The sequence below is a fragment of the Phreatobacter sp. AB_2022a genome, from assembly GCF_026847585.1.
Taxonomy (GTDB): domain Bacteria; phylum Pseudomonadota; class Alphaproteobacteria; order Rhizobiales; family Phreatobacteraceae; genus Phreatobacter.
Map to the genome: position 1 here is coordinate 1 of NZ_JAPSET010000035.1, position 55,956 is coordinate 55,956.

Here is a 55,956-nt window from a genome sequence, read left to right on the forward strand (position 1 = left end):
TTCCTCGCCGCCGCCGGCACGGTCACCTTCGTGCTGGTGCAGATCAGCCTCGTCCCCTCCCTGGTCGGGGCGGCCGAGCTGCCGAAGGCCAATGCGCGCACCGAGCTCGCCCGCGCCGCGGCGGTCGCAGCCGCTCCGTTCATCGTCGGTCTGCTCGCCGAACGGGTCTCCCCCATGGCGGGCTATCCCCTGGCCGCCGCGCTCGCCTGCGGCGCGCTCATCGCCGGAGCCCGCCTCGCCTTGCCCGCCGCGGCCGCGCCGACGGTTGCAAAGCCGCCCGTGCTCGCCGCCATCGCCGAAGGCGGGCGCTTCGTCGTCCGCGACGCGCTGCTGCGCGCCATCGGCCTTTGCGCGATCTTCTGGAACTTCGCCTTCATCGCCCTCACCGCGATCTTCGTGCCCTTCGCGCTGGCAAGGCTCGGCACCGACGTCGCCGGCGCCGGCCTTGCGATCGGCGCAGCCGGGTTCGGCATGATCGCCGGGGCGATCACCGCACCGGCCATCTTCGCGAAGGTCGAACCGCGTGCCGTGCTGATGTTCGGCCCCGTCTCCTCGATCGTCGGCGCCGTCATGCTGCTCGCCGCTCCGACCTTCGGCGGGCTGCCGGCCGCCATTCTCGCCTTCGCCCTCATCGGCTTCGGCCCGATGCTCTGGTCGGTGATGCAGACCTCGGTGCGCCAGCTCGTGACGCCGCCCGGCCTGATGGGCCGGGTCACCGCCACGATCCAGGTCGCGGTCTACGGCGTGCGGCCGCTCGGCGCTCTTGCCGGCGGCACGGTCGGCCAGATCTTCGGGCTCGATGCGGCCATGCTGCTGGTGGCGGTTGCCTTCGCGCTGTCGGCGCTGGTGTCGGTCGCCTCCCCGCTCGCCAGCCTCAGGGCCATGCCGGCGCCCGCCGCTGCCTGAGGCGCATGCCCGCCGTCCGCGGCCGGCAGCATGGGCCGGCCGTGCTCGGCCCATCGGCCGATTGACTTTGGTCCGCCACGCATGGTCGCCTGGAACAGGCTCGCCCCAGGGCGGCCTCCCCTCCAGTACGATTGGAACGTCCTTCATGCCCGCCGCCATCGACCATGCCCGCCTGCCGACGCTCGGACACGGCTTCTTCTGGCAGGATCTCGCGGTCGGGCAGACGTTCAAGACCTTCCGCCGCACCATCACGGAAGCGGATCTGGTCGGCTTCATCGGCGTGACCGGCATGGCCGAAGCCATCTTCATCGATGCAGCCTATGAGCACGGCGCGATCGCCGGCCGCCCAGTACCCGGCGCGCTGACCTATGCGATCATCGAGGGGTTCATCCTACAGTCGATGATCCAGGGCACGGGGCTCGCCATGCTCGAACTCGCCCAGACCATCCATGCGCCGGTCAAGGTCGGCGACAGCGTCTGGGCCACCGTCGCGGTGACCGAGATCCGCCCGACCTCCAAGGCCAATCGCGCCATCGTGACCTCGCTCATCACGGTGTTCAACCAGCGCGAGGAGCCAGTCATGACCTATACCGCCAAGCGCCTGCTCGCGGGCCGCCCTGCGGCGTGATGTACGCCGCGCGGCCGCAGCTGGCCGCTGCGGTGCGCGCCGCCCGATCATCAGCCCGCGAGCGCCACCAGCTCGCGCGTGAGCTCGGCTTGCGGGTCGGCAAACGGCAGGACCACCGTGAAATGGTTGGCGCCGTCCACCGCGATCGCCCGTGTTCTCGCGCCCATGACCGCCCAGAGCTCGACGAGGCTGCTGGTCTGGCGCAGATATTCGGGCGCCTCGGCGCCGCCGACGACAGCGGTCACGCCGAGGCCGCGCGGCGGCGTCCAGGTCAGCGGCGACAGGCTGGCGGCACTCGCCGCATCGAGCCCCAAGGCCTTGTTGATGCTGGTCGGCACCAGCGGCGCGAGATGAAACAGGCCGGAAATCGGCAGGGCGCCCGCGATCAGGTCGGCGGGCTCGCCGAACGTCGTCCAGTCGGTGGCGGCAAGACAGGCCGTCAGGTGGCCGCCGGCCGAATGGCCGAAGGGCAGGATGCGCCGGCCATGGCGCTCGCGCAGCGCCCGGACGCAGGCGACGGTCTCGCCGACAATGTCGCCGACCGTCACGGCCGGGCAGAGGTCATAGCTCATGACCGCGACGTCGAGGCCATGGGCATTGGCGCCGCGCGCCATCTGGCTGAACCAGCTCTTGTCGAGCGCCTGCCAATAGCCGCCATGAATGAACAGCGCCAGCGGCGCGCCGGAGTGCGGCTGAGGCGCGGGGAACAGATCATAACGCTGACGCTCGCCCGCGCCGTAGGGCTGGTCCAGCAGGGCGCCGACAGCTTCGGCACGATAGGCGGCCGCTTCGCGCGCCCAGCGCTGCATCGTCTCCGGGTGATCGGGCACGCGCGCCCGATTGTTGTATTCGGCTTCCAGGTCGGGCGCGGGCACGGCGGGCTCTCTTTCATTCCGGACAGCGGCGCAGAACCTCCCCATCGAGGTCGATCCTGTCGTCGTCGAGTCGCTTGATCGGCACATTACGGCCCACCGTGCCGACGACATAGTCGCCGTCCGCAACCCCGACCTCGGTAATTGGCGTTTCCGGTTCGCCGGCAGGGCGCAGGCTGCGGGCTGTGATGCGGGTCACCCGGTCGCCACCGGCCTTGCAGGCGGCCTCGTCGCCGAACGTGCCCTCGAAGCCGAAGACGCGGGCTGGCGCGCCGCCGCTGACCACACCGAGCGCCGACCAGGTATCCAGTGCGCGGCCGATATCGGCCGGACAGGATGCCGCCGGATCGGAAAAGACGCCCGGCAGCAGCGTCGAGGCGAAACGTGCGGTCCCGCGGTTGAAGCTGCAGGCATGCACCGCCCGTGCGCCGAGATCGATCAGCACCGCAACGAGGTTCTCGTCGGGCTTGTAGCTGCCCGAAACGAACAGCAGGTCGCCGCGCCGCTCGACCGGCGTCGTCAGCGTCATCTTGAAGGTCCAGCCCAGCGCTTCCGGCTCGAGCAGAGCCGACAGCGCGTCGGTCAGCGGTGTCACGTTGAAGAAGCGGAAGCCGCGATCGATGCGGGTCCAGGGCTGGCGGCCGACCCACCAGCCGAGCACGTCCAGCGGGCCGACCAGCACCAGCCGCTCGAACCGCATCGGCTCGCCCGGCGTCAGCGACCACTGGGCATCCGGCAGGCTGGTGCGCGCCTGGGCGGTGACGACCAGCCGGCCCGCCTCGACCACGAAATTCGGATCGGCGGCGCAGCTGTCCTCACGGTCGGTCACCGTGAAGCGCTCCCGCGTCAGAGAAACATAGACCCTGGCGTAGTCGCAGCCCGCGGTATCGGTCGTGCCGCGCAGCACGACGACGTCGGCCGTGCCCACCTCGAACACCTTCGCCTCGCAGCACTCCACGAAGCGCGCGAGCGCCGCATCCACCCGCTGGCCGGCAATGCTCACGCGGCGGCCGTCGGAAAAGCCGGAGGGGCCGCCGGCCTGCCGATAGGTCGTGATCTGCAACGGGCCGAAGCGGGTCGGCACGGCCTGCTCATGCGCGACGCGCGCCTTGCCGGCGCGGATCCGCTTTTCGAGATCGACGTCCCGGACGAGCGCGCCGAAATGCCGGAAGGCGCGATCCGGCGGATCGCGGAAGCCGCCCTGGCGGACATAGGCCGCGATCGCTGCCGACAGCGTCTCTGAGCTCTCGCCGTCGACCGGTCCCTGGTACAGTCCAAGCGCCCTCAGATCCTCCTGCAGGGCACGGATTTCCGCTTCCTGGGCATGCCCCGACCTGCCCGCGGCGAGAAGAACGGCGCCGGCTATGGCGAGGGGCACGCAGACCGCGAACAGCGCCGCAGCGAAGCGCCGGGCCGCTGCGGCGGCCGGCCGCGTCAACACGCGATGACAAGCGTCCAACACAACAACCTCTCGCGGTTCCGAACGACGCCCAATGTCCATGGAACCCGAAAACCCGCCTCGCGGCGCATGCCGGACGAGGCAAATCTCAGTTTCGGACCACCAACGCCCGCTGGCCGGGCGCATGCCCGCCACTTTCCATAGCGCCGGTCGCGCGACAAGCCCACAGGCAAGCGGCAGCAATGCCGATCAACCGGAACCTTCGCCCTTCCCTCTCGCCGGTCCGGGCCATAGGGTCGCAGCCCTGCCCAGCCGCGGGCTTGCCCGCGGCCCATGCCCCGGAGCCGTTCCCATGCGCAGCGATCAGGCCAAACCCGTCAAGCTTGCGGACTATCGCGTGCCCGACTACCGGGTTCTCACGGTCGATCTCGATGTCGCCCTCCATCCCACGGCGACGCGCGTGGTCGCAACGCTCACCGTCGAGCCGCACCCGCAAGGCGCGGCCGGGGCGCCGCTCGTCTTCGATGGCGACGAACTGGTGCTCGTCTCGCTGGCGCTCGATGGCCGGCCGCTCGCCCCCGAGGCGCATGAGGCGACGCCCGACCGGCTGCTGATCCACCGGCCGCCGCCCGGCCGCTTCGTTCTGACCATCGAAACGCGCATCGATCCGCAGGCCAATACCCAGCTCATGGGACTCTACCGCTCGTCCGGGACCTGGTGCACGCAATGCGAAGCGGAGGGCTTCCGCCGCATCACCTATTTTCCCGACCGGCCGGACGTGCTGGCGGTCTATACGACACGCATCGAGGCCGACAAGGCCGCAGCACCTGTCCTGCTCGGCAACGGCAACCTGGTGGCGAGCGGTGACCTGGAAGGCGGCCGGCATTTCGCCGTCTGGCACGACCCGCATCCGAAGCCGAGCTATCTCTTCGCCCTCGTCGGCGGCGACCTTGCCGTCATCGCGGACGAATTCGTCACCCGCTCGGGCCGGACCGTCGCGCTCCGGATCTATTCCGAGCACGGCAAGGAAAACCGCACCGCCTATGCCATGGACGCGCTGAAACGTGCCATGCGCTGGGACGAAGAGGTGTTCGGCTGCGAATATGATCTCGACATCTTCATGATCGTCGCGGTGAGCGACTTCAACATGGGGGCGATGGAGAACAAGGGCCTCAACATCTTCAACGACAAATATGTCCTGGCCCTGCCGGACACCGCGACCGACCAGGACTATGCCCATATCGAGGCGATCATCGCCCACGAATATTTCCACAACTGGACGGGCAACCGGATCACCTGCCGCGACTGGTTCCAGCTCTGCCTCAAGGAAGGCCTGACCGTCTTCCGTGACCAGGAATTCTCCTCCGACATGCGCTCGCGCGCGGTCAAGCGCATTGCCGATGTGCGCCTGCTCAAGGCCCAGCAGTTCGCCGAGGACGCCGGCCCCCTCGCCCACCCGGTGCGCCCCGAGATCTACAACGAGATCAACAATTTCTACACCGCGACCGTCTACGAGAAGGGCGCCGAGGTCATCCGCCTCCTGAAAGTGCTGATCGGCGCCGAGGCTTTCCGGATCGGCATGGATCTCTATCTGTCCCGCCACGACGGCGACGCCGCGACGATCGAGGACTTCGTCGCCTGCTTCGCCGAGGCGAGCGGCCGGGACCTCGGCCAGTTCTTCCTCTGGTATCGGCAATCCGGCACGCCCGAGGTCGGCGTGGAGACCCGCCACGACCCCAAGGCCGGCACGTTCACCCTGGACATTCGCCAGCAGCTCGGCCCAACGCCCGGGCAGCCATCGAAGGAGCCGATGGCGATCCCGCTCGCCCTCGGCCTCATCGGCCCCGATGGCGCGGAGAGGCCGCTGCTCACCGAGGAGGGGCAGAGCGTTGCCGGCGTCATCGCACTCAGCGCCGGCCGCCATCGCTTCGTCTTCACCGGCCATCCGACGCGGCCGGTCCTGTCGATCAACCGCGGCTTCTCGGCGCCCGTCCGTCTGACCACCGATCTGACCGAAAGCGATCTGATCTTCCTCAGCCGCCACGACAGCGACCCCTACAACCGCTGGCAATCGATCCAAACGCTCGCGACACGCCAGCTGATCGCGGCAACGACCGCTTCGCGGACCGGGGCAGCGGCACCGGCCGGCCGGCCGCTGATCGACGCGCTCGGCGCGGTCCTCGCCGACAGCCAGCGCGACCCGGCCTTCGCCGCGCAGGCCCTGAGCCTTCCCTCCGAGGCCGACATTGCGCGCGAGCTTGGCCAGGAGGTCGATCCCGACGCGATCCAGGCTGCCCGCCTGGGGCTCCGGCGCGATATCGCCGACCACCTTGCCGACGCCCTCGCGGCCAGCCTTGCCGCGCTTGAGAACCGCGGTCCGTTCTCGCCCGATGCCGCATCGGCAGGCCGGCGAGCGCTCGCCAATGTCGTGCTCGATCTCTGGACGGCGAACGGCGCCGACGAGCGGATCGGTCTCGCCGAGCGACGCTTTGCCGCCGCCGACAACATGACCGATCGCCTTGGCGCGCTCGCGACGCTTGCCCAGCATGCCGGCCCGCGGCGCGAGGCCGCCTTCGCCGCCTTCTACGAACGCCACGGCGCGGACGAACTGATCATCGACAAGTGGCTGGCCCTGCAGGCCGGCATCGGGGAAGCCGGCACGCTGGAACGGGTCAAGGCCCTGATGGCCCGCCCCGGCATCAATTTTGCCAATCCGAACCGTCTGCGCGCGCTCGTCGGCAGTTTCGCGATGATCAATCAGACGCAGTTCAACCGGGCCGACGGCCTCGGCTACGACTTCCTGGCCGAGGTCGTGCTCGATGTCGACGCCAGGAACAGCCAGGTGGCGGCGCGGCTCCTGTCAGCCTTCCGTTCGTGGCGGGCCATGGAGCCCGGCCGGCGCGCCCTCGCCCAGGCAGCGCTGCAGCGGGTCGCCGCGGCGCCGCGCCTCTCCGCCGACGTGCGCGATATCGCGGACCGCTCGCTCGCCTGAAAGGCCCGGCCGGCCTCGATTTCACAGCGCGCGGCCGCATTGATTTACGGTCGGGAAAGCACGTCGAAAACGGCATTTAATCCTATGCCGTTTACCAAATATTTCCTTTTTGGTGGAGGACCGACTCTAGACAGTTGCCCCTCAAATCGATTCTTATGTCCGCGATTCGGGAGCGGCGGCGACATTTCTCCCGATGAAATCATCTGATTGCGGACGGGGGACCGGCGATGGCGCGCGATGGTGCGGCCAGCGCGGAAGCGCGGATTCATGCTCAGGGTGCGCGCGGCTTTGCACAGCCGATCAGCGCCTCCCTCGAGACCTGGCTCGCGCCCTACGAGCCGCTGCTGCGGCGCCTCGTGCCGAGCCTGATCGTCGCCTTCCTGGTCGTCATGGGCGCCGGCGCGGTGCTCCAGATCTACAACAACCGCATCGAGACGCTGAACGCGGCGGCCGAAGAGCTGGCGATGATCGCCCAGGCCTTCGACGACAATCTCGGCCATCGCGCACCGGTCGGTGCCGGCGAATTGACCGCGGCCGCCCAGGCGGCGCTCAATCTCGCCACGACGCGCGCGACGACAGGCATCAACCGCGCCATGGTCGTCACCGATCCGGCCGGCCTCATCATCGCGGCGATCCCGGCCCGGACCGCCGGCATCCATGTCGGGCGCTCCGCCGCCCAAGTCTTCGGAGCCGCCTTTGCCGGCGCTGAAGTCGACCGGCAGCAGATCGCCGCGCAGTTGACGCTTGCCGACGGCACCGGAGCGCTGGTCGCGGTGCGCGCCCTCCAGGCGCCGCTGCAGCGGCTCTATGTCATCCAGCCGGTCGAGGACGCGCTCGCCAACTGGCTGAAATCCTCGCTGCTCACCGGCACGCTGTTCGCGACCACCGGCCTGCTCCTGCTGGTGCTCGGCCTCGCCTTCCACATCCAGACCGTTCGTGCCGCAACCGCCGACATGGTCAACCAGAATGCCCGCGCCACCATCGACGCCGCGCTCGAGAGCGGCCGCTGCGGCCTGTGGGACTGGGAGATCGGCAGCGCGCAGATGTTCTGGTCGGCCTCGATGTTCGAGCTGCTCGGCCTCAAGCCGCGCGAAGGGCTTCTGACCATTGCCGAGCTGCAGCCGCGGCTGCATCCCGACGACAGCCACCTCGCCGAAATCGGCATATCGATCCCGCTCGATCCGAGCGAGACCATCGACCATCAGTTCCGTATGCGCCACGCCGACGGCCGCTGGGTCTGGCTGCGGGCCCGCGGGCGCTGCCTCAGCGTCGCCGGCGTGCGCCAGCCGCGTTTCGTCGGCATCGTCGTCGACATCACCGAACAGCTGGCCCTGGCCGAGCGCACCGCGGCGGCGGACATCCGCATCCGCGAAGCCATCGAGACGATCTCCGAGGCCTTCGTCGTGTGCGACGATCGCGAGCGTATCGTCGTCTGCAACTCGAAGTTCCGCGAACTGAACGGACTGACCGAAGAGGGCGCACGCGCCGGCACGCCCTATCACGAGGCGCTCGCCATGGGCAGCGCGGCGAAGATCGTCGACGGCCGTGTCCTGTCGCAGCCCAATGCGGAAGGTGCGCGCGATCTGGAGGTGAATCTCGAAGACGGCCGCTGGCTGCAGATCAGCGAAAGGCGAACCCATTGCGGCGGCTTCGTTTCGGTCGGCACCGACATCACCGCGCTGAAGCGCCATGAAAGCGAGCTCACCGCCAGCGAGCAGCGGCTGCGCGCCAGCGTCGCCGACCTGCAGCGCAGCCGCTACACGCTGGAAATCCAGACTCAGCAGCTCGCCGAGCTCGCGGAAAAGTACGGCGAGCAGAAAACGCGTGCCGAAGAGGCCAATCGTGCCAAGTCGGAATTCCTCGCCAATATGAGCCACGAGCTCAGGACGCCGCTGAACGCCATTATCGGCTTCTCGGAGATCCTGAAGGAAGGCCATTTCGGGCCGATCGGCGTCCCCAAATACAGCGAATATGCGCGCGACATCTACGACAGCGGACACTTCCTGCTGTCCGTGATCGACGACATCCTGGAAATGTCGCGGATCGAGGCGGGGCGGCTGAAGCTCGATCCGCGCGAGACGCGTCTCGAGGAGACGCTGGACGAGACCATGCGGGTTCTGGCCAAGATGGCCTCGGACAAGCGGATCGTCATCGACGCCGCGATCCCGCAAGGCCTCGAACTGATGGCCGATCGGCGGGCGGTCAAGCAGATCGCTCTCAACCTCCTCTCCAATGCGGTCAAGTTCACGCCGCCAGGCGGCATGGTGTCGGTGCGCGTGCGCAAGGCGCGCGGCGTGGTGGTGCTGGCCATCGAAGATACCGGCATCGGCATACCGCGCCAGGCGCTGCGCAATCTCGGCCGGCCATTCGAACAGGTTCAGAGCCAGTTCTCCAAGAACCACAACGGGTCGGGCCTCGGCCTGGCGATCGCCAAGTCGCTGGCCGAAATGCATGGCGGCTCGCTCAGGATCCGCTCCGCCGAGGGCCGCGGCACCACGGTGGTCGTGCGCCTGCCCGTCGATGGGCCCGCCGCGATGAAGGTTCAGGCCTGAGGCTGCCTGCAACCCGCGCGCGGTTCGTGCGTTGATGCGGCACCGGAGCCTTTCGGGCCGCACGGACGGCGACCTCGGCACTCCCGACATGGCCGATCCCGCCTGACGGCAGCCCTTGGCAGCGGTTCACATTTCCGGGCGAGACATGCGGGCAAGAGGTCGAACCCATGGTTTTCGACGCGGCGGGCGCGCTGTTCTGGCTGATCATTCTGATGGGGGGCATCGCCGTCGCGGTCTGGATCCTGTTCGGCTTTGCCCTTCGCGCCATCGACCAGATCATGGCCTCGCCCGCCTCGAAGCCGGAGCGGATCCTCTGGAGCGTCCTCGTCCTCGCCCTGCCCGGTGTCGGCCTTGCGATCTGGGCCCTGTTCGGCCCGCGGTCGGAACCCGATCCGCCCGGCCGCTGAGGCTCAGATCGGTCCGACGACGCGGACGAAGCTCTTGCGCACCGCCTTCTGCATCTCGCCGAGATGAGCATTGAGCGTGACGAAATCCGGCAGTTCGCCGGCACGGGCCAGAAGCCGCTTCAGACCGGGTGAGCCGACCGCCGGATCGAACCGGTCGACCAGGCAGAGCCGCAGGATCTGGGTCAGCCGCTGGTACAGCCGGCAGGCCGATCGCAGCACGTCCGCATCCTCCGCTTTCAGCAGTCCGGCGGTCGCCGCCTTGTCCAGAACGCGCAGGGTATTGGTGTCGAGAATGTCGGGATGCTTGTGCGCGTGGACGAGCTGCAGCGCCTGTGCGACGAACTCGATGTCGATCAGGCCGCCGCTGACATATTTCAGGTCCCAGCGGTCGTCGTCGCCCTTGTCCTCGGCGATGGCGCGGCGCATGTCGATGATGTCGCCGAGCGTCGCCTTGGCCGTGCGCCTGGCGGTCAGCACGGCGCGGATCGCCGCCTCGACATCCGCCTGAAAACCAGGGCTCGCCGAGATCACGCGGGCGCGGGTCAGCGCCATATGTTCCCAGGTCCAGGCTTCCTCGGTCTGATAGGACCGGAAACCGTCGAGGTGCGTGGCGACCGGACCGGAGCGCCCGGAAGGCCGCAGCCGGAGGTCGACCTCATAGAGCACGCCTTCGCTGGTCGGCACCGACAGGGCGCTGATCAAGCGTTGGGTGAGCCGCGCGAAATAATGGCTGCCGACCAGCGGACGCGCCCCGTCGGAGGCGTTCTCGTCGGGATCGTGGGCGTAGAGCAGGATCAGGTCGAGATCGGAGCCGGCGGTCATTTCACGGCCGCCGAGCTTGCCCAGCGCCACGACGGCGGAGCGCATGCCGGGAATCCGGCCATGCGCCTCGACGATCTGCTTCTCGACCGATTTGTGCAGGGCGACGATCATCCGCTCCGCGAGCCGCGCAAAGGCCTGGCCCGCGGCTTCGGCCGACACCGTGCCGGCCAGAACCCGGACGCCGACCAGGAACAGCTGCTCCTGTCCGAAAATGCGGACGCGGTCGAGCACCTCTTCCGGATGGCGGGCAAGGCCGATCATATGGTCGAGGCGGCGGCTCAGCTCGGCATCCGAGGGCAGCTCGCCGAAAAAGGCCGGCTCGAGCAGCGCATCCAGCACATGGGCCCGCCGGCCGAGCAGTTCGGCAAGGCGCGGCGCCGAGCCGAGCACCTGGGCGATCAGTTCGAGCAGGTCGGGATGGGTGCGCAGCAGGGCGAGCAGCTCGATCGGCTGCGAATGGCGGGTCAGAAGCTGGTCGAAGGCCCGCAGGCCGAGATCGGCGTCGCCTGTGCGCGACATCGCCTCGAGCAGGGCCGGGGCGAGCTCGGCCACGCGCTCGCGCGCCTCGCGGGCCCTGAGGCCCCCCGACTGGGCCTCGAGCCAGCCGCGCACCGTCGCCGCGGCGGCGACGGGGTCCTGAAAGCCGAGATCGGCGAGCGCCGAAAGCGTCGAGGTCTTCGGCGGGTCCGCCGCAAGGTCGAGCGTGCCCTTCACCTCCGAAAGCGGCGGCAAGGTTTCGAACAGGCGGGCATAGGCCGCCTCGACCGGCCGCAATTCCTCGATCAGCGCATCGGCGAACGCCGCCCGGCTCTTGAAGCCGAGGAAGCGGGCGATGCGTTCGACGTCTTCGGAAGCCTCGGGCAGGCTGTGGGTCTGCTCGTCGGCGACCATCTGCAGGCGATGCTCGACCTTGCGGAGGAAGCGATAGGCGAGCGCCAGCGCCTCGCTGGTCTCCTGCCGGACCCAGCCGGCCGCCACCAGCTGCTTCAGCCCGTTCAGCGTGTCCTTGACCCGCAAGGCCTGGTTCCGGCCGCCGGCGATCAGCTGCTGGGTCTGGACGAAGAACTCGATCTCGCGAATGCCGCCGCGACCGAGCTTGATATTGTGCCCTTCCACGGCCAGCGCGTCGTGGCCGCGGAAGGCGTGGATCTGCCGCTTCATCGAATGGATGTCGGCAACCGCCGTGTAGTCGAGATATTTGCGCCAGATGAAGGGCTCGATCTCACGCAGGAACGCAGCGCCCGCCTCGATGTCGCCGGCGCAGGGCCGCGCCTTGATGAAGGCCGAGCGCTCCCAGGTCTGGCCGAGGGTCTCGTAATAGTGCAGAGCCGCCGGCACGGAAATCGCAACCGCGGTGGCGCCGGGATCGGGCCTGAGGCGCAGATCGGTGCGGAACACATAGCCCTCCGCGGTGCGCTCCTGCAGGATCTTCACGAGGCGCTGGGTGACGCGGATATAGGCCTGCTGCGGCTCGCGGCCCGGCTTGAACGGCGCCTTGTCGGGATCGAAAAAGACGATGAGGTCGATGTCGCTCGAATAGTTCAGCTCGTGGGCGCCGTGCTTGCCCATGGCGAGCACGATATAGCCGGAATCGCGCTCGGGCGCCGCGGGATCGGCCGGCCGCAGCGTGCCCATGTCGGCCAGCTCGCGCATGAGGTGACGCACCGCCTCGGCGACCGCGGTATCGGCAGTGCGCGTCAGCGCCGCGGTGATCCGCTCCAGCGGCCAGACGTCGCCGATATCGGTCAGCGCCACCAGCAGTGCGACATGCCGGCGCAGCCGTCGCAGCGCGATGCCGACCGCCTCGTCGTCATCGGCCGCGCGGCTGGCCTCGGTGGCGGACGCGATCAGGGTCTCGAAACGGGCCTCGGGCGCGTCCACCAGCAGGTCGCGCAGCACGTCGGGCTCATGCGTCGCGATCGCGGTCAGGAACGGCGAATGCGCGAGGATGCCGGCCACCACGGCGCGCGCCTTGGCCGGCTTCAGCACCGCTTCCAGCTCGGCCGCGAGCGGGCGATCGTCGATGGCGGCGAGATAGCCTGCGATCAGCTTTGCCGCGGTGACGCCCTTGGGCAGGACGGGCGCGCCGGCAAAGCGCTCGCACAGGGGTCCGAGATGATCAGGAATGTCCATTCGCATCGATCGCAGGGTCCAGCTTCCGCGGCAGACGTAGCACGACCTTCAGGCCCGGCGCATTGTCGAGAAGAGAAAGTTTGCCTCCGTGCAGCCGCGCGACGGCTGCGGCAAGCGACAGGCCGAGCCCCGATCCCGGCCGCGAACGGCTGGCTTCGAGCCGGACGAAACGCTCCAGCACCCGCTCGCGATCGGCCTCCGGAACGCCCTCGCCGGCGTCGGCCACCGACAGCACGGCATCGGGACCGTCGACCGCAACGGCAAGGGTGATCTGGCCCGGTCGGCCTTCGGCCTGCCCGTATTTGAGCGCGTTGTCGATGAGATTGGCCACCACCTGGCCGATCAGCTCGCGGCTGCCGGTGACGATCGCCGGCACGGCCGTGACCGTCAGCGTCATGCCGGCCTCCTCGGCAAGCGGCTCGTAGAGCTCGCCCATGCCCTGTGCGATTTCGGCGAGGTCGACCGGCGCCATGCCCTCCCGCTGGTTGCCGGCCTCGGCCCTGGCGATCATCAGCAGTGCATTGAAGGTCCGGATCAGCCCGTCCGATTCGTCGATGATGCCGGCGAGAGCCTGGCGGCTCTGCTCGTCGCCCGAGGCCTGACGCAGAGCCTCTTCCGCCCGGTTCCTGAGCCGCGTCAGCGGTGTCTTGAGATCATGCGCGATATTGTCGGAGACCTCCTTCATGCCAGCCATGAGCGCCTCGATGCGCGCGATCATGGCGTTGACGCTCTCGGCCAGCCGATCGAGCTCGTCGCGCGTGCCGGCGATCGGCAGGCGTCCCGAAAGATCGCCGGCCATGATCCGCCGCGAGGTCTCGGTCATGGCGTCGACCCGCTTCAGCACGCGCCTGGTGACGAAATAGGCGCCGATCAGGCCGAGGACGAGCGCCGCGATGAGCGACAGGCGAAAACCGCTGCCGAAGATCTCCAGCACCCGGTCGCGCTCCTCGAGGTCGCGGCCGACCAGCAGGCGAAAGCCGCCGGGCAGGCCGTAGACCTGGGCGAGCGCCCGGTGCGCGCGGGCCGCAGCGGTCTCTTCGGCCCGGCGATAGTCGGTCTCGATCCAGCCCTGCCGGTTCAAGGTGCCGTCGGGCAGTTCGCCGACATTGCCGGCGACCACCTGGCCACTGAAGGTCGTGACCAGATAGAGCGAGGCGCCGGGGCGGCGGCTGCGCTCGTCGATGACATTGACCAGCCGGCGAATGCCGCCGATGGAATATTGCTCGGCGAGCCCGCGGACCTCCGCCTCGACGGTCTCGGTGATCTGGTCGGTGAACAGCCGCTGCGTCGCGAAGCCGAGCCAGCCGATCAGGAAACCGGCGAACAGCACGAACATCACGAGATAGGCGGCAATGATCTTGAAGGCGGTCGTGCGCAGAAGCGTGCGCAGCCCGGAGCCGCGCCGGCCGGCCTGCTCCTCGGACGCGGCGGCGCCGGCCGGTCCCGTCCCGGTCACGCCCGCACCGTGTAACCCGCGCCGCGAATGGTCTGGATCAGCGCCTTGTCGAAACCCTTGTCGATCTTCGAGCGCAGGCGCGAGACGTGAACGTCGATGACGTTGGTCTGCGGGTCGAAGTGATAATCCCAGACGTGCTCGAGCAGCATGGTGCGGGTGACGACCTGACCGGCATTCTTCATGAGATATTCGAGAAGGCGGAACTCGCGCGGCTGCAGGACGATCTCCTCGCCAGCGCGGACGACCCGGTGGGAGAGCCGGTCGAGTTCGAGATCGCCGACCCGGTAGACCGTCTCGGGCGTGCCGGCCGGGCGCCGGCGCGACAGGACCTCGACGCGCGCGAGCAGTTCGGAAAAGGAGTAGGGCTTCGGCAGGTAGTCGTCGCCGCCGGCGCGCAGGCCCTTGACGCGGTCGTCCACCTGGCCGAGCGCCGACAGGATGAGGACCGGCGTGTCGCGCCCCATGGCCCGGAGATCGCCGATCAGGCTGAGGCCATCCTTCTTTGGCAGCATCCGGTCAACGACGAGCACGTCATAGGGCCCCCCTTCGGCAAGGGCGAGGCCGGTCTCGCCATCCGCCGCGTGATCGGCGACATGGCCCGCCTCCTTGAAGGCCTTGACCAGATAGGACGCCGCGTCGCGGTCGTCTTCGACAATCAGAATCCGCATGTCGGGCATGGTAGGGAGGTCTCGCGCCATTCGCCAGATGCTGGATCACCCGGCGGGGTGGGTCGGACGGGTCCGCGACACGCCGCAAACCGGAACGAGGCGGACGGTGTGTGGCCCGTCCGCCTCGCCCGAGACCGATCCGTCGTGGCGGGGGGCGACTGGGGGGGTTGCCACTCCGGATCGACAGTGTGTCGCGACGGGCTCGAAAAAGGTTCAAGCCCGTCGAACTTTTTTTCAGCTCGCGCTGAACGGGATGGCGATGAACCGCTGGCCCTCGCCGGAACGCAGGCGGATGAGCGCCGAACGGCGGCCTTCGGCACGGGCCGCGGCCAGCGCTTCGTGCACGTCGCGGGCCGAGGACACCGGCCGGCCGGCGACATCCATGATCACGTCGCCCTCGCGAACGCCACGCTGGGCAGCCGGCCCCGACGGGTCGACCTCGGTCACGACCAGGCCTTCACCGCTGCCGCCGAGCTTGCCGCCGCGACCGGCCGGCTGCAGGGACAGGCCGAGCCGGGGAACCTGCGGGCTTGCCGACGGCTCGTCGCGACGTTCGCCCGGCTGCTCGCCGCGCGCCGAGGCCTGGCGCTCGTTGGGAATCTGGCCGAGCGTCAGGTTGACGGTGCGCTCGGCGCCGTCGCGCATGACGGTCAGCCGGACGGTCGCTCCCGGATGGGCCGTGCCGATGCGGCGGCTGAGCTCCCGGGCATCCTTCACCGGCTGGCCATCGACCGCCGTGATGACGTCGGACGGCTTCAGGTCTGCGCGGGCCGCCGGACTGCCGGACTGAACGCCGGCGATCAGCGCCCCCTCCGGCTTCGTCAGGCGAAGGCCCTCGGCGATCTCTTCGGTGACCGGCTGGATCTGGACACCGATCCAGCCGCGCGCCACCGTGCCGGTCTCGCGCAGCGCCGCCACCACGGTCTGGGTGGTCTCGGCCGGGATGGCGAACGCAATACCGACATTGCCGCCCGACGGAGAGTAGATCGCGGTGTTGACGCCGATCACCTCGCCGGCGGCGTTGAAGGTCGGGCCGCCGGAATTGCCGCGGTTCACCGCCGCGTCGATCTGCAGGAAGTCGTCATAGGGGCCCGAACCGATGTCGCGGCCGCGGGCCGAGACGATGCCGGCGGTCACCGTGCCGCCGAGGCCGAAGGGGTTGCCGACCGCCAGCACCCAGTCGCCGACGCGCGGTGCCTGGCTCGCAAAGCGAACGAACGGGAAGTTCGAGCCGTCGACCTTCAGCAGGGCGAGATCGGTGCGCGGGTCGGTCCCGACGACCTTGGCCTTCACGGTGCGACCGCCATCGATGACGAGATCGGCTTCGGTCGCGCCTTCGACGACGTGGTTGTTGGTCACCACATAGCCGTCGGCGGAAATGAAGAAGCCGGAGCCTTGCGCCATCGCGCGCGGACCGCCGCGCTGCGGACCACGGCCGAAGCGTTCGCCGCGCTCGCCGCGCGGGCCTTCGCCGAAGCGGCGCATGAAGCGTTCCATCATGCCGTCGCCGTCCTCGAGGCCGGGAATTTCACGGAACGACATCTGCTCGCTGGTGGCGGCGCGCGAGACGCGGACCGAGACGACCGCCGGGCGGACGCGCTCGACGACATCGGCGAAGGACGGCAAGGCGGCGGCCTGGCTGCTCTGGGCGTGAGCCGGGGCGATGAAAGTGCTCGGGGCGGCCTGGAATTGCAGGACGCCGGCGCCAATGGCGAGGGCCGCAACGGTGCCGTAGAGGGTGGTGCGCAGGCGGGGTGACATGCTTTGTCTCTCCATCGAAACGGGACACGGGAGCACCGTGGTTGCCCGGGACAATGGTGGAGCCGAGATTACGGCGCTCTGACCGGGAGATTACAGTTTGGTAAGGTCGCCGAAGCGAAGCCCGGCGCCGGGCTCCATGTGGGACCGCAGGCCGCCGATCACGACTTCAGGATGGCGTCCAGCCTGGCCTTTTCCTCGTCCGTCAGCGGTTCGGGCGGCGCGGGAGCCACCTGTCTGCGGCGGCGCAGCGCGAAGAGGATGTAGAGCCCGCCGAGCACCAGGAAGGTGGCCGGCGCCGCCCAGAGCAGCACGGTCTGGCGGCTGAGTCTGGGCGTCAGCAGCACGAACTCGCCATAGCGGTCGACCAGATAGGCCAGGACCTGGCTGTCGCTGTCGCCGGCCTTCAGCCGCTCGCGGACGAGCAGCCTGAGGTCGCGCGCAAGGCTCGCGTCCGAATCGTCGATCGACTGGTTCTGGCAGACCATGCAGCGCAGGTCCTGGCTGAGGGCGCGCGCGCGCGCCTCCAGCGCCGGGTCGGCCAGCCGCTCATCCGGCAGGACGGCGAAAGCCGGCGACGCGAGCGCCAGGACGAGCGCGGCGGCAAGCGCCCGCAGCAGCGCGAGCCGGGCCCTCATTCGGCCGCCTCGACGGGAGCCACGGCCGGCGCCGCACGCCGCGCGGCCGGCTTCGGCGCGCCGACGCGCAGGCGGCGGTCGGAGAGCGACATCAGGCCGCCGAACACCATGAACAGCGTGCCGATCCAGATCAGCAGCACCATGGGCTTGTAGTAGAAGCGCAGCGCGATGGAGCCGTCGGCCGCCGGTTCGCCCGGCGAGACATAAAGCTGCGACAGCCAGCGCGTCTTCAGCGCCGCCTCGGTGGTCGGCATGTTGCGGGCGGTGAAGACGCGCTTCGCCGGATTGAGGAAACCCGTCGCCACCCCGCCTTCGGCCACCCTCAGCCGGGCGACGACGTCGCGGTAATTGGGCCCGGTCTCGGGAAACAGGCCTTCGAAGGTCAGGTCATAGCCGGCGATCGACACTGTCTCGCCAGGCTTGACCTGGACGATCAGCTCCTGGCGGTAGGCGGTCTCCCCGACAATGCCGAGCAGCATGACGCCGATGCCGGCATGGGCGAGCGCCGTGCCCCAGGCCGAGCGCGGCAGGCCCTTGGCGCGCGCCAGGCTGACGGAAGCGGCCGCGCGGAACAGCTGGATGCGCTCGAAAACATCGAGCAGCGCGCCGGCAATGATGTAGATCGCAAGACCGATGGCGACCGGCGCCAGCACCGGGCCGCCCCAGGTGACGGCATAGGCCGCGAGGACCGCACCGACCCCGAGGCCGATCGCCCAGGTCATGCGCTGAGCGACCCCGTAGAGGTCGCCGCGCTTCCAGGCCAGGAAGGGCCCGAACACCATGACGACCAGCAGCGGCACCATCAGCGGCCCGAAGGTCCAGTTGAAGAAGGGCGGGCCGACCGAAATCTTGGCGCCGGTGAGCGCCTCGAGCGCCAGCGGATAGAGCGTGCCGACAAAGACCGCCGCGCAGGCCGCCGTCAGGAACAGATTGTTGAGCACGAGCGCGCCCTCGCGCGAGACTGGTGCGAACAGGCCCCCCTGCTTCAGGAGCGGTGCCCGCCAGGCATAGAGCGCGAGCGATCCGCCGATGAAGACCATCAGGATGCCGAGGATGAACACGCCGCGCTCGGGATCGACGGCGAAGGCATGGACCGAGGTGAGCACGCCGGAACGCACCAGGAAGGTGCCAAGCAGCGACAGCGAAAAGGTGAGGATGGCGAGCAGCACCGTCCAGACCTTCAACGCGTCGCGCTTTTCCATGACGATGGCCGAGTGAAGCAGCGCAGTGCCGGCGAGCCAGGGCATGAGCGAAGCGTTCTCGACAGGATCCCAGAACCACCAGCCGCCCCAGCCGAGCTCGTAATAGGCCCAGAACGAGCCCATCGAGATGCCCGCCGTCAGGAACATCCAGGCGGTCAGCGCCCAGGGCCGGACCCAGCGCGCCCAGGCCGCGTCGATCCGGCCGTCGATCAGCGCGGCGACCGCGAAGGCGAACGACATGGAGAAGCCGACATAGCCGACATAGAGCAGCGGCGGATGGATCGCGAGGCCGGGGTCCTGCAGCAGCGGATTGAGATCACGCCCTTCGAGCGGCGCCGGCGCAAGGCGCGTGAAGGGATTGGAGGTCTTGAGGATGAACAGGAGGAAGGCGACGGTAATCCAGCCCTGCACCGCCAGGACGTTGGCCTTGAGGCTGAGCGGCAGGTTGCGCCCGAACGCCGCGACCAGCGCCGAAAACAGCCCCAGGATCAGCACCCAGAGCAGCATCGAGCCTTCGTGGTTCCCCCAGACGCCGGAGATCTTGTAGATCAGCGGCTGCGCCGGGTGGCTGTTGAGATAGACGTTCTCGACCGAGAAGTCGGACACGAGATAGGCGTGGGTGAGGGTCGCGAAGGCGAGCGCGATGAAGAGGAACTGGCCGAGCGCCACCGGCCCGGCAATGCCCATCAGAACGGCATCGCCCTTGCGCGCGCCCCAGACCGGGATGACCGACTGGATCAGGGCCAGGGCAAGCGCCAGAACCAGGGCATAATGGCCGATCTCGGGTGACATCGTCGCTACCTCGTCGCACCGGTGCCGGCGGCGTTGCCGGCCGCCGCCGGCTCGCCGGGCCGCCAATGTCCCTGCTGGCGCAGGCTGTCGGCAACCTCTTTCGGCATGTAGTTCTCGTCATGGCGGGCGAGCACGCTGTCGGCCCGGAAGTGCCGGTCGGGCTCGACCACGCCTTCGACCACGACCCCCTGTCCTTCGCGGAACAGGTCCGGCAGCACGCCGGTATAGGACACGGCGACGGCGTTCTGGCCGTCGGTGACCTTGAAGCGCACCTGCAGGCGGTCGCCGCGCTCGACCGAGCCGGTCTCGACCAGGCCGCCGAGGCGGATGCGCTGGCCGGGCTGGATCGCACGGACCACGACGTCGGTCGGCGAATTGAACAGGGTGATCGAACCGGACAGTGCATAGAGCACGAGGCCGGCGGCCAGGCCGAGAACGCCGAGTGCCAGTCCGATCAGGGTGAGGCGGCGCTGCTTGCGGGTCATCGGACCGTCAGCCTCCCAGACCCAGTTCGCGCACCAGCGCGTCGAGGCGGCCGAGCTTGTCGGCCTCCGCGGTGAAGCGGCCGCGCGCTTGCGCCGCGGCCTGCCGGGCCTTCGCCGTTTCGCCGAGGACGGCATAGGACCGCACGAGCCGCAGCCAGCCCTCGAAATCGCTGCCATCGGCGGCGAGCCGCGCGGCGAGCCCGTCGACCATCCGCCTGATGTCGGCCGGCGTCGGGCCGGCCGGCGCCGCATTGGGCGCCGCAGGCGCAGCAGCGACTGCCGGCGGGGTACCCCCGAGGCGGGTGATCTCGGCCCTGACGGTCGCCAGCCAGGGCGCGCCCGGCGGCGCCGCTTCGGCGAGCCGCGTCCAGATGGCGCGCGCCTCGTCCGGCCGGCCGGCCTGCTCGGCGGCAAGGCCGGAAAAATAGCTCGCCTTCGGATGCCCCGGCTCGCGTGCCAGGGCCCGCTCGAAACCGGCCCGCGCTTCCGCGCCGACCTGGCCCTGGGCCTGCAGCACAAGCGCTTCGGCGAGATCGGCCTCGCGGTCGGCCGTCGCGCCCAGCAGGCGCAGCGCATTGGCGCGCGCCTTCACGGCATCGGCGCCGCGACCGAGCCGGACATAGACCGGCGCGATCACCTCCCAGCCGCGGCCGTCTTCTGGATTGGCCGCAAGGTGCGCCTCGACGCGGCCGATCAACGTCGCGAGGTCGCGATCGACGGGCGCCGGCTGCAGCCGGCCGGCGAGCGGCTGGGCGGGATAGTCGGGCCGGCCCCGGGCGCCGTAGACCCCGACCGCAACCAGCGGCACCACGACGAGCGCGATCACCGCGGCGATGCGCCGACGCTTCAGCGACGCGTCCAGCCCCCGCCCCGCCTGGTCGGCGGCGGCGATCAGGCGGCGCGAGACCTCGAGGCGCGCGGCCTCCGCTTCCGCCGCTCCGATCAGGCCGGCAGCACGGTCGCGGTCGAGTTCGGCGAGCTGGTCGCGATAGACGGCAAGGTCGGAGCCGGACCGGCGGGCCGCAGCCTCGCCTGAGCGGGCAAGCGGCAGCAGGACCGCGAAAACCGCGGCGGCCGTCATCACCGCAAAAACCAACCAGACCGTCATCGACCCATCCATGCCGCAGACATAAGGCGCGGCGCCGGTGGAGGCCACCGGACCATGCGTCGCGGTCGGACTGCGCAATAGACCAGCCGGGCATCGGCGACAATGACGGCGATCAAATGGCAATCATGCCCAGGCTTGCGGGGCCTGGCGCCCGGGCCATGCCTGCGGGCCGGCGGAACGGGCCTCAGCGGCCCGGATTCCTGCCACTCTGGATGGCGACATCGGCGGCTTTCTGCAGCAACTGCGCATAGCTCGCACCGAAGATCCGCGCCGAAAACCGGATGCCGGCGTCGATCTGGGCGATCTTCAGCGCACGATCGACATCGGGAGCGCTGCGGATCGCCTCGAGGAGCTGGGTCAGCCGCGGATCGAGATAACCCTGGATCTCGCCGAAAACACGCACGGTGATCTCGTTGAGAGCAATTTCGGAGGCCGAATTGCGGCAGACGGTCAGGAGGTCGAGACGGTTCTCGACATCGGCCACGGCCTCCGGGCTGATCGGCTCGTGGGTCACGTCGTCGCGCTGCGGCGCCCGCAGAAGCCGCCGGATCTGGCCGGGCACGCCGTCGATCTCGGCCGAGAGCTGGCGCGCCAGCGTCCCGCGCATGCGGGCGAGCCGCCGCTGCCAGGGCCCGTCGCCGGCGAGATTCATGTCGGTGCGCAGCGCGCGCGCCGCATCGTGGAATTCCTTCACGGCAGCTGCGACCAGTTGCGGCCGGTTGACCTTCAGGGCCGCGGCCGCGGCCAGCAGCGCCCGCTCGGCATCGGCGAGCACCAGCTCGACCGCATGGCGATAGGGATGGCTGGCGATCTTGGCGGGATCGTCGCTCTCCGCCGCCGCCACCGCCAGGCGGACGATCTGGTAGCGGTGCACCAGCCGGGTCTGCACCAGGGCGAGCGCGAAGGGCAGGAGCGAGGGGCGCCGGAGGGCGATCGGGTCGAGCAGCTGCCGGGCATTGTCGAGCCCCTCGTCGGCGAAATTCTTGATGTGGGCCGGCAGGCGGGCGGGCAGATGCACCAGCGCGCCGATATCGGGCAGCACGCGGATGATGTCGACCGCGTCGTCCAGCACGCGTTCGTCGCCGAGATGCGCGGCAAGGCGCTTGCGCGCCGGTTCGCCGCCTTCGGTCGCGCCGAGCTTGGCCTCGATCGCCGGAATCATGACCGAGACGAACTTCGCGCAATGATAGTTGACGGCCTCGGCATCGTCGGCGGCGCTGGCGGCGAGCACCGCCGCCTCGAAGACCTTGGTTTCGGCCGGTTTCAGATCGCGCCGGACCCAGGTCCAGATCGCCTGGACCGAGTCGCGCATGATGCGGCCCCGGGTCTTTGCCTCCAGCCGCTCGTCGATCAGAAACGGCTCGAGCGGCCTGAACAGAAGCCGGGCCGCCTGCTCCGAGCGCGCGGCCGGCTCTTCCGGATCGTCCGGATCGGCCGCCTCGCGCAGGTCGGTGCGGAGCAGCGCCAGCACCATTTCCCCGCCCGGCAGATCTTCGCCGCGCATCCGCGCCCGCTCGAATTCGCTCGCGAGCAGCGCCTTTGCCTCCGTCGGCAGGGCGCCCAGATAGGCGCGCAGCCGCTCGCCCGGCGATGCGGGTGCCGTCTCCTGATCCGCCGCGGTCGCAAGCTCAGACATGGACGCCAAAGTTAGGCCCGGCGCGGTTAAGAATCGGTTGGCCGGCTGGTCTGCTCAGCGCCTAGCTGACCTGTCACGTCACGGTCAATCGGCTGGCTCAGACCGTCGGCAGGCGCAGGATGGCGCGAAGCCCCCCGAGCGGCGCGGCATCCAGCACCAGCCGCCCGCCATAGAGGGCGGCGAGTTCGGAGGCGATGGAGAGGCCGAGCCCGGTACCGGGCTTGGTCTCGTCGAGGCGCTTGCCGCGACGGCCGACGGCCTCGCGGTCGGCGGCCGACAGGCCCGGCCCGTCATCGTCGATCGTCACGGTGAAGAAGGCCCGGTCGGCGGCCGACATGGCGGCTTCCGGCCGCACGGTGACGAGCACCCGTCGGTCCGCCCATTTGCAGGCATTGTCGACGAGATTGCCGACCATTTCCTCGAGGTCATGGCGTTCGCCGCGGAAGGTCAGGCCGGCAGGGACGTCGGCGGTCACCTTCAGCTCGCGGTCGCGATGGATCTTCTCCATGGTGCGGGCGAGCCCGCCGACGACCTCCGCCACGGGCACCGTCGTGGTGGCGACCTGGACGCGCGCCGCGACACGCGCCCGCTCCAGGTGATGGTTGACCTGATCGCGCATGATGCCGACCTGTTCGCCCACCTTCAGCGCCAGCGGGTCGGCGCGCCCCGCCGCCTCGTTCTGGATTACCGAGATCGGCGTCTTCAAGGCATGGGCGAGATTGCCGACATGGGTCCGCGCGCGCTCGACAATCTCCTTGTTGGTGTCGATGAGCGCGTTGACCTCGCGGGCAAGCGGCGCGATCTCGGCCGGGAACGTGCCTTCCAGGTGTTCCCTTTCGCCAGTCCGGATGGCGCTGAGGCCGCCGACCAGCCGCTTCAGCGGCGTCAGGCCGACGCGCACCTGCAGCAGCGCCGCCACGACCATGCCGATGCCGAGCAGGACGAGCGTGACGACCAAGGTGAGGTTGAACTGGCTGACCGCGCCGGTGATCTCGTCGGCGTCACCCGCCACCATGACGACGAATTCGCCGTCTTCGCCGAGCTCGATGGTGCGTTCCACGGCCCGCAGCCGCTGCCCGGTGGGACCGGCGACATAGCCCTCGCGTGAGCGCGTCGGCCCTTCGGGAATTGGTCCCGGCCCGAGGCTCGGCAGCCGGCCCTCGAACAGCGAGCGCGAGGCGCGCACATCGCTGCGCCCGCCGTCGACGCGGGTGACCTGCCAGTACCAGCCGGATTGCGGCAGTTCGAACAGAGGCTCGCCGAGATTGGCGCCGATCTGGATCTGCGGATCGTCGGCGGCACCCGCGACATCCGCGATCAGCAGCTTGACGTAGACGCCGAGGCGCCGGTCGAAGCCGCGCTCGACCGCGTCGCGATTGACCTGGGCCAGGACGAGGCCGGTAATGGTCAGAAGCACGACCGCGAAGGTCAGAGCCAGGACGAACAGGCGCCGCGCGAGCGAGGGGGCGCGGACGGCGGGCACCGGTCAGGCCGCCTCGGGCGGCTGGAGGATATAGCCAAGGCCGCGCACGGTCTGGATCACATCGACGCCCAGCTTCTTGCGCAGGCGCCCGATGAAGACCTCGATCGTATTGGAATCGCGATCGAAATCCTGATCGTAGATATGCTCGACGAGTTCCGTCCGCGACACCACCTTGCCCTGCTGGTGCATGAGATAGGCCAGCAGGCGGTATTCGTGCGACGTGAGCTTGATCGGGTTGCCGTCCACGGTCACCCGGCCGGCGCGCGCATCGAGCCGCACCGGGCCGCAATTGAACTCGTTGGTCGCCTGGCCGGCCACGCGCCTGAGCAGCGCGCGCAGGCGTGCCAGCACCTCCTCCATGTGGAAGGGCTTGGCGACATAGTCGTCGGCCCCGGCGTCGAAACCCTGCACCTTGTCTGACCAGCGGTCGCGGGCCGTCAGGATCAGCACCGGCATGGTCCGGCCGGACCGGCGCCACTGCTCCAGCACCGAGATGCCGTCCATCTTGGGCAGGCCGATATCAAGCACCACCGCGTCGTAGGGTTCGGAATCGCCGAGGTAGTAGCCCTCCTCCCCGTCGAAGGCGCGGTCGACGACATAGCCGGCGTCGGTCAGGGCGGTGAATATCTGCCGGTTGAGATCCGGATCGTCCTCGACGACGAGCAGTCGCACGCTTCAATTCCTTGTTCTGGCTCGCAGGCAGTGCCCGACGCCTACCGGGCCTGCAGAAGCTGGCCCGACGCGGCGTCGAAGCGCGCGCGCACGACCTTGCCATGCCGGTCGACGACTGTCAGCAGGTAGACGAGCTGTCCGCCCGAGGTCCGGCAGAGCCGGGCATTGACAACCTCGCCGCGATGCTCCGGCCGCAGGTTGCGCGCCGCCTGGGCAAGCGGCACCGCCTGGCTGCCGGCAATGGCCGCCCGCTGTTCCGCGGGCGTCAGGCAGCTCTGCGCAAGGGCCGGCGTCGACACCAGGGCAAACGCGAACATGACGGCGCAGATCTTGGGCAATGTCATGTGTCGAATGGACCATGGCGGAGGAGCGGGCAAGGTAGTCCCGCGGGCTGAACGGTCGATGAATGGCCCCACCCGGCGGCCATGGTCAGGTCGGCTTGTTGTGCGACAAGGCCCCGTGTAGCTAGGAGGGCCTGCCGTCTTCGGCCCTCTCAGGGGGCAGCGTCCAGCGCATCAGGAGTAGCGACATGAGCCATGTGCCGACCGACCTCGCCGCCGAATTTCCCGACGATGCCGACGCGATCGCCAAGCTCAAGGCGTCGAATGCCCATTTCGTCAAGGTCCTGGAAAGCCTTGCGGCGGTGAACCGCGAAATCGGCCGGATCGAGGCTGAGCTCGAGCCGACCTCCGACGAGACGCTCGAGGATTTCAAGAAGCAGCGGCTTGCTTTCCTCAACGAGATCGGCGCGATGATCGCCGCAGCCCGAAGCTGAGCCGGCGCGAACGGCATGTCTGTCAGGCGGCCGTCCCCGGCTGTGCGCCGAGGGTCCAGCGGCGGCCGGCAACGACCGAAAGCGCGGGCCCGCCATTGGCGGCCTTCAGCGCGGACGGACTGCCGACACGCACCAGGAAGGGCAAGGTCCATCCGGGCAGCGCGGCCGCCGGCTTGCCGAGGAGAATGACGGTTGAGGCGGTCATGACGCGATCCTCAAGCAGCCGGCGATCACATTGACGACATCGCACCGTGAGACCGGATCTACGCCGGGCGAACGCGCGGCGCGTGGTTTGGTTGCAGGCACGGTCATGGAACCTCTCGCTGATGTGGAATGGGTCGCCGGCCGGGACGATCTGGTTCACGCCCGGCCGGCACGCGGATGCGGCGATCGGATTGACAGACCCGCCGCGTTGCGGGCCTGATCGCCCCGGTTTCGAGGAGACGACGTGCGGTTCTTGGTTCTTGCTCTGGCATTGATGCCTGCCAGCCCCGCCCTGGCTGTGATCGGCGGCACACCCCTGTCGTCATCCGATCCCGTCGCCAGCCAGACCGTGATGATTTCGGGGGGCAATGGCTTCTGCTCGGGCGCCGTCGTCGGCGAACGGCTGGTGCTGACCGCGGCCCATTGCGTCGAAGGCAGCCCGCGGCTCGCCGTTCTGGTGTTCGGGCCGAACCGCCAGCCGATTCTCAACGAGATCACCGCCCGCGCGATCCACCCGGCCTATCGGCGCGCGGACTGGCAGAACCGGCGCACAGCGGTGGACCTCGCGGTCGTGCGCACGGCGGAACCGATCGGCCAGGGCCGCCGGATTGCCGGCCTCAGCGCCGCGCCCTTGCCGGCGGCGGGCGCGACCATCCGTCTCGTCGGCTACGGACCGGTCGCGGAAGGCGATGGCGCCAGCGCGGGCGTGCTGCGCGAAGTGGCCCTCACCGTCACCGGCCGGCCGTCGAGCTATCAGGTCCGGCTCACCGCGCCGGCCGGCGCGCGGCGTGGCGCCTGCACCGGTGATTCCGGCGGTCCTGTCTTTGCGACCGAAGCCGGCCAGCCGGTGGTTGCCGGCATCGTCAGTTGGAGCACCGGGCAAGGCACGGCCCGCTGCGGAACCCTGACGGGGACCGTCCCCGTCGCCCCTCACCGCCGCTGGATCGAGGAGACGATCCAGGGTCTTGGAGCGCAACGATGAATCAATTCATGAGGTCGATCAGCCTGGCGGGCATGGTTGCGGGCGCCGTGCTGGCGGCGGGCGCCCCGGCGCAGGCAATCATCGGCGGACGCGTCGTTCCGCCGTCCGATCCCCTCGCCCGCTCCTCGGTGCTGATCGTCACCGGCGATGCCAACGGCTGCACGGGTACGCTGGTCGGCCCCCGCAGCGTACTGACTGCCTCCCACTGCGTGCGCGGCGCCCGGGTCGCGGTCGTCGCCTTCATCCGCAGCGGCCGGATCGTGGCGCTGACCCCGGTTCTTGCCGCCGCCGGCCATCCCGGCGTGCGCGGCCCGACCGGCGGCAATGCGCCGATCGACGTTGCTGTCCTCACCATTCGCGACCTGCCGCCGCCCGGTTTCGGGCCGGCCCGCGTCGGCGGGCGCGAGCCGCAGCAGGGTTCGCGCGTCACCATTGCCGGCTTCGGCCGGCCACGGCTCGAGAGCATGCGCAGCGGCGGCGAGTTGCGCCGCGTCGAGCTCCCGGTCATCCAGCGCTCGCCCTCGGGCTATACCGCGCTCGGCGTACCCGGCCTGTTCGAGACCGGTCGTGCCCCATCCGCCTGCCAGGGCGATTCCGGCGGGCCGGCCCTGTCCGGCGGTCATGTCGTCGGTGTCGTCAGCCTGGTCTCGGGCCCGACCGAAACGCGCGGCTGCGGCTTCCTGACGATCGCCATGCCCGTCGTCTCGATCGCGCCGTGGATCCGCGGCGCCATCGCCTCGGGCGAAAGCCGCGCTCCGGCCAATCCGCGCGTCGCGACCTTGCCGCCGCCGCGTGCGCCGGAGCGCGAGGGCCTGCCGCCCTGGGCACGGCTCGACAAGTAAGGGGCGGATCCGGCTGCAACTTTGCGATGCTGCATTGCTCGTAGCAGCATCGGCATGTCTCTGCAAGGATTATTTTCCTTGAAACGCTGTCCTGCCGCGAACCTCAATGGGTCCAGGCGGCCCAGAGCATGGCGAGGCCGGACGCCAGCATCAGCCCGTCGAGCATGGAGCGGAAATGCTCGGCATCGATCGCCTGCACGAGACGCTTGGCCAGGAAGGAGCCGGCCATCAGCGACGAGCCGGTGATGAGGCCCTTGACCACGATCTCGCCCGGCAAAGCTCCGAACTGGCGGAACGACAGCACCTTGGCGACATAGATGGCGAGCGACCCGGCGGACTCGGTGCCGAGGAAGGCGCCGCCCGCCAGCCCATAGGACACGAAGACCGGCACCGAGATCGGTCCGGTTGCCACGACGATGCCGGTGAGATAGCCGATCAGCGCGCCCGCCACCGCAAGATGCCGCAGCGCGAAGCGGAACCGGCGCGCAGCGAACCAGCGCCGGATCGGGATCATTGCGATGAGGAACAGGCCGATGGCGACGTCCGCGGCACGCGCTGGTATGGCGACCAGCGTGCGGGCGCCGAGCGCCGCGGCCGGCGCGCCGGTCGCGGCATAGGCGGCGAAGGCCCGCCAGTCGACCTCGCGCCACCAGGCGAGAATGCGCGAAACATTGGCGAGGATCGAGGCAACCGCCATGATCGGCACGGCTTCGAGCGGGCCGAAACAATAGGCGAGCACCGGCGCGAGCATGATGGTGGAACCGGTGCCGATGACGCCGCTCACCGTTCCGGCGACCAGTCCTACCGCGAGCACGAGAAGGTATTCCATCCGCCGGCCCCTCCGGGACAACCGTTGTCCGGTCGCCGCCAGAGTCGGTCAAGACCGGCGGTGTCGGCGTGTTCCTGCCCTGCGCGCGAAAACGAGATCGAAGCCCGTCCAAGGCACTGGCTCCTGCCTTCCGCCTGCCGCGGCGTGGTGTCCAGTCGAGGACGCTCAAGATGCTGGTGTTCGGCTTCGATCCGGGCCCGAGACCCGCCAAATCCGGCAGGATCCGGCCGAGTGACCCTTGAATTTCGGAACAAGTCTGGCTATATGCACTTTCGACGTTCCGGTTGAATGACTTGGCATGGCGCTGCCTCATGAGCGCCTTTGCTAACGACCTCTCCCTTCAAGACATCGATAAGATCGCGTGTGACAGTCCGCGTGCTGGTCGAGGTCTGGCGCGAGGTTCGCACCGGCGGCACGAGCCGCGGGCGGCTCAGACGCTGGAACGATCAAGGGTTTCGTCCAGCCCGATGCCGGCAGGTGGTGCGTGTATTCGCACCCTGCGTGCGTTGCGGCCATGAGGAGCGGCCATGAGGGCCGCGCCGATGCCGGACGAAATCTGGACAAGGCCGTTGCGGACCTTCCGCAGCGGCCTGTCCGCAGCCGATCCTTTTGGGTCTGCGGACCGACACAGCATGCCTTGCGCAGGAGAGCCGACCACGTATGTACCGGCGGCCTTCCCGTGCAAGTTCACGGTCCAGAGCGCGGCCGGCCATGGCCGGCCGGCGCTTCGGGCCACCGCAGCGGAGTTGCACCATCGGACGCGATGGCGGCGGCTCCGCTGTTTTTTGCATTCGTCGAGGCTTTCGGGCCGTCGTACGCAACTCAAAAGAGCAAGAGGTTTGATCCCATGGCACTTCGGCCCAGTCTTTTCATGTTCCAGTCCAGCACCTCCGACGATATCGGGGCTTTCGCGCTCGACAGGACCGGCGCGACGCTGCCGAAGAAATTCGGCCCCTGGACGCGCACCGGCGAGATTCTTCCCGACCGCAGCCCGCCGCATGGCCTGAAGCGCGCCGCCATCGAAGCAGGCGTCGCCCAGTCGGGATTCCAGCTCTGGCGCCGCAAGGCGAAAGCCTGACGTTCTTTTTCAGATACCAGCCGAAGGAGGTTTTCCATGCAGGTTCTGGTTCGCGACAACAATGTCGACCAGGCGCTCAAGGCCCTGAAGCGCAAGATGCAGCGCGAAGGTATCTTCCGCGAGATGAAGCAGCGCACGGCCTATGAGAAGCCGTCGGAGCGCAAGGCACGCGAAAAGGCGGAAGCCGTGCGCCGGGCCCGCAAGCTCGCGCGCAAGCAGGCTGTCCGCGAGGGTTTGATCGCCGCACCGAAGCCGAAGCCCCGTCCGGCGCGGCCGCCGCGCCCGGCTCCGGTCACCAGCACCGAGACCGCCAAGACCTGAGCGCACAAGGCGCAGCCTCCAGGCGTATTCGAGCCAGGGCCCTTTACCGGCCCTGGCTTTTTTATTGGCTCGACCCGCGGCAAGAGTGCCGCAGGGACCAGTAGCGGCAGTGATGGTCACCGATGCGATTCTGCCGGAAGATCGAAGCGAACCGGCCTTGCCGGCTGGCCAGGCCCGACGCCCATTTCAGGAGCTCCAAATGCCCATCGTCACGCCTCTGACGGAGCGGCTCGGCCTCGACGTGCCGGTCCTTCTCGCTCCCATGGCCGGCGTCGCCGGCGGAGCATTGGCGGCAGCGGTGAGCAGTGCCGGTGGGCTCGGCTTCATCGGCGGCGGCTATGCCGATCGCGACTGGCTCGCCAGCCAGATCGAGGCAGCCGGCAATACCGCCATCGGCGTCGGTTTCATCACCTGGGCGCTCGCCCGCGATCCGGACCTGCTCGCGCTGACGCTGGCCCGCCGACCGCGCGCGCTGTTTCTGTCGTTCGGCGCGGTCGAGGCCTTTGCGGAGCGGATCAAGGCCGCGGGCGTCGCGCTGATCGTCCAGGTCCAGACGGTCGCCGATGCCCGCCGCGCCGCGGCCGCCGGCGCCGATGTGATCGTCGCCCAGGGCACGGAAGCCGGCGGGCACGGGTCGAGCCGGGCCACCCTGCCCCTGGTGCCCGCCGTGGTGGATGCGGTTGGCGGCATCCCGGTCGCGGCGGCGGGTGGCATCGGCGACGGGCGCGGACTGGCGGCCGCCCTGGCATTGGGCGCCGGCGGCGCCGTCTGCGGCACGGCCTTCTTTGCGGCGAGCGAAGCTCTCAGCCATCCCAACGCCAAGCGGGCGGCGGTCGAGGCATCGGGCGACGACACGATCCGCGGCTCCGTGTTCGATCTCGCGCGCGGCCTCGACTGGCCGGAACCCTGGACCATGCGCACGCTCGCCAACGGCTTCAGCCGGCAGTGGCATGGCGATCTTCCGGGATTGCAGGCCAATCTCGCCGCGGAGCAGACCCGCTACGAACAGGCACGCCAGGACGGGAATACCGACATCGCCGCGGTCATCATCGGCGAAGGCGCCGACATGGTCCGGGCGGTCGAGCCGGCCGAAGCGATCGTCCGGCGCATCACGGCTGAGGCCGAGCAGGCGCTGGCCCGGGGCGCCGATCTCGTCCGCGTCGGCCATCGCAGCGGTCAGGCGTGAGCGGTCTTGCCGCCGTCGATGACGAGGGCCGCGCCCGTCATGAAGGCGTGCTCGTCGGACGCCAGCGTCAATGCGAAAGCGGCGATCTCCTCCGGCCGCGCCATGCGCCCGAGGCCCGGCACATTGCTCTTGGCCCATTGGGCCGCGCCGACCTGCCAGACCGCGTCCGGAACGTTCTCCATGCCGGCCGCGCGGCGCACCAGCGCGGTGTCGGTCGTGCCCGGCACCAGGGCGTTCACGCGGATGCCATGCGGGGCATAGTCGAGCGCCGCGCTCTGGACGAGACCGATCAGCGCCCGCTTGCTCGCCGAATAGGCCGCGCGGCGCGCCTGGGTGGCAATGGCGTTGGATGAGGCGGTCACCACGATGCTGCCGCCGCCGCCCGCGATCATATGCGGCACCTCGTATTTGATGGCCAGGAACGCGCCGCGCAGATTGGTATGGCTGACATCGTCGAATTCCTCCGCCGTCAGTTCGTGCAGCGGCTTTTCCAGGGTGATCCCGGCATTGTTGAAGGCAACGTCGAGCCGGCCATAGCGCGCCACCGCAGCGGCGACGAAGGCCTCGACATCGCGCTCGACCCTGACGTCGGCGCGGATGTAGGTCGCCTCGCCTCCGTCCCAGCGGATCTCCGCCTCCACGTCCCGGCCGAGTTCCTCCCGGCGGCCGCAGAAGGCGACCTTGGCGCCTTCGGCGGCAAAGGCCCTGGCGGCGGCACGGCCGATGCCCGACGTCGCCCCGGTGATCAGCACCACCTTGTCGGCAAACCGCGCCGTGCCACGCGCCGCCGCCCGCGGCGGACGCGAGGCGGTGCCGAGCGCGAGGCCGCCGGCAAGACCAGCCACCCCTGCCGCCGTTCCGAGCGCGGCCGAAGCGAGGACCAATCGTCTGCTGCTGCGATCTTTGGTATTTTCGCTCATATCGTGCTCCGCTAAGGGCATGGGCGAGGATCGGATCTTGCGCCAGGATCAATCTTGACGATGTTAAGATAGGCGTAGCATTCAAACTTAACAGTGTAAAGACCGCGTGACATGACCGATTGTCGCAATTCGCCGCCTGCCGCTTCCGGCCCGGAGAGGCGGCCGTCCTATCACCACGGGACATTGCAGGCGGCCCTGATCGAAGCGACCGACGCCATTCTCATGGAAAGCGGCATCGAAGGCTTCACGCTGCGGGCCGCGGCCCGGCGGGCCGGCGTCTCGCCGGCAGCGCCCGCCCATCATTTCGGCAGTGCCGCGGGGCTGCTGACCGAGGTTGCCATCCGCGGCAATGAGGATCTCGCATCGGCGCTGCTGGCGGACGCCCCCGCCGACGCCGATCCGACGAACGCGCTCAGAGCCATGGGCGTTGCCTATGTCCGCTTCGCCATGACCTATCCCGGCCACTTCAAGCTGATGTACCGCAAGGATCTGCTGCTGGAATCCGAGGCGCTGCACAACGCCGCGCATGTCAGCCTGGAACTCGTCGAGCTCCATGTGCAGCGCTATCTCGGCCGGACGCCCGGCACACCGCTCGACCGGTCGGCGGAAGCCCTGGTGCTCGGCTGCTGGTCGTCGGCCCATGGCTTCGCGCAGCTTGCCATCGAAGGCCGGCTTGCCGAAAAGGCCGGACCGATGGACATGGCAGCCTATGTCGACGCCATCGTGCCGGAGGTGATGGCGATGCTGCTGCCGGCGAGGCCGGTCGGCGGGACATAGAATCTGGAGCCGATCACAGCCACGTCATGGCGCGCAATGCGCCTCGACGGCGGGTGCACGAGGCGGTCTATTCATGGGGCGTCCAGGGCCAAGGCAACTCGGCCGCGGCCAGCGCGTTGTTCTCCAGTGGATGAAAACCGGGAGATTTCCATGAACCGTCCCCTCATCGCCCTCGCCGGAGCGACCCTCCTCGCCGCGGGCTTCGCCGCACCCGCCGCCGCGCAGCAGCGTGTCCGCGCCGGCGTGCTGACCTGCGACGTCTCGGCCGGCATCGGCCTGATCGTCACCTCGCAGCGCGGCGTTGCCTGCCAATTCCGGCCCGATCGGCGAGGACGGCCGGAGTATTACGTCGGGCGGATCGCCCGTTATGGCCTCGACCTCGGCATTACCGGGCGCGGCGTGCTGGCCTGGACCGTGTTCACCGCCCAGCGCCGCTATCAGCGCTACCAGCTCGCCGGCAATTATGGCGGCGCCAGCGCGGAAGCGACGCTCGCGGTCGGCCTCGGCGCCAATGCGCTGGTCGGCGGCTCGCGCAATTCGGTGGCGTTGCAGCCCTTCTCCGTCCAGGCGCAGACGGGCGCCAATCTTGCCCTCGGCGTTGCGGAACTGCGGCTCCGCCCAGGGCGCTGAGACGATCCTCCGACCATTGCGAACGCCATGTCCGGAGGTGGCGCGCCGCCACCTCCGCGTTGATCGTCACGGCAGGCCGCAGGCTTTCAGCGCAAGGTGCCGAAGGTTTCGCCGGGCTCGCCCGGATGCATGCGGATGAGCCGTGAATCGGCGACCGCCGCCTGCCGGTGCTTGACCGCCTCGCGATAGACCGGGTCCCGCAGCATTTCGATGAAGGCCGCACCGGTCGGATACGCGGCGATGAAGGCGATGTCCCAGGTCTCCGCTTCCGGGCCGATCAGGGTGAGGTCCGGCCTGCCGATCCACACCTGCCGGCCCCCGAGGCGCTGGAATACCGGCCCGCTCTCCCGGCCGTAGGCGCGGTAGGCCTCCAGGCCCGTGGTCTTGCGCCCGTCCGGATAGACTGCCTCGGCGTGAAGGCGGATCAGGTTCAGCATGTGCACGGGCTGGTCACGCGGCAGGTCCCTGAACATCTGGAAGCGTTCGCGCGTCGGGTCGACATGGCGGGTCATGACAAGCTCCTGGCGGCCGTCAGGCCGATGCGCGATCCTGCGCCCGGCAGCGAACACGGCTCAAGGCGGCCGAACGGCGGTGCTCAGCCTTCCGGCGCCTCGCCCGGCCAATCCGCCAGGTGATCTTCCAGATCCTGCAGCTCGGCGAGCTCATGTTCCCAGGCGGTAATGCGTCCGCGCACCGAAATGCCGGCCTGATGCACCGTCTCGGCCGCCCCCGAAACGAGCGGATGCCACCAGTAGAGATCGTGGCCCTCCGCCACCAGGCGATAGGCGCAGGTCGGCGGCAGCCAGGGCAGACTGCGCGCGTCCTCGGGTGTCAGCCTGACGCAATCGGGCACCTTGGCCTGCCGGTCGTCGTAGTCGCGGCACCGGCAGGTTTCGCCGTCGAGCAGGGTGCAGGCGACCGAGGTGAAATGGATGACGCCGGTCTCCTCTTCCTCGAGCTTGTTGAGGCAGCAGCGCGCGCAGCCGTCGCACAGACTCTCCCACTCGGCCGAGGTCATCTCCTCCAGCGGTTTCCGCCGCCAGAACGGCTCTCCTTCGGCCGGTATCGGAAGGCCTGCGGCCCCGCCCTGCGCCTTCATGAGTCAAACCTCCACGGCGGCCGGGACGTGCCGCCAATACGCCCGCCGGGACCGGCGGGTGCCGCCCACACGATTGCGCCGAGAGACAAAATATCGATACAAATCAAGTTATTGCAAACTCCATCCGAATTGCGCCGCCGCGCTCAGCCCGACCGGGATGTCGGAACTTATGCGCCGGCGCGCAAGGCCGGCTCGGTAACCCTGTTCCCGGGCACCGGCCGGCGCTGTTGGCTCATATCCGCCGTTTCCGCTATGGTAATCGGATCGTCAAGAGATCCGCATAAAGGACGTTTCCGACGTGACCGATTTGCCACCCGGCGGGGGTTGGGGAGAGGCCGCAAGGCGCTTTTTCCTCGATCTCGACGCACGGTTGACCGATGGGGCCTGGCGCCTCGCCGGTCTGATCGGGCGCGGCTGGGAGCGGCTTGCCGACCTGTCCGACCGGGTCCAGGTCTATGGCTGGAAGCGGTTTGCCGCCGAACTCCTGTCGGAAGGCGCGACGCTGGGCGCGCTCGGCATGGTGGTGCTGCTCACCGCCGCCATCCCCGCCTTCCGGGAGACCACCGACGGCGACTGGCTGAAAAAAAGCGAACTGTCGGTCGTGTTCCAGGACCGCTACGGCAACGAGGTCGGCCGGCGCGGCATCCGCCACAACGATTCGGTGCCGCTCGACGATTTTCCCGATCACATGATCAAGGCCGTGCTCGCCACCGAGGATCGCCGCTTCTTCGAGCATTACGGCATCGACGTGATCGGCACCTTGCGCGCCGTCATGACCAATGCGCGCGCCGGCGGCGTCGTGCAGGGCGGCTCCACCATCACCCAGCAGCTCGCCAAAAATCTGTTCCTGACCAACGAACGCTCGATCGAGCGCAAGATCAAGGAGGCGTTTCTGGCGCTGTGGCTGGAAACGCGCGCGACCAAGGCCGAGATCCTCAAGGCCTATCTCGACCGTGCCTATATGGGCGGCGGCGCCTTCGGTGCCGAAGCCGCCGCCGAATATTATTTCGGCAAGTCGGTGCGCGACGTGACGCTGGCCGAAGCCGCCATGCTCGCCGGCCTGTTCAAGGCGCCGACCCGCTTCGCCCCGCATGCCAACCTGCCGGCCGCCCGCGCCCGCGCCAATACCGTGCTCGACAACCTGGTCGAGGCCGGCTTCATGACCGAGGGCCAGGTGTTCGGCGCGCGCCGCAACCCGGCAACGCCGATGGACCGCAAGGACGAGGCGGTGCCCAACTATTATCTCGACTATGCCTTCGACGACGTGAAACGTCTGGTCGCGCAGACGCCGGCGCTCACCGACCGGGTGCTGACGGTGCGCACCGGGCTGGATCTCGCCGTCCAGCGCCAGACCGAGCTCGCGGTCGAGACGGTCCTGCGCCAGTACGGCAACGAATATGGCGCCTCCCAGGCGGCCGTCGTGCTGATGGACGTCGACGGCACGATGCGCGCCATCGTCGGTGGCCGGGACTATGGCGCGAGCCAGTTCAACCGCGCGACCGAAGCCATGCGCCAGCCCGGCTCCTCGTTCAAGCCGATCGTCTATGGCACGGCGCTGCGCGAAGGCCTGATCACCTCGCGCTCGATCGTGGTCGACCGGCCCATCTGCCTGGGCAACTGGTGCCCGCAGAACTATGGCCGCAGCTTTTCCGGCCGGACCACGGTCATGTCCGCCCTGGTGCGCTCGATCAACAGCATTCCGGTCATCCTGACCCAGCAGATGGGCCGGGGCGACTCGCGCATCGGCCGGCAGAAGATCATCCAGACCGCGCGCGAAATGGGCATCACCCGGCCGCTCACCGATTCCGCGCCGCTGCCGATCGGCGCCGCCGAGGTGACGTTGATGGAACTGACCACGGCCTATGCCACCTTCGCCTCGGGCGGGCGCAGCGTGACACCCCATGCCGCCGTCGAGATCCGCAATTCGCACGGCGACGTGGTCTGGCGCGCCGACCGGGACATGCCGGCACGCCGGCAGGTCTTCTCTGCGCCCGTTGCGACCGACATGAACGCCATGCTGGTCGGCGTGGTCGAATCCGGCACCGGCCGGCGCGCCCAGGTGGAGGGCGTCCAGGTGGCCGGCAAGACGGGCACCACCAACTCCTACCGCGACGCCCTGTTCATCGGCTTTTCGAGCCAATATGCCGCCGGCATCTGGTTCGGCAATGACGACTATTCGGAAACCAACCGGATGACCGGCGGTTCGCTGCCTGCCATGACCTTCAGCCGGGTGATGACCGCAGCGCATCAGGGACTGGAACGCCGGCCGGTCTTCGGGCAACCGGACACCAGCCGGCCGCACGCGCCGCCCGCCGCGGGCACGGCCGCGCCGGCCGCCGGCCTGTCCGAGAGGCCGCAGGTTCTCTCGCGCCGCTCGCAGGCCGTTCTCGGCCGGATCGAGCGGCTGATGCGCGATGCCTGGGAGGCGCCGCTGCGGCCGGGCCCGGTCTCCGCCGTCGACCTCCAGCCGCCGCTCCTGCGCTGACCGGGATGGGAACAGGCCCCGTGCGCAGCGTCACCGGCATCTTCCTCACCTTGGCCCTCGGGGCGGCGGTCGGGCTCGGCCTCACCGCCGTATCCGTCGGGCGCGGCACCGGCGCGGGCGTGCTGCAGATCGGGCCCTGGACGGCAACGCCGAAGGCCGGCACGCTGGAGGCCGATCCTTATGCCCGCGCCGTCACCGCCCGGCTCGGCACCTTGCCCCTGGCGCTTGCCGACGGCCTGACATTGACCGCCGATGCCGACGAGACGGGCCGGAGGCTCGACGGGCGCTGCACCTACCGCGTCTCCGGCCAGATGCCGCCGGCCCGGTTCTGGACGCTCGGCGTGGTCGACAGCAACAACGAACCGGCAGCCCCGGCCGGTCAAAGGCGGGGTTTTACCAGCTATGAGGTGCTGCGCGCGGCCGATCAGCCGCTCGAGATGACGGTGGCGCCGGCGGCCCGGCCGGGCAACTGGCTGCCGTCGGGCGGCGGCGAGGCCATCCGGCTGATCCTCAGGCTCTACGACACGCCGATCGCCACCACCATTTCGACCAGCACCGGCCTGCCGGCGGTCGCAAGGGTCCATTGCCCATGATCGGCGGGACGCTCGGACGCCTGCTCAAAGGTCCAGGCCTCTGGATCGCGGCGGGTCTCATTCTCGGCCTCGCGATCCACATCGTGACGGTCTTCGCCCTGCCGCAGGTCGCCCCCGACGATGTCCGGGCGCGGCTGAAGGACGTCCCCGTCAACCAGGTCGCCATGCTGGGAGAAGGCGCGACGCCACAATTGCCGCTGGCCGATCCGGCTTTCGAGACGGCGATCTGCCGTTTCGACCTCACGGGCGGCATCCTGCATATCCGCGCGCCGGTGACGCCGCACTATACGGCCATCGCGCTCTACACCGCGACCGGCCTCGCCTTCGGGGCCGTCAACGACAAGGCCGCGACGCGCCGGACGATGGATCTTTTCGTCGTCACGCAGACCCAGCGACGCGAACTCGCCACCGGCGACGATGAAACACAGGCCGACAATCTGATCATGGTTTCGCCGACAAGCCAGGGCTTCGTGCTGATCCGGGCGCTCGCCGCCCAGCCGGGGCTTGCCCCCCTCGTCCGCGACCAGCTCGCGCAGCAGACGCGCTGCGAGATCCTGACGGGCGACGAGGCCGCGGGCAACTGATGCCGGCTACTTCACCACCAGCGGCCGCGGCGTCGTGGGATAGTAGCCGGGGCTCGCCTGCTCGACGCCGACCGTGCCGCGGACGGCGCCGCCCGCGCAGATGACATTCATGCGCTGAATGTCGGCCTCCAGCCCGGCCAGCTCCCGCTCGGCCAGCACCGCCTCCTGGTCGGGCGTCGCCACCAGCTGCGTGTTGAGCGCGCGGCGGTAGGCGGCGACATGCTGGTTCAGCCCATGCCGGACCCAGCCGATGATCATGCGGTTCTCGGCGATCCGGTCGCGGGCGCTGCGGATCTCGACGGACGAGAGGTCGGCGATGTAGCCGATCGCGCCCTCGCGGATCCGGTCGGCATTGGCCACCTCAACCGCCTTGGCACAGAACGGTTCGATGCGCGACCGATCGGCGCGCATGTCGTCGACCATGCGGATGAAGCGGGACCGGGAGGACCGGTAGTCCTCGCGCATCAGGGTGTGGCCGTAGCCGCGCGGATCGGGATCGAAGCGGACGGGATCGCCGATGCGCGTGCGCCGCAGCTCGGCCCAGTACTGATTCCAGCCGTCGCGCGGATGGGTCGGCATGATCAGCGCATAGCCGAGCTGGCGCAGTTCGCGCTCGGCATCGGTGAAGGAATAACCGGAGACGGGTTCGCCGCGCTGGCGCGCCGCGACATTGCCGACCGCCGGCATGATCTCGTCATTGACGACATTGGGGCGCGGCCGGCCGAAATCACCCGGTTGCGGGCCGCAGGCGCCGAGCGTCGCGGTCAGGGCCGCGGCGAGAGCCCAGCGCACCGGTGAAGGCACCAGTCGCGGCGGCCAGGCGCAAGGCATGATGCAACCCCTCGGGGAGAATGAGACTGTCAGGCGCTCCGGCGGCCGCGGCGCGGCTTGTCGCCGCCGGACCTCGGAAGGTGGCTGTTCGGACGCTTGGCGGCCGGATGGGGCATCGCACGCGGCGCGTCGTGCCGCTCGACCTGGATCACAGGCAGAATCAGCAGGCGGCCACTGTCGGCATCGATGTCGGAAGAGGGACGCTGCGCCTTGCGGCGCTCGAGCGGGAATCGAAGCACTGAACCCATCAAACGCTCCTCCGTGCCGACCTCCATGGCGACCATGTCCGGCGGATGGAATTCGCCGGTCGTTTTCAGTAAGGCTTCAGTTTCGTTAACAGCCGGTAAACCCGGATTTAACAAGTGAATCAGCTTTCGCGGCCGGGACCGCGCCGCGTCCTGCCGCGACGGCGGAACGCGACACGTGATCGGGCAGCATGCCGTGTCGGGGGTGTCAGGTGGTCGACAGTTTCAGGCCGACGATGCCGGCAAGAATCAGCGAGACGCTGGCGACCCGGAACAGGGTGGTGGCTTCGCCAAGGATGAAGACACCGACCAGAAAGGCACCGACGGCGCCGATACCCGTCCAGATCGCATAGGCCGTGCCGAGCGGCAGCGAACGCATGGCGAGCGCCAGCAGAGCGAAGCTGATGATCATGGTCACGATGGTGATCACGCTCGGAACCAGGCGTGAGAAACCCTCGGACTGCTTCATGAAGGAGGCCCAGACGATCTCGAAGATGCCCGCCAGGACCAGATAGACCCATGCCATGAAAAGTTCTCCGTGCCGGCAGGCCGTTCAATGGCCCGGATGCAGCGCATCGTTGAGATACATGCAGGTGAGCATGGTGAAGATGTAGGCCTGGATCACCGACATCAGCAATTCCAGGCCGGTCAGGCCGACCGTCATGGCCAGCGGCAGCACTGCGCCCAGCATGCCGATCGCCCCGAGGCTGCCGAGCCCGACGACGAAGCCGGCAAAGACCTTGAGCGTGATGTGGCCGGCGAGCATGACCGCGAAGAGACGGACCGAATGGCTCACCGGGCGCGACAGATAGGAGATCAGCTCGATCGGCACGATGATCGGCGCAAGCGCCAGCGGAATCCCCGAGGGCATGAACAGCCGGAAGAAGCCGAGGCCATGGCGCATCAGGCCGTAGATGGTCACCGTCAGGAACACCAGCATGGCCAGCGAGAAGGTGATGACGAGGTGGCTGGTGACGGTGAACGAATAGGGGAACATGCCGATCAGGTTCGCCACGAGGACGAAGATGAACAGCGAAAAGACCAGCGGAAAGAAGCGCATGCCCTGTTCGCCGGCATTCTCGCGCAAGGTCTTGGCGATGAAGTCGTAGAGGATTTCGGCGCCCGCCTGCCATCGCCCGGGCACCGTTTGGCGCCGGCGCGTGGCGAGAAACAGGAACAGCGCGCTGCCCAGCACGATGAGCAGCATGTAGGCCGCCGAATTGGTGAAATGGATCTCCTGGCCGGCAATTTCGGCGACACGGAAGAGCCGCTTGATCTCAAATTGTTCGATTGGACCGGCCATGCCGCGGCTCCCTGGTGCATGAGACCGGACGGGACGACCGCGGCTCCGACACAGGCCGCCGCCGTGGCGCGGGGCGCCGGGCGCCTCGCGGGACGGCGTGTGGACGCGCCGGGCGAAGCCGCCCGCGAAACCTTCCGGATTGTGAGAATTGCGGGCCTGACCTGATGCAGGCCCCATTGCGACATCGCATGCGACGGCTCCCGTTCCATGTCTCGTCAAGCCGAGACCATGGGGCCGTCCCCGATGTGGTGTCGGCGCAGGTCGTCCTGCGCCCGGTGGCCTTGCTAGCCGCAGCCGCCCGCCGATGCAAGGCCATCCGGCGGCGCCTCTTGTCGCAGGCGGCGCGGACGAGTTCCGGCGCCTGCCGATCCGCTTCCGCTCACCCTCGTCAAATTCAGCAATATCAGCAGGTTACTCGAATGTCTTTTAGTTAACGAGGCGTTAGCAGATCACCCCTAATCTCATCTTTCACAGCAGCCGAAATGTTTCCGCCAACGGGTCCGCATGTCCACGCCGCGCCTGCCTCATGTGCAAAGCCTGATCGGGCTTGCCCGGTCGAACGGTATCGACGTGCGCCAGACCTTGCTGCGGGTGCTGGTCGACCAGTTCGTGGCCGAGCCGCAGCACAGCGCAGCCGAAATCACGCGCTTCGGCGAACTGGTGCTGCATCTCATCGCCAAGGCCAGCGAAGACGATCGAGCGATCGTCGCGGCCAAGCTTGCCGATCATCCGCAGACCCCGACCGCCGTCGCCCGCAGACTTGCCAACGACACGGTCCGGGTCGCCTTCCCGATCCTCGCCCGCTCCAAGGCCCTGTCCGAGGACGACATGTATCAGGCGGTCCGCTCGGGCGATGCCGAGCGGGCGCTTGCCGTCGCATCGCGGGCCGATCTCGGCCTTGCCGCCCTGGTCGCGCTCGAGGAGATGGACGACCCACGCGTGGGAGCTGCGCTCGAAGCGCGCCAATCGGAACCGACCGAACCGGAGCTGCCGGTCCCGGCCGATGCCGAGCTTGGCCGCCGCTTCCTCGATGCAGGGCCGTCCCTGCGGGAATCGATCATTGCCGGCCTCGCGCTCGAAGCCGGCAGCGGCGCGGGCTTTCCCGCCGCCGAGCCGGCGGCCGGACGCTCGATCGAGCTTGCCGCCCTGTCGCGCCGCCCGGGCGCTCTCGCCGAAGCCATCGCCGACGATTTGCGCATCGATCCCGTCATCGCCCGGCGCATCGCCGAGGATGAAACCGGCGAGCCCCTGGTGGTGGCGGCCCGCGCGCTCGACCTCGGCCGCGAGGCTGCGATCCGCATCCTGCTGTTCGCCCATGCCGCGGTGGCGACCTCGGTCGAGCGTGTCCATGGCCTGGCCGCTCTTTACGACGCCCTGCCGCGCATGGTGGCCGTTGCTCTCGTGCAGTCCTGGCGCGCCGCGGGCACGGCCGTCGCTCAGCCCCAGAGGCACGGCCGCCACGTAGCGGTTCATGCGCTCGACGGGTCGGATCGGATCGGCGCACGGCAGGCTGCGAGCACCGCCCCCCGTCCGGCCAATCGGCCCGCCATGCCGCTGCGGCCGGCAAGCCGCCGCCTGAAGGACGGCTGACCGAGCCGCCCGCGCTTCGCCGCCGGCGGGATCTCAGCCCGGAGCACTTGCCAGATCGAGAAACGAGCGGCCGTCGCGGTCCTCGACGTCGACGATCCACAGATCCGGATCGAAGTCGATCTCGCGTGCCAGCTTCTCGTCGACCCGGCGTTCCTCGACGAAGACGTCCGGATAGGCCGGAACGAACAGGCGGTCGCCGGGCCTCGCCGTGTCGAAGGCCGATTGCGGCGCCTGCAGGAACAGGGCGGCGAGCCGGTCGCGGCGGACGACCACGACAGCGATGGCTCCGGCTTCGGGTGCACCGCGGCGGCGCAGAACGGCAAAGGCGCCTTCGATGCGGACGCGGCGCAAATAGGCCGCGACCCAGAATTCGGACGTGACGCGATCGCTCACGGCGCCGATGCCTGCGCCAGCGCCATCACTGAGCGGGCCGGGCGGCGGGCCGCGCCTGCGGCCCGGGGCGCGGCGCGGGCGCCGGTCCGGTGCTGGCATTGATGAGCTGGGCGATCGATTGCGGCCCCTCGGCGCGCGGCTGGGGTTGCGGGCGCGCCGGCTGAGGGCGCGGCGTAGGTCCGGCAGCGTCGGCTGCCAGCAACTGGTTGATCGACTGCGCCGAAGCCGGGGCCTGAGCCGGCGCGGCGGCGCGACGCTGGGCCGGCCGACGCATGTGGTTCAGCAGCTGTTCGCTCGCCTCCCCCGAGACCCTGAGGCCTGCCTGGCTTTCGTAACGCTTGATGGCCGCGTCGGTGCGCGGGCCGGTCAGCCCGTCGATGGCGCCGTCATAGAGCGAACGCCTCGCCAGCTCGCGCTGGATATCGGCGACGACCTCGTTGCGCGACCGCCCTGCCGGAGCCGTCGGGGCGGCGGGTGCCGGCGGCGGCGTCTCGGCGACGCGCTGCTCGGCCACGCGCTCGTTCGGAACGCGCTGCGCGATGGAGGCGGTCGGCTGCATGTCGGCCGGGCGGACGGCCGGAACCGGCGCCGCCTGCGGCTCGACCCTGGCGGCGAACAGCGGCGCCGGATGCGGCCCGCTCTGACGTGCGAGCGCGTTCACGCCGATGCCGAGCGCCACGAAGGCGGCGCAGGCCACCGCCAGCATGTCACCCTTGTTGCGCCCGAGCACCTGGCGCCACAACGGCAGGCGCGGCGGCGGATCGTCATCGAAATCGGTTTCGATCGCGCGCGCCCGGCGGGGACGCAGATCATCCTCGTCATAGGACACGTCACGCAATTTTCCGGCCCTCCTGTTTGACCGAAGCGGGCGCCAGAGGCGCGCTGCGCGCGGCAACGGGCAGTCGCTCCACAACGCTGCGCGCGGTCTCGCAATCGATCGGCATGCGCAGGGTCACCCGGGTGCCCTGCCCGACCACGGAAGCGACATCCAGACTGCCGCCATGGAGCTCGGCAAGGCCCTTGACCACGGACAGGCCGAGGCCGGTGCCCTCATATTGCCGGTCGTAGCTGGCGCGCGCCTGGAAGAACGGGCTGCCGATGCGCGGCAGATCCGCCGCAGCGATACCGATGCCGGTATCGGCAACCGAGAGCAGCACGGCACTGCCATCGCGGCGCAGGCCAAGCTTCACCGTACCGCCGCTCTTGGTGAATTTGATGGCATTGGACAGAAGATTCAGCGCGATCTGCCGGTAAGACCGCTTGTCGCCAACCACTTCGGGCAGGCCATCGGCGAGATCGGCAACCAGGCGGATGCCGCCCTCCTCGGCCTTGAGCTGCATCATCTGGACGCATTGCGCCATGAGCTGGGCGAGATCGAACGGTTCGGCGGTGATCTCGAAATTGCCGCTCTCGATCTTCGACATGTCGAGGATCGAATTGACGAGATTGAGCAGATGCTCGCCGGAATCGCGGATCAGCGTCGCATATTCCTTGCGCCGCGCCTGGTCGAGGCGCATGGCCTCTTCCTGCATCAGCATTTCCGAGAAACCGTTGATGGCGTTCAGCGGCGTGCGCAGTTCATGGCTGACATTGGCCAGGAACCGGCCGCGGGCCTCGTTGGCGCGCTCGGCATCCGAGCGTGCCGCATCGACGGCCGCCTCGTGCGACTTGCGCTCAGAGACGTCGCGGAGCACGGCGACCACCTGCGGCTCCTCGCCCGCGGCGGTCAGCGGATGGCAGCGCATCTCGACCCAGACGAAAACGGGCTCGCATCCCTCCGGCCTGTCGCGGCGCAGACGGAACTCGGCCGAGGTCGCCGCGCCCCGGGCGGAGGCGAGCGACAGCGCATTGAGATAGGCCGGCCGATCGGCAATGTGGACCCGGTCGAACAGGCCCTGGCCATGGAGCGCCGCCGGCGCGACGCCGGCCACGCGCTCGGCGGCGGGCGAGGCGAAGGTCACCGTGCCGGAACGGCCGTGGCGGGTGATCAGATCGCTCATATGCTCGGCGAGCAGCCGGTAACGCTCCTCGCCGACCGACTGCACCTCTTCGCCGGTGCGGCTGACGATGGCCGCGGACAGGGCGAGGCCGAGCGCGTAGACGACCGCTGACGCGACGGAGGCGAAGGCCGCGACCCCCGCCCCGAGCGGGCTGGTGCGCGCGGCCGGCAGAAGCTGGAAAAGATCCGCAAGGCCGATCAGCGCGACGGCGCCGAGCGCCATGGCGCCGGCGGCGGCCACGACGCGGCGTGACCCCGACAGGACGGCCTCGGCCGGCACCAGGGCGAACCAGATCACGACGAAGGAACCCGCGCCGCCGCTGAGCGCGGCGACCAGCGCGACGATGCCGGTCAGGGCCGCGGCCGAATAGAGATGGGCCGTCTCATAGCGCCCGGTGCGCGAAAGATAGAAGGCGATGGCGATCGGCAGCAGCAGCCAGCCGAAGGTGAGCGCTTCGAGCGGGCCGGGCACGCCCTGCAGGGCGAAGTAGAGCGGCAGCGCCGAAAAGGCGAGCAGCCCCGGCATCAGCCGGGTGGCAATGAAGGCACGGTGCCGAATGAACAGAATCGGATCGATCGCGGCGGCCGGATGAACCAGACCGTCGAGATAGGATCTCACCGAACCGATCAAGGCGTTCTGACCCAACGCACTCACCTCAACACGCGGCTGCCGCCGTTTCTTCAGGACCCTCAGCATGGCAGCGGCGCATGAAAGAAACCCTAAGTCGGCCGGCGACCGACCGATCGCCCGGCCGGCGCGGGTGGTTTCCGGGCGGATGGTGAAGGAACAGTTGCCGGGCGGGAGCGCCGCCCGACCTCGGGATCGCGCGCGGCACGGGCGCGTCAACCTTAACGCGAGATCGCCGCGGCACGTGCGAAATTTACCTTGTTCGCCAACGGCATGTTCACCTCGCGCGCCGAGTTTGATCGCTCGGATCGACGCCTCGTGGGGACGGCGCGGACCGAATTCGAGGGGGACGAGGGACCGGAAAGCGGCGTCATGTACTTCCTTCTGAAGGCGGTATTCTGGCTTGGACTGGTGTTCCTGCTGCTGCCGGACCGCGGCCTGTTCACGTCGACGGCGCGGCCACCGCAGACGGCCGAACCCGCGCCGAGCGCCGCGCCGGCGACCGGTCGGCTGACGCCGGAAGGCGTCGCCCAGGGGCTTGCCGGCAAGGCCTTGGACTATTGTCGCGACAATCCGCAGACCTGCGCGCGCGGCGCCGCCCTGATCGGCGAGGCCGCCGAGGCCGGCCGGCAGGCGCTGCCGCAACCGCCGGCAACCCAGGATACGCTGACCCCCGCGGATCTGCAGGCTCCCTTCGGCGGGTTCACGCCGCCGGCGGCAGGCAACGCGCCGCGCACCGCGCCATTGCCGCGGCGCCGGCCGGTCTGACCGGCAAAGGCATCCGGCAGGCCTTTGTTTCGGGCGCCGGGCTCGCTATATGCCGGGCATGACCGCAACCACCATGACGATCGACGACATCACCGAAGCCTTCGCCCTGCTCGACGACTGGGAGGAGCGCTACCGGTACGTGATCGAGATCGGCAGGTCACTGCCGACGCTGACGGCAGAGCAGCGCAACGAGACGAACCGCGTCAAGGGCTGCGCCAGCAATGTCTGGCTGGTCACGCATGTCGGCCCCGGCGCCGATCCGGTCGTGACCTTCGAGGGCGAAAGCGATGCCCATATCGTCAAGGGCCTCGTGGCGGTGACCCTCGCCTTCTATTCCGGCAAGACCGCCAGCCGGATCGTCGCCGAGGACGCCTTCGAACTCTTCCGCACGCTCGGCTTCGAGCAGCACCTGACGCCGCAGCGCTCGAACGGCGTGCGCTCGATGATCGAGCGGATCCGGCGCGACGCGCGCGCCGCCCTTGCCGCTCAACCCGCTTCCGGCGGCTGAAGCGCGCCGAGATCCGACAGGATCCGGTCCGGCCGCCAGTCGGGATATTCGTCCGGCAGGCCGGCGCGGTTGAGCCAGACCGTCGCGAAGCCGAAAGCCGCGGCACCCGCGACATCCCAGCGGTTCGACGAAACGAAGGTGATGTCGGCCGGCTGCGCCACGCCGACAGCGGCCAGGGCTGCGGCGTAGACCGGCGGCGCGGGCTTGTAGGCCGCGAGGGGCTCGACCGTCACGACCTGATCGATGACACCGCCAAGGTCGGCCGCGGCAATCGCCGCCTCCACCATCGCCCGCGTGCCATTGGTGAAAATGGCAAGACCGTGCCCTGCCGCCTTCAGCCGCGCCAGTGCCGGGACGACATCGGGATAGGCCGAAAGGGTGCGATAGGCGTCGAGCAGGGCCGCGCGGAGGCTGGCATCGGCGAAGCCATGACGGGCCAGCGCGAAGTCGAGGCTGCGCTCGGTCAGCGTCCAGAAATCGGCGAAACCGCCGATCAGCGTGCCGGTCCAGGAATATTCGAGCTGCTTGGTGCGCCAGAGCTGCGAGATCGCGTCCGCCTTGTCGCCAAGCCGAGCCCCCGCCCTGGCCATCGCGGCATGGACGTCGAACAGCGTGCCGTAGGCATCGAACATGAACTGGCGGTGCGCCATGGCGGACAGCTCCTGTCGGAAGACATCTCATGGTCGCCAGGACGGGCCGAAGCGCAATGGCAAAACTGTCTTTCCGGAATCGACAGGCATCCCGCCGCCGCAGGCCACCGATCACGACATTTCATGATGCCCGCCGCGCATGACAGGCTAAGTTTGCCGGGGAAACGTTCTGGAGAGCCCAATGACCAAATGGTCGCAAACCTGGACCTATGTCGACGGCGCGTGGCTGGAAGGCAATCCGCCGCTGACCGGCCCGCGCAGCCATGCCTTCTGGCAGGCCTCATCCGTCTTCGACGGCGCGCGCGTGTTCAACGGCCTGATGCCCGACATGGATCAGCACGCCGCCCGGCTCAACCGCTCCGCCGACGCGCTCGGCATGAAGGCGACCATGACCGTGGACGCCATCGTCGAGCTCGCCCGCGAAGGGGCCCGCAAGTTCGACGGCAAGACCGCGCTCTATGTGCGGCCGATGTACTGGGCCGAAGGCGACGGGCCGAGCGCCATCCTGAACGACCCGGAGACCACACGCTTCCTTCTGTGCCTTTACGAGGCGCCGATGGGCGAACCCGGCGCGAGCTCGATCACGCTGTCGCCGTTCCGCCGCCCGACCATCGAAAACGCCCCGACCGATTCCAAGGCCGGCTGCCTCTATCCGAACAATGCCCGCGCCCTGCGCGAGGCCCGCGCCCGCGGCTTCGACAACTGCCTGGTTCGCGACATGCTCGGCAATGTCGCGGAAACCGCGACGTCCAACATCTTCCTGGCCAAGGACGGCATCGTCTATACGCCCGTGCCGAACGGCACGTTCCTGAACGGCATCACACGGCAGCGGACCATCGCATTGCTGCGCGAGGCCGGCGTGACGGTCGTCGAAAAGAGCCTGACCTACGGCGACTTCACCGGGGCCGACGAGATCTTCTCTTCAGGCAACTATTCGAAGGTTGTGCCGATCACGCGCATCGATGAGCGCACGCTGCAGCCCGGCCCGATGGGACGCAAGGCGCGCGAACTCTACCTCGCCTATGCCGCGAGCGGTCCGCGCATCTGACGGGCGCGCGGGCGGCGGATGAACCGCCGCGCGCGGGCGGACCGGACGGTCAGCCGCCGACATGCGCGCGGAAATCGCGCAGGGACGCAAAACGCGTGGTGCCGGACGGCAGGTCCGCCTCGATCGAACCGTCGCCATAAAGCCGGAAGGGAATTCCGGCAATCACCCCTTCACGCAACAAGGGGGCGGCCCGCGCCGGCGCAGTGTCGGCCGCCGGTGCCGGTGCAGCCGGCTCGGGCGCGGCGCGCGGCGGCACCGCCGGCTCGTCCACAGCGGGCTCGGCATCGGCGGGCTCGGCATCGGCGGGCTTTCTGATTTCGCGCGCTTCGGTTTGCGGCCGGGGAGCTGGCTCCGCCTCCACCGGCTCCTCCGCCACGCTCTCCATCGCATGGCTGTCATGGATCTCGTCGCCATCGCGCCCGATCACCACGGGCTCGACTGGCTCGGGCGGCGGCGTCCGCTTCAGAATATCGCCGAGTTCCGGGAAATCCCGCGCAAGGGCGGCCATTGCTCCCTCGCCGGTCGGCGGTGTCGGGCGCGGCGTTTCCGGTTCCGGCTCTGGTTCCGCCTCGGAACGGGCCGGCGTGGGCACGAACCGATCGCGCGGATCCGGCGTCGCGGACACCTCGCGGCCGAGGGCCGCCTTCAGGGCCTTCTCGAGTTCCTCCTCGATTGAGGAACCCTGCGCCTTCGGTTCCTCGCCCACCGACGCCGGCTGTTCGGCCGGCTCTTCGGCCGGCCCGGCTTCCCGATCCGGTGCGGCCTCCGGTTCCGACGCCGCCGGGGCCGGGGCCGGATCCGGCCCAAGGATCGATGCCCTGAGCCGCGCCATCAGATCGTCCTCTTCGACCACGCGCGTGGGGCGAGGCGGCACCGGGACCGCGGCCGCGGGCTTCGGATCGGCCAAGGCTCCGCCGAGAATCTCCTCGAGGCTCTTGCCACCCCGGTTCTCCGGCTCGGTACCGGCCCTGTCGTCGGGCTCCGGCGCGGGAACCGGCTCGGCACGGCGCTCGTCGGCTCTGCTGGCAGCCCCTGCCGCGACGGCGCCGACGGCAGCGGCGGCGCCGGCCGTCGCCGCGGCGGACTTCCAGCCGAAACGCTCGCGGAAGGTCATGCGCCGCGGCGGTTCCGCCGGCGGTTCCGCAGCAACGTGAGGCGCCGGCTCGGCTCCGGTCGGCACGGCGACGACGGGAGGCGCGACCTCGGGCTCCGTCCGGACAGGCTCGATCGGCGGCAATTCCACCTTCGCTGTTTCGGCCTTGGCGGGTTCGGCCTTGGCGGGCTCGACCACAGCCGGCTCCCCCTTGGCCGCCTCGACCGGCGCGGCTTCGACCGGCGTCGGCTCCATCGGAACCGGCCTGGTCGGGAGCGGCATCGGCGGGACCGGCCGTGCCGCTTCGGCCTCGTCGACCTTCGCCGGCTCGGCGCGCAGCGGCGGCCTGTCGCGGCGTAGCGCCGGCGGCTGATCGACGACGGGCGGCTCGACGCGCACGGGCTCGGCAGCGCGCAGCGCGGACAGATCGATCCCCCCGCCAGCCGGCACCGCGTCCCCGCGCGGCTCGACCTCGGCGGGCCGCAGCGCCGGCACCATGGTCGGAGCCGGCGTGACGCCGAGCTTCAGCGTGTCGATGCCCCGCGCGACCCGATCGATGCGGCTCGCGATGACGCTCAGCGCGAACAGAACGAGGCCGCCGACCGCGCCAATCGCGCCGACGATCATCAGCGTGTTGCCCAGGCTCAGCATGCTCGGGTCATTGCCGAGATAGAAGGTGACGGCGCCGGCGATCGTCAGGACAACGGCGATGGCCTGGAGGAGCAGGATCATGGGGTCTTCCTTTTCAACCCGCGTGGCCCGGGCTGCATCGGCCTGATTCTTCGCCGTTTATTACAGCCTATCAAAGGCATGTCATAAGATTCTCGCAACTTTGGCCTCACCTGCGGCTTCCCCAATTGCCCCGCCGGAAGGTCGGGCCTATCAAGACGGGGTTGCTTTGCATCGCCGTCATCTGTGCCCCAGGCCCGGAACGGTCTTTCCAGGAGACAGCTCATGTCCTTCACGCTCGACGATCTGCCCTATGCTCACGATGCTCTCCAGCCTTACATGTCCAAGGAGACGCTCGAGTATCATCACGACAAGCACCACCTCGCCTACGTGAACAACGGCAACAACCTGATCAAGGGCACCGAGTTCGAAGGCAAGAGCCTGGAAGAGGTGGTCAAGGGCTCGTTCGGCAAGAATGCCGGCCTGTTCAACAATGCCGGCCAGCACTACAACCACATCCACTTCTGGAAATGGATGAAGCCGAACGGCGGCGGCAAGATCCCGGGCGGACTGGAAAAGGCGCTGATCGACGGCTTCGGCTCGATCGACGAGATGAAGGCCAAGTTCATCGAGGCCTGCGTCACCCAGTTCGGCTCCGGCTGGGGCTGGCTCGCCGTGCAGAACGGCAAGGTCGTGGCCATGAAGACCCCGAACGGCGAGAACCCGCTGGTGCATGGCGCCAAGCCGATCCTCGGCTGTGACGTCTGGGAGCATTCCTACTATATCGACTATCGCAACCGGCGCCCGGACTACGCCAAGGCGTTCATCGAGCATCTGGTCAACTGGGACTATGTCGACGAGATGTTCCAGGCCGCGACCAAGTGATGCCGGCCTGACTGCGGCGGCGCTTCTCCGGGCAGGGCCCCGGCGGTTCTCCGCCGGGGCCCTGTCGTTTCCGGACCGTCATGTCCTGGCGGCGCAGCGGTCATGCCGGCAAGGACCTCGCCCGCGGCGGCGCCCGCGCTAAGCTGACGGCATCATCCTGCCGGCTCGGGCGCGCGAGGCTCCATGCCGCTCCTCCTCCTGCTGTCCGCCGCAACCTTCGTCGTCGGCATGGGCGCCTTTGCCGTCATCGGCGTCATCAGCCCCATGTCACGCGATCTCGGCCTCGGCCCGGTCGGGGCGAGCTGGGTCATGAGCGCCTATGCGATCGCCTATGCCCTCGGCTCGCCGCTGCTGACGTCGGCCACCGGCCGGCTGGACCGGCGCACCGTGCTGGTTGCCGGCCTGGCCCTGTTCAGCCTTGGTCTCGCCGTCTCCGCGCTCGCGACCAACGCGACGATGCTCTATGTCGGACGGATCGTCACCGCGGTCGGCTCCGGCCTCTATTCGCCGACGGCCGCCGGCGTCGCCATCGCCTCGGTGCCGGCCGAACGCCGCGGCCAGGCGCTGGCCATCATCTATGGCGGCCTCACCCTTGCCCAGGTGCTCGGCCTGCCGGCCGGCAGCTATCTCGGCTACCGCCTCGGCTGGGCGCCGGTCTTCGGCATGGTCGGCGCGGTCGCCGCCGCCATGACGGTCGCGCTGGCGCTGAAAGTACCGCGAGCCATCCCGGTCGCGCCGGCCCGGCTCGCCGACCTCGTGTCGACCCTGGCGACGCCCAGGCTGGCTTTTGCCGTGCTGCTCACCGCCTCCATCATGAGCGCGGCCTGGATCCCCTACACGTTCCTCGCGCCAATCATCGAGGAAAAGACTGGCGGCGGCCCGCAGCTGGTGGCGCTCCTGCTCGTCGTCTACGGCCTCGGCTCGGTCGCCGGCAATGCGCTCGGCGGTCACCTGACCGATCGCATCGGCGCGAACCGCGCGCTGATCGTCGCCACCATACTGCCCGTGCCGATGATGGCGGCCGTGACCTTGCTGCCATGGGGAACGCCTTGGCTGGGCGGCCTGCTGCTGTTCGGCTGGGCCTGCTTCGGCTGGTCCATGTCGGTGCCCCAGCAGGCCCGCCTCGTGGCGCTCGACCCGGATCGCACGCAGGTCCTGCTCTCGCTCAGCGCCGCCTGCATCTATGTCGGCGCGTCACTCGGCGCGACGATCGCCGGACTGGCCAAAAGCGCCGGTGGCATTCCCGGCATCGGCATCGCCGCCGTCCTTGCCGGGCTGGTCGGCATCGCCCACCTGTTGCTGCTGCTCGCCCGGGAAAGCCGGCCGGCGGTGGCCGGCTGACCCTGAGATGGGTCACGCCACCGCGTCCCGCGCGCCAACCACGGCGATCGCGAAGGCATAGGCCTTGGCCACCTCCTTCAGCCGATCGAACCGGCCGGCCGCGCCGCCATGGCCCGAATCCATGTTGGTCACCAGGAGGACGGGGTTCGCATCGGTCTTGGCGGCGCGCAGGCGCGCCACCCATTTGGCCGGCTCCCAATAGGTCACTCGCGGATCCGAGACGCCGGCGAGCGCCAGGATCGGCGGATAGGCATGGGCCGCGACATTGTCGTAGGGGGAATAGCCGAGCATGCGCCGGAACGCGTCGGCGTCGCGAATGGGATCGCCCCATTCGCGCCATTCCGGCGGCGTCAGCGGCAATGTGTCGTCGAGCATGGTGTTGACGAGGTCGACGAACGGAACCTCGGCGATCACGCCGCCCCAGAGCTCCGGTCTCATATTGGCGATGGCGCCCATCAGGAGACCGCCGGCCGAGCCGCCATGGGTGACGATCCGCCCGGGCGCGGTGAACCGCTCGGCGGCCAGATGTTCGGCCGCCGCGATGAAATCGGTGAAGGTGTTGAGCTTGTGCTCGCGCTTGCCGTTCCGGTACCAGCGATAGCCCTTCTCCATGCCGCCGCGCACGTGGGCGATGGCGTAGACGAAGCCGCGGTCGACCAGCGACAGGCGCGTCGTGGAGAAGGACGCGGGCATCGAGGCCCCGTAGGAGCCGTAGCCGTAGAGCAGCAGCGGTGCGGTACCGTCGAGCGCCAGATCCTTGCGATAGACCAGTGAGACAGGCACGGTTTCGCCGTCGGCGGCGGGCGCCAGCAGGCGGCGCGTTACATAAGCCGATGGATCATGGCCGGACGGCACCTCCTGGCGCTTGCGCAGGACACGCTCGCGCCGCGCCATGTCGTAGTCCCAGATCTCGCTCGGCGTCGTCATCGACGAATAGGCGAAACGCAGCGTATCGGTATCGAATTCGTAGCCACCGACAATGCCCAGCGAATAGGCCTCCTCGTCGAAGGCAATGGCATGTTCCTCGCCCGTCTCCAGGTGCCGGACCACGATGCGCGGCAGGGCATTCTCGCGCTCCAGCCGCACCAGCCAGCGCCGCAGCACGGTGATCGACAGAATGAGCACGCCCGGACGGTGCGGCACGAGTTCCCGCCAGGCCGAACGCGCGGGATCGGTAGCCGGCGTGACGACGACCTTATAGTCCTCGGCGCCGTCGGCATTGGTCAGGATGAACAATGTCGGCCGCCCCTCATAGGAGGGATGGTGGTCGGGATGGGACTTCACCTCGTCCTCGCGCGGCAGGATGAGGCGGGGCGCCGCGGCTGGATCGCGCAGATCGAGAAGACGGACTTCCGTTGAATCGCTCTGCGCGCCGGTGATGAAGGCGACGTCGCCCGACGTCGCTCGATCGAGCCCCACGAAGACCGTGGTGTCGGTTTCCTCGTAGACCAGCCGATCGGCCGCCGCATCCGTGCCGATGGCATGGCGGAAGACCTTGAGCGGCCGATGGTTGTCGTCGAGCCTGATGTAATGGAAGGCCGTGCTGTCGGCCGACCAGACCGCATCGCCGCCGGTCTCCGTCACCAGGTCGCCAAGATCCTGTCCGGTCGCGAGGTCGCGCACCGCGATGGTGAAGAATTCCGAACCCTTGTCGTCATGGCTCCAGGCCAGTCTTGCGTGGTCCGGGCTGTGCGCCGCCGCGCCGAGATCGAAATACGGCTTGCCGTCGGCGAGAGCATCGCCATCGAGCATGACCTGCTCGCCGGCGGTCGTCCCGCGCGGACGACGGCAGATCATCGGATGCTGTCCGCCGAGGCGAAAGCTTTCGTAATATTCCCAGGCACCATCGGGCGCGGGCACCGATGAATCGTCTTGCTTGATCCGACCCTTCATTTCCTGGAACAGCGCGTCGATCAGCGGCTCGACCGGTTTCAGCACCGCCCTGGCATAAGCGTTCTCCGCCTCCAGATAGGTCCGGATCGGTGCCGGCAGCAGCGAGGGGTCGCGGATGGCCGCTTGCCAATTGGCCGCCCTCAGCCAGTCATAATCGTCGCGCAGCACAACATCATGCATGATCTTCTCGACCGGCTGGCGCGCGGCCACCGGTGCGGCTGCCGCCGCGGCGTCGAGACGGGCGCGCTTGTCAGTCATCGGCAAATCCTCGTCATCAGGATATTTGGACAGGTGGATAGAAATTTGGTCAGACCATGGCGGCCAAGAATAGGTAAGATGTCTCCTACTGACGCTCCTGTGGCGCCGTCATGTGACTGCTGTCGGCGCCTGCGTACTGATCTGCCGCAGGCCGATCGCGGCCGGCCTCATCAGGTAAGTGGACGGCTGCAGGCCGGCAATCAACGGATTTCTTGGGCAGTTTGCGCGTGACGCGCGCAAAATCTGGTTGTACAGCTACCGGCGCCGCTCGCATTCCTGCAGGGTCGCCTGACAAAAAGATGACCGAATGTGACTGCGGCGGATAATCGCAATTCGATTTTACTTGATTTATTGCATATTGGCCTTGAAACCTTATCTCAACAGCAGTATCTGCCTGCCAGTGACGATTTTCCGAATCGGCTTGTCGCTAGGTGATGAGCGTCGGAACAACAACGCCACATGCTAAGCGTTTCAAGCGCATGAATGTCACGGCGGCAGCTTCTGCCGCTTTTTAGAGGATTAGCAAAGCCATGGCCGACTCGTTGAGCGCAAACAACTATATCGAGCTCGCTGCCGATATCGTCTCGGCTTATGTCAGCAATAATTCTGTGTCCACCAGCGACTTGCCCGGCCTGATCAACAGCGTCCACAACGCGCTCACGAATATTTCAACAGGCAAGATCGAAGTCCCCGCCGAGCCGCCGAAGCCGGTCGTGCCGGTGAAGAAGTCGATCACCCCGGACTACATCGTCTGTCTGGAGGACGGCAAGAAGTTCAAGTCGCTGAAGCGCCACCTGCGCACGCAGTACAATCTGTCGCCGGAAGACTATCGCGAGAAGTGGGGCCTGCCGGCCGACTATCCGATGGTTGCGCCGAACTACGCTGCGGCACGCTCGCAGCTCGCCAAGCAGATGGGCCTCGGACAGCAGCGCCGCCGCAAGGGCCGCTGAGCGCCGACGGCGACAGCCGACGATAAAACAATACGCCGCGCGAGCCCTGCCCGCGCGGCGTTTTCTTGTGCGACGCGTCGTTACTGCGCCAGCGCGTCGAGGATGCGCGCCCAGCTGCGAATGCCCTTGTGAAAGCTCTTCAGGTCGTATTTTTCGTTCGGCGAATGGACGCGGTCATCCTCCAGCCCGAAGCCGACCAGCAGGGTATCGAGCCCGAGCACATTCTTGAAGTCGCCGACGATCGGGATCGAGCCGCCCGAGCCGATGGTCACGGCCTTGCGTCCCCATTCCGCCGTCAGCGCAGCACGCGCCGCCGTCAGCGCCGGCATGGTCCAGGGCAGCTCGATGGCAGGGCTCGCCTTGTAGCTGATGAACTCGACCTTGCAGTCGACCGGCAGCAGGGACCGGACGAAGGCATGGAAGGCCTCGCGGATCTTGAGCGGGTCCTGCCCGGCGACCAGTCGGAACGACACCTTGGCCGAAGCCTCTGACGGGATCACCGTCTTGGTACCCTCGCCGGTATAGCCGCCGATGATGCCGTTGACGTCGCAGGTCGGTCGCGACTGGATCATTTCGATCAGCAGCCGGCCCTTCTCGCCGATCGGCTCGCTGAGCCCGATCGGGCCGAGGAAGGCGTCGGCGGTGAGCCCCAGGCCCTCCCAGTCCGCCTTGACGTCGGGAGGCAGGTCCTTCACGCCGTCATAGAAGCCGGGAATGGCGATGCGGCCGTCATCGCCATGGATCGCGCCGACGATCCTGCCGAGAACGTGGATGGGATTGCGCGCTGCGCCGCCATAGACGCCCGAGTGCAGGTCGCGATCAGCGGCGATGACCTTGACCTCTTCATAGACGAGCCCACGCAGCGAGGTGGTGATGGCCGGCGTGTCGCTGTCCCACATGCCGGTGTCGCAGACGAGCGCGACATCCGCCTTGAGATCGTCCTTGTTCGCCCTGACGAAATCGAAGAGATGTTTCGAGCCGCTCTCCTCC

The 55,956-nt window shown here is 68.9% G+C and carries 53 protein-coding genes (1 of these 53 only partly in view); 23 read left to right on the forward strand and 30 right to left on the reverse strand.

Annotated features, from left to right (window positions below; genetic code table 11):
• Together OZ671_RS22325 and OZ671_RS22330 are read left to right on the forward strand one after the other, a co-directional pair.
• The coding region (locus OZ671_RS22325; RefSeq protein WP_268862764.1) for an MFS transporter at positions 1-906 on the forward strand (906 nt) is incomplete at its 5' end.
• 145 nt (positions 907-1,051) lie between these two features.
• Positions 1,052-1,534: a MaoC family dehydratase gene (locus OZ671_RS22330; RefSeq protein WP_268862765.1), complete on the forward strand. Its 483-nt coding sequence runs from the start codon at positions 1,052-1,054 to the stop codon at positions 1,532-1,534.
• A gap of 50 nt (positions 1,535-1,584) precedes the next feature.
• On the opposite strand, the gene OZ671_RS22335 is transcribed toward OZ671_RS22330, so the two are convergent.
• Both OZ671_RS22335 and OZ671_RS22340 read right to left on the reverse strand, forming a co-directional pair.
• Positions 1,585-2,409: an alpha/beta hydrolase gene (locus tag OZ671_RS22335; protein ID WP_268862766.1), complete on the reverse strand. Its 825-nt coding sequence runs from the start codon at positions 2,407-2,409 to the stop codon at positions 1,585-1,587.
• A 13-nt stretch (positions 2,410-2,422) separates the two neighbouring features.
• Positions 2,423-3,847 carry a peptidoglycan-binding domain-containing protein gene (locus OZ671_RS22340; protein WP_268862767.1) on the reverse strand — a complete coding sequence of 475 codons (1,425 nt, stop codon included), beginning with the start codon at positions 3,845-3,847 and terminating at the stop codon, positions 2,423-2,425.
• A 310-nt stretch (positions 3,848-4,157) separates the two neighbouring features.
• On the opposite strand from OZ671_RS22340, the gene pepN reads away from it, so the two are divergent.
• From pepN to OZ671_RS22355, 3 genes are all read left to right on the forward strand, one after another.
• On the forward strand, positions 4,158-6,797 hold the full coding sequence (pepN, locus tag OZ671_RS22345) for an aminopeptidase N (protein WP_268862768.1): 2,640 nt from the start codon (positions 4,158-4,160) through the stop codon (positions 6,795-6,797).
• A gap of 227 nt (positions 6,798-7,024) precedes the next feature.
• A complete protein-coding gene (locus OZ671_RS22350) occupies positions 7,025-9,349 on the forward strand; it encodes a PAS domain-containing sensor histidine kinase (RefSeq protein WP_268862769.1) in 2,325 nt (774 codons plus the stop codon).
• A gap of 167 nt (positions 9,350-9,516) precedes the next feature.
• Positions 9,517-9,756, forward strand: a complete 240-nt coding sequence (locus OZ671_RS22355) for a hypothetical protein (RefSeq protein WP_038309870.1) — start codon at positions 9,517-9,519, stop codon at positions 9,754-9,756.
• Positions 9,757-9,759: 3 nt separating this feature from the next.
• Here OZ671_RS22355 and OZ671_RS22360 read toward each other — a convergent pair whose 3' ends face one another.
• The 12 genes from OZ671_RS22360 to OZ671_RS22415 form a co-directional block, all read right to left on the reverse strand.
• On the reverse strand, positions 9,760-12,711 hold the full coding sequence (locus OZ671_RS22360) for a bifunctional [glutamine synthetase] adenylyltransferase/[glutamine synthetase]-adenylyl-L-tyrosine phosphorylase (RefSeq protein WP_268862770.1): 2,952 nt from the start codon (positions 12,709-12,711) through the stop codon (positions 9,760-9,762).
• On the reverse strand, positions 12,698-14,167 hold the full coding sequence (locus OZ671_RS22365) for a sensor histidine kinase (protein WP_268862771.1): 1,470 nt from the start codon (positions 14,165-14,167) through the stop codon (positions 12,698-12,700). The genes OZ671_RS22360 and OZ671_RS22365 overlap by 14 nt, the downstream gene beginning before the upstream one ends.
• Positions 14,164-14,835 (reverse strand): response regulator transcription factor, encoded by a 672-nt coding sequence (locus OZ671_RS22370; RefSeq protein WP_268862772.1) that lies wholly within the window; start codon positions 14,833-14,835, stop codon positions 14,164-14,166. The genes OZ671_RS22365 and OZ671_RS22370 overlap by 4 nt, the downstream gene beginning before the upstream one ends.
• A 234-nt stretch (positions 14,836-15,069) precedes the next feature.
• The gene (locus tag OZ671_RS22375) at positions 15,070-16,596 is read right to left on the reverse strand and encodes a Do family serine endopeptidase (protein WP_268862773.1); all 1,527 of its coding nucleotides are present in this window, start codon (positions 16,594-16,596) and stop codon (positions 15,070-15,072) included.
• Positions 16,597-16,754: 158 nt separating this feature from the next.
• Complete coding sequence (locus OZ671_RS22380; protein WP_442957115.1) at positions 16,755-17,231, reverse strand: cytochrome c-type biogenesis protein; 477 nt, start codon at positions 17,229-17,231, stop codon at positions 16,755-16,757.
• On the reverse strand, positions 17,228-19,225 hold the full coding sequence (locus OZ671_RS22385; protein ID WP_268862774.1) for a heme lyase CcmF/NrfE family subunit: 1,998 nt from the start codon (positions 19,223-19,225) through the stop codon (positions 17,228-17,230). The genes OZ671_RS22380 and OZ671_RS22385 overlap by 4 nt, the downstream gene beginning before the upstream one ends.
• 5 nt (positions 19,226-19,230) lie before the next feature.
• On the reverse strand, positions 19,231-19,710 hold the full coding sequence (gene ccmE / locus OZ671_RS22390; RefSeq protein ID WP_268862775.1) for a cytochrome c maturation protein CcmE: 480 nt from the start codon (positions 19,708-19,710) through the stop codon (positions 19,231-19,233).
• 7 nt (positions 19,711-19,717) lie between these two features.
• Positions 19,718-20,818: a c-type cytochrome biogenesis protein CcmI gene (ccmI, locus tag OZ671_RS22395; protein ID WP_268862776.1), complete on the reverse strand. Its 1,101-nt coding sequence runs from the start codon at positions 20,816-20,818 to the stop codon at positions 19,718-19,720.
• A 184-nt stretch (positions 20,819-21,002) separates the two neighbouring features.
• The gene (locus OZ671_RS22400; protein ID WP_268862777.1) at positions 21,003-22,454 is read right to left on the reverse strand and encodes a hypothetical protein; all 1,452 of its coding nucleotides are present in this window, start codon (positions 22,452-22,454) and stop codon (positions 21,003-21,005) included.
• A 97-nt stretch (positions 22,455-22,551) separates the two neighbouring features.
• On the reverse strand, positions 22,552-23,937 hold the full coding sequence (locus OZ671_RS22405) for an ATP-binding protein (RefSeq protein WP_268862778.1): 1,386 nt from the start codon (positions 23,935-23,937) through the stop codon (positions 22,552-22,554).
• Positions 23,938-23,940: 3 nt separating this feature from the next.
• Complete coding sequence (locus OZ671_RS22410; protein ID WP_038309827.1) at positions 23,941-24,609, reverse strand: response regulator transcription factor; 669 nt, start codon at positions 24,607-24,609, stop codon at positions 23,941-23,943.
• A gap of 41 nt (positions 24,610-24,650) precedes the next feature.
• The gene (locus tag OZ671_RS22415) at positions 24,651-24,926 is read right to left on the reverse strand and encodes a PepSY domain-containing protein (protein ID WP_268862779.1); all 276 of its coding nucleotides are present in this window, start codon (positions 24,924-24,926) and stop codon (positions 24,651-24,653) included.
• 212 nt (positions 24,927-25,138) lie between these two features.
• On the opposite strand from OZ671_RS22415, the gene OZ671_RS22420 reads away from it, so the two are divergent.
• Positions 25,139-25,384 (forward strand): YdcH family protein, encoded by a 246-nt coding sequence (locus OZ671_RS22420; RefSeq protein ID WP_268862780.1) that lies wholly within the window; start codon positions 25,139-25,141, stop codon positions 25,382-25,384.
• A 22-nt stretch (positions 25,385-25,406) separates the two neighbouring features.
• Here the strand turns inward: OZ671_RS22420 and OZ671_RS22425 are convergent, their stop codons facing one another.
• The gene (locus tag OZ671_RS22425) at positions 25,407-25,589 is read right to left on the reverse strand and encodes a hypothetical protein (RefSeq protein WP_268862781.1); all 183 of its coding nucleotides are present in this window, start codon (positions 25,587-25,589) and stop codon (positions 25,407-25,409) included.
• A gap of 243 nt (positions 25,590-25,832) precedes the next feature.
• Between OZ671_RS22425 and OZ671_RS22430 the strand changes: the two genes are divergently transcribed.
• Both OZ671_RS22430 and OZ671_RS22435 read left to right on the forward strand, forming a co-directional pair.
• The gene (locus OZ671_RS22430) at positions 25,833-26,570 is read left to right on the forward strand and encodes a S1 family peptidase (RefSeq protein WP_268862782.1); all 738 of its coding nucleotides are present in this window, start codon (positions 25,833-25,835) and stop codon (positions 26,568-26,570) included.
• 8 nt (positions 26,571-26,578) lie between these two features.
• The gene (locus OZ671_RS22435) at positions 26,579-27,412 is read left to right on the forward strand and encodes a S1 family peptidase (protein WP_268862783.1); all 834 of its coding nucleotides are present in this window, start codon (positions 26,579-26,581) and stop codon (positions 27,410-27,412) included.
• 103 nt (positions 27,413-27,515) lie between these two features.
• On the opposite strand, the gene OZ671_RS22440 is transcribed toward OZ671_RS22435, so the two are convergent.
• On the reverse strand, positions 27,516-28,241 hold the full coding sequence (locus OZ671_RS22440) for a sulfite exporter TauE/SafE family protein (RefSeq protein WP_268862784.1): 726 nt from the start codon (positions 28,239-28,241) through the stop codon (positions 27,516-27,518).
• Positions 28,242-29,088: 847 nt separating this feature from the next.
• On the opposite strand from OZ671_RS22440, the gene OZ671_RS22445 reads away from it, so the two are divergent.
• From OZ671_RS22445 to OZ671_RS22455, 3 genes are all read left to right on the forward strand, one after another.
• On the forward strand, positions 29,089-29,319 hold the full coding sequence (locus OZ671_RS22445) for a hypothetical protein (protein WP_038309813.1): 231 nt from the start codon (positions 29,089-29,091) through the stop codon (positions 29,317-29,319).
• Positions 29,320-29,355: 36 nt separating this feature from the next.
• Positions 29,356-29,640: a 30S ribosomal protein S21 gene (rpsU, locus tag OZ671_RS22450; protein ID WP_268862785.1), complete on the forward strand. Its 285-nt coding sequence runs from the start codon at positions 29,356-29,358 to the stop codon at positions 29,638-29,640.
• 199 nt (positions 29,641-29,839) lie between these two features.
• Entirely contained in the window at positions 29,840-30,826 is a 987-nt protein-coding gene (locus OZ671_RS22455) for an NAD(P)H-dependent flavin oxidoreductase (RefSeq protein WP_268862786.1), read from the forward strand.
• Here OZ671_RS22455 and OZ671_RS22460 read toward each other — a convergent pair.
• Positions 30,817-31,710, reverse strand: a complete 894-nt coding sequence (locus OZ671_RS22460) for an SDR family NAD(P)-dependent oxidoreductase (RefSeq protein ID WP_268862787.1) — start codon at positions 31,708-31,710, stop codon at positions 30,817-30,819. The two genes, OZ671_RS22455 and OZ671_RS22460, sit on opposite strands and share 10 nt — an antisense overlap.
• A gap of 147 nt (positions 31,711-31,857) precedes the next feature.
• On the opposite strand from OZ671_RS22460, the gene OZ671_RS22465 reads away from it, so the two are divergent.
• Together OZ671_RS22465 and OZ671_RS22470 are read left to right on the forward strand one after the other, a co-directional pair.
• Positions 31,858-32,523: a TetR/AcrR family transcriptional regulator gene (locus OZ671_RS22465; protein WP_268862788.1), complete on the forward strand. Its 666-nt coding sequence runs from the start codon at positions 31,858-31,860 to the stop codon at positions 32,521-32,523.
• 150 nt (positions 32,524-32,673) lie between these two features.
• Positions 32,674-33,153 (forward strand): DUF992 domain-containing protein, encoded by a 480-nt coding sequence (locus tag OZ671_RS22470; protein ID WP_038309805.1) that lies wholly within the window; start codon positions 32,674-32,676, stop codon positions 33,151-33,153.
• Between the two features lie 86 nt (positions 33,154-33,239).
• Here OZ671_RS22470 and OZ671_RS22475 read toward each other — a convergent pair whose 3' ends face one another.
• Both OZ671_RS22475 and OZ671_RS22480 read right to left on the reverse strand, forming a co-directional pair.
• The gene (locus OZ671_RS22475) at positions 33,240-33,665 is read right to left on the reverse strand and encodes a DUF1330 domain-containing protein (RefSeq protein WP_268862789.1); all 426 of its coding nucleotides are present in this window, start codon (positions 33,663-33,665) and stop codon (positions 33,240-33,242) included.
• A gap of 83 nt (positions 33,666-33,748) precedes the next feature.
• Positions 33,749-34,252 carry a YcgN family cysteine cluster protein gene (locus tag OZ671_RS22480; RefSeq protein ID WP_268862790.1) on the reverse strand — a complete coding sequence of 168 codons (504 nt, stop codon included), beginning with the start codon at positions 34,250-34,252 and terminating at the stop codon, positions 33,749-33,751.
• Between the two features lie 298 nt (positions 34,253-34,550).
• On the opposite strand from OZ671_RS22480, the gene OZ671_RS22485 reads away from it, so the two are divergent.
• Genes OZ671_RS22485 through OZ671_RS22495 form a run of 3 tightly spaced genes read left to right on the forward strand, consistent with a single transcriptional unit; the run spans position 34,551 to position 37,914 of the window.
• The gene (locus OZ671_RS22485) at positions 34,551-36,737 is read left to right on the forward strand and encodes a transglycosylase domain-containing protein (RefSeq protein WP_268862791.1); all 2,187 of its coding nucleotides are present in this window, start codon (positions 34,551-34,553) and stop codon (positions 36,735-36,737) included.
• 20 nt (positions 36,738-36,757) lie between these two features.
• On the forward strand, positions 36,758-37,330 hold the full coding sequence (locus OZ671_RS22490; RefSeq protein ID WP_268862792.1) for a DUF1214 domain-containing protein: 573 nt from the start codon (positions 36,758-36,760) through the stop codon (positions 37,328-37,330).
• A complete protein-coding gene (locus OZ671_RS22495; protein WP_268862793.1) occupies positions 37,327-37,914 on the forward strand; it encodes a DUF1254 domain-containing protein in 588 nt (195 codons plus the stop codon). Before OZ671_RS22490 ends, OZ671_RS22495 begins: the two co-directional genes overlap by 4 nt.
• A gap of 6 nt (positions 37,915-37,920) precedes the next feature.
• Here the strand turns inward: OZ671_RS22495 and OZ671_RS22500 are convergent, their stop codons facing one another.
• The 4 genes from OZ671_RS22500 to OZ671_RS22515 all read right to left on the reverse strand — a co-directional run bounded on the left by OZ671_RS22500 (position 37,921) and on the right by OZ671_RS22515 (position 40,293).
• The gene (locus tag OZ671_RS22500; RefSeq protein WP_268862794.1) at positions 37,921-38,745 is read right to left on the reverse strand and encodes a hypothetical protein; all 825 of its coding nucleotides are present in this window, start codon (positions 38,743-38,745) and stop codon (positions 37,921-37,923) included.
• Positions 38,746-38,774: 29 nt separating this feature from the next.
• A complete protein-coding gene (locus OZ671_RS22505; RefSeq protein ID WP_268862795.1) occupies positions 38,775-39,107 on the reverse strand; it encodes a hypothetical protein in 333 nt (110 codons plus the stop codon).
• A 91-nt stretch (positions 39,108-39,198) separates the two neighbouring features.
• On the reverse strand, positions 39,199-39,516 hold the full coding sequence (gene sugE / locus OZ671_RS22510; protein ID WP_268862796.1) for a quaternary ammonium compound efflux SMR transporter SugE: 318 nt from the start codon (positions 39,514-39,516) through the stop codon (positions 39,199-39,201).
• Positions 39,517-39,543: 27 nt separating this feature from the next.
• Positions 39,544-40,293, reverse strand: a complete 750-nt coding sequence (locus tag OZ671_RS22515; RefSeq protein ID WP_268862797.1) for a F0F1 ATP synthase subunit A — start codon at positions 40,291-40,293, stop codon at positions 39,544-39,546.
• A gap of 504 nt (positions 40,294-40,797) precedes the next feature.
• On the opposite strand from OZ671_RS22515, the gene OZ671_RS22520 reads away from it, so the two are divergent.
• Positions 40,798-41,883, forward strand: a complete 1,086-nt coding sequence (locus tag OZ671_RS22520) for a hypothetical protein (protein WP_268862798.1) — start codon at positions 40,798-40,800, stop codon at positions 41,881-41,883.
• A gap of 33 nt (positions 41,884-41,916) precedes the next feature.
• Here OZ671_RS22520 and OZ671_RS22525 read toward each other — a convergent pair whose 3' ends face one another.
• The 3 genes from OZ671_RS22525 to OZ671_RS22535 are packed head-to-tail and all read right to left on the reverse strand — an operon-like array spanning position 41,917 to position 44,921.
• The gene (locus OZ671_RS22525) at positions 41,917-42,276 is read right to left on the reverse strand and encodes a DUF1491 family protein (RefSeq protein ID WP_268862799.1); all 360 of its coding nucleotides are present in this window, start codon (positions 42,274-42,276) and stop codon (positions 41,917-41,919) included.
• Between the two features lie 25 nt (positions 42,277-42,301).
• Positions 42,302-43,105 carry a peptidoglycan-binding domain-containing protein gene (locus OZ671_RS22530; protein ID WP_268862822.1) on the reverse strand — a complete coding sequence of 268 codons (804 nt, stop codon included), beginning with the start codon at positions 43,103-43,105 and terminating at the stop codon, positions 42,302-42,304.
• A 1-nt stretch (position 43,106) separates the two neighbouring features.
• Entirely contained in the window at positions 43,107-44,921 is a 1,815-nt protein-coding gene (locus OZ671_RS22535) for a PAS domain-containing sensor histidine kinase (protein ID WP_268862800.1), read from the reverse strand.
• 354 nt (positions 44,922-45,275) lie between these two features.
• Between OZ671_RS22535 and OZ671_RS22540 the strand changes: the two genes are divergently transcribed.
• Both OZ671_RS22540 and OZ671_RS22545 read left to right on the forward strand, forming a co-directional pair.
• On the forward strand, positions 45,276-45,671 hold the full coding sequence (locus tag OZ671_RS22540; RefSeq protein ID WP_268862801.1) for a hypothetical protein: 396 nt from the start codon (positions 45,276-45,278) through the stop codon (positions 45,669-45,671).
• A 58-nt stretch (positions 45,672-45,729) separates the two neighbouring features.
• Complete coding sequence (locus tag OZ671_RS22545; protein ID WP_268862802.1) at positions 45,730-46,179, forward strand: SufE family protein; 450 nt, start codon at positions 45,730-45,732, stop codon at positions 46,177-46,179.
• Here the strand turns inward: OZ671_RS22545 and OZ671_RS22550 are convergent.
• Entirely contained in the window at positions 46,158-46,829 is a 672-nt protein-coding gene (locus OZ671_RS22550) for a haloacid dehalogenase type II (RefSeq protein WP_268862803.1), read from the reverse strand. The genes OZ671_RS22545 and OZ671_RS22550 overlap by 22 nt on opposite strands.
• A gap of 181 nt (positions 46,830-47,010) precedes the next feature.
• Here OZ671_RS22550 and OZ671_RS22555 point away from each other — a divergent pair, with 181 nt between their 5' ends.
• Positions 47,011-47,877 carry a branched-chain amino acid aminotransferase gene (locus tag OZ671_RS22555; RefSeq protein ID WP_268862804.1) on the forward strand — a complete coding sequence of 289 codons (867 nt, stop codon included), beginning with the start codon at positions 47,011-47,013 and terminating at the stop codon, positions 47,875-47,877.
• Positions 47,878-47,926: 49 nt separating this feature from the next.
• Here the strand turns inward: OZ671_RS22555 and OZ671_RS22560 are convergent, their stop codons facing one another.
• Positions 47,927-49,597 carry a hypothetical protein gene (locus tag OZ671_RS22560; RefSeq protein ID WP_268862805.1) on the reverse strand — a complete coding sequence of 557 codons (1,671 nt, stop codon included), beginning with the start codon at positions 49,595-49,597 and terminating at the stop codon, positions 47,927-47,929.
• A 327-nt stretch (positions 49,598-49,924) separates the two neighbouring features.
• Between OZ671_RS22560 and OZ671_RS22565 the strand changes: the two genes are divergently transcribed.
• Together OZ671_RS22565 and OZ671_RS22570 are read left to right on the forward strand one after the other, a co-directional pair.
• The gene (locus OZ671_RS22565) at positions 49,925-50,524 is read left to right on the forward strand and encodes a superoxide dismutase (RefSeq protein WP_268862806.1); all 600 of its coding nucleotides are present in this window, start codon (positions 49,925-49,927) and stop codon (positions 50,522-50,524) included.
• A 183-nt stretch (positions 50,525-50,707) separates the two neighbouring features.
• The gene (locus OZ671_RS22570; protein ID WP_268862807.1) at positions 50,708-51,865 is read left to right on the forward strand and encodes an MFS transporter; all 1,158 of its coding nucleotides are present in this window, start codon (positions 50,708-50,710) and stop codon (positions 51,863-51,865) included.
• Between the two features lie 12 nt (positions 51,866-51,877).
• On the opposite strand, the gene OZ671_RS22575 is transcribed toward OZ671_RS22570, so the two are convergent.
• Positions 51,878-54,016 (reverse strand): S9 family peptidase, encoded by a 2,139-nt coding sequence (locus OZ671_RS22575; protein ID WP_268862808.1) that lies wholly within the window; start codon positions 54,014-54,016, stop codon positions 51,878-51,880.
• A gap of 530 nt (positions 54,017-54,546) precedes the next feature.
• Between OZ671_RS22575 and OZ671_RS22580 the strand changes: the two genes are divergently transcribed.
• Positions 54,547-54,966: a MucR family transcriptional regulator gene (locus tag OZ671_RS22580; RefSeq protein WP_268862809.1), complete on the forward strand. Its 420-nt coding sequence runs from the start codon at positions 54,547-54,549 to the stop codon at positions 54,964-54,966.
• 80 nt (positions 54,967-55,046) lie between these two features.
• On the opposite strand, the gene OZ671_RS22585 is transcribed toward OZ671_RS22580, so the two are convergent.
• On the reverse strand, positions 55,047-55,956 hold the 3' portion of the coding sequence (locus OZ671_RS22585) for a M20/M25/M40 family metallo-hydrolase (protein WP_268862810.1). Its footprint extends 482 nt past the window's final position; 910 of the gene's 1,392 nt are visible here — the last part of the coding sequence; its start codon lies off the right edge, out of view; it ends in the stop codon at positions 55,047-55,049.

What these genes read in the sequence shown, in the direction of transcription:
- OZ671_RS22330 (WP_268862765.1), top strand. Translation starts at nt 1,052, where the DNA reads ATGCCCGCCGCCATCGACCATGCCCGCCTGCCGACGCTCGGACACGGC.
- pepN (WP_268862768.1), top strand. Translation starts at nt 4,158, where the DNA reads ATGCGCAGCGATCAGGCCAAACCCGTCAAGCTTGCGGACTATCGCGTG.
- OZ671_RS22350 (WP_268862769.1), top strand. Translation starts at nt 7,025, where the DNA reads ATGGCGCGCGATGGTGCGGCCAGCGCGGAAGCGCGGATTCATGCTCAG.
- OZ671_RS22355 (WP_038309870.1), top strand. Translation starts at nt 9,517, where the DNA reads ATGGTTTTCGACGCGGCGGGCGCGCTGTTCTGGCTGATCATTCTGATG.
- OZ671_RS22360 (WP_268862770.1), bottom strand. Translation starts at nt 12,711, where the DNA reads ATGGACATTCCTGATCATCTCGGACCCCTGTGCGAGCGCTTTGCCGGC.
- OZ671_RS22370 (WP_268862772.1), bottom strand. Translation starts at nt 14,835, where the DNA reads ATGCGGATTCTGATTGTCGAAGACGACCGCGACGCGGCGTCCTATCTG.
- OZ671_RS22375 (WP_268862773.1), bottom strand. Translation starts at nt 16,596, where the DNA reads ATGTCACCCCGCCTGCGCACCACCCTCTACGGCACCGTTGCGGCCCTC.
- OZ671_RS22380 (WP_442957115.1), bottom strand. Translation starts at nt 17,231, where the DNA reads ATGAGGGCCCGGCTCGCGCTGCTGCGGGCGCTTGCCGCCGCGCTCGTC.
- OZ671_RS22385 (WP_268862774.1), bottom strand. Translation starts at nt 19,225, where the DNA reads ATGTCACCCGAGATCGGCCATTATGCCCTGGTTCTGGCGCTTGCCCTG.
- ccmE (WP_268862775.1), bottom strand. Translation starts at nt 19,710, where the DNA reads ATGACCCGCAAGCAGCGCCGCCTCACCCTGATCGGACTGGCACTCGGC.
- ccmI (WP_268862776.1), bottom strand. Translation starts at nt 20,818, where the DNA reads ATGACGGTCTGGTTGGTTTTTGCGGTGATGACGGCCGCCGCGGTTTTC.
- OZ671_RS22400 (WP_268862777.1), bottom strand. Translation starts at nt 22,454, where the DNA reads ATGTCTGAGCTTGCGACCGCGGCGGATCAGGAGACGGCACCCGCATCG.
- OZ671_RS22415 (WP_268862779.1), bottom strand. Translation starts at nt 24,926, where the DNA reads ATGTTCGCGTTTGCCCTGGTGTCGACGCCGGCCCTTGCGCAGAGCTGC.
- OZ671_RS22420 (WP_268862780.1), top strand. Translation starts at nt 25,139, where the DNA reads ATGAGCCATGTGCCGACCGACCTCGCCGCCGAATTTCCCGACGATGCC.
- OZ671_RS22425 (WP_268862781.1), bottom strand. Translation starts at nt 25,589, where the DNA reads ATGACCGCCTCAACCGTCATTCTCCTCGGCAAGCCGGCGGCCGCGCTG.
- OZ671_RS22435 (WP_268862783.1), top strand. Translation starts at nt 26,579, where the DNA reads ATGAGGTCGATCAGCCTGGCGGGCATGGTTGCGGGCGCCGTGCTGGCG.
- OZ671_RS22440 (WP_268862784.1), bottom strand. Translation starts at nt 28,241, where the DNA reads ATGGAATACCTTCTCGTGCTCGCGGTAGGACTGGTCGCCGGAACGGTG.
- OZ671_RS22445 (WP_038309813.1), top strand. Translation starts at nt 29,089, where the DNA reads ATGGCACTTCGGCCCAGTCTTTTCATGTTCCAGTCCAGCACCTCCGAC.
- rpsU (WP_268862785.1), top strand. Translation starts at nt 29,356, where the DNA reads ATGCAGGTTCTGGTTCGCGACAACAATGTCGACCAGGCGCTCAAGGCC.
- OZ671_RS22455 (WP_268862786.1), top strand. Translation starts at nt 29,840, where the DNA reads ATGCCCATCGTCACGCCTCTGACGGAGCGGCTCGGCCTCGACGTGCCG.
- OZ671_RS22465 (WP_268862788.1), top strand. Translation starts at nt 31,858, where the DNA reads ATGACCGATTGTCGCAATTCGCCGCCTGCCGCTTCCGGCCCGGAGAGG.
- OZ671_RS22470 (WP_038309805.1), top strand. Translation starts at nt 32,674, where the DNA reads ATGAACCGTCCCCTCATCGCCCTCGCCGGAGCGACCCTCCTCGCCGCG.
- OZ671_RS22475 (WP_268862789.1), bottom strand. Translation starts at nt 33,665, where the DNA reads ATGACCCGCCATGTCGACCCGACGCGCGAACGCTTCCAGATGTTCAGG.
- OZ671_RS22480 (WP_268862790.1), bottom strand. Translation starts at nt 34,252, where the DNA reads ATGAAGGCGCAGGGCGGGGCCGCAGGCCTTCCGATACCGGCCGAAGGA.
- OZ671_RS22495 (WP_268862793.1), top strand. Translation starts at nt 37,327, where the DNA reads ATGATCGGCGGGACGCTCGGACGCCTGCTCAAAGGTCCAGGCCTCTGG.
- OZ671_RS22500 (WP_268862794.1), bottom strand. Translation starts at nt 38,745, where the DNA reads ATGCCTTGCGCCTGGCCGCCGCGACTGGTGCCTTCACCGGTGCGCTGG.
- sugE (WP_268862796.1), bottom strand. Translation starts at nt 39,516, where the DNA reads ATGGCATGGGTCTATCTGGTCCTGGCGGGCATCTTCGAGATCGTCTGG.
- OZ671_RS22515 (WP_268862797.1), bottom strand. Translation starts at nt 40,293, where the DNA reads ATGGCCGGTCCAATCGAACAATTTGAGATCAAGCGGCTCTTCCGTGTC.
- OZ671_RS22520 (WP_268862798.1), top strand. Translation starts at nt 40,798, where the DNA reads ATGTCCACGCCGCGCCTGCCTCATGTGCAAAGCCTGATCGGGCTTGCC.
- OZ671_RS22540 (WP_268862801.1), top strand. Translation starts at nt 45,276, where the DNA reads ATGTACTTCCTTCTGAAGGCGGTATTCTGGCTTGGACTGGTGTTCCTG.
- OZ671_RS22545 (WP_268862802.1), top strand. Translation starts at nt 45,730, where the DNA reads ATGACCGCAACCACCATGACGATCGACGACATCACCGAAGCCTTCGCC.
- OZ671_RS22550 (WP_268862803.1), bottom strand. Translation starts at nt 46,829, where the DNA reads ATGGCGCACCGCCAGTTCATGTTCGATGCCTACGGCACGCTGTTCGAC.
- OZ671_RS22555 (WP_268862804.1), top strand. Translation starts at nt 47,011, where the DNA reads ATGACCAAATGGTCGCAAACCTGGACCTATGTCGACGGCGCGTGGCTG.
- OZ671_RS22560 (WP_268862805.1), bottom strand. Translation starts at nt 49,597, where the DNA reads ATGATCGTCGGCGCGATTGGCGCGGTCGGCGGCCTCGTTCTGTTCGCG.
- OZ671_RS22565 (WP_268862806.1), top strand. Translation starts at nt 49,925, where the DNA reads ATGTCCTTCACGCTCGACGATCTGCCCTATGCTCACGATGCTCTCCAG.
- OZ671_RS22570 (WP_268862807.1), top strand. Translation starts at nt 50,708, where the DNA reads ATGCCGCTCCTCCTCCTGCTGTCCGCCGCAACCTTCGTCGTCGGCATG.
- OZ671_RS22575 (WP_268862808.1), bottom strand. Translation starts at nt 54,016, where the DNA reads ATGACTGACAAGCGCGCCCGTCTCGACGCCGCGGCGGCAGCCGCACCG.
- OZ671_RS22580 (WP_268862809.1), top strand. Translation starts at nt 54,547, where the DNA reads ATGGCCGACTCGTTGAGCGCAAACAACTATATCGAGCTCGCTGCCGAT.